Genomic DNA, 57,671 nt, shown 5'->3' with positions numbered 1-57,671 from the left:
TCCGCGGTGTCGATGGTCAGTTGCTGCGGCTCGGTGACGCTGCTGGCCAGCGGCTGGCTGCGGCCGACCCATTCGCCAGCGGTGGCATTGCCGCTACGGGAAATACGCGCCACCAGCTGCACCTGGGCGAAACCCGAGAGTTTCAACTGCGGCATCATCGCGTCACTATCCGACAAGTTGACCTCCGCCGGCAGATCGGCCACGGTCAGACGCTTGACCGCCAAGGGCATAGGCGGCCCCGAGGTGGCGCGGGCGAAGATGAACACGCTGTCGCTCGGCTGTACCTGGTCTTTCAGCGCCGCGGCCAGATCGACCTGGATGGTCAGGCCACGCGCGCTTGTCGCGGCTGGCGGCGCTTGCGTTGCCGCCTGCGGGTCGAGCTGTTCGCGCGCCCGCGCGATACCACCCAGAATCGCCTGACGTGAAGGATCCTGTTCCGGCAGCACGGCAACCAAACGCTCCCAGAAACCGATGGCCTCCGCGAAACGTTCGCTTTCATAGGCGGCAATGCCAAGCAGACCGAGGCTGGTGGCTTCCGCCGGATCGGCCTTCAGCGCCTCATCGGTGAGTGCCTGCAGCTGTTCCGTCCACTGCTTGCTGCCGGCGAAATACAGCGCCTGTGCCCACTGGCCGAGTAGCTCCGGCTCGCGCCCGGCAATGCCCACCGCACGCTCGAAGGCCTTGGCCGCCTCGCCAGCACGCTCCTGGGCCATATAAGTGCGACCAAGGAAGTACCAGCCCTCGGCGGACTCGGGATTGTCCTGTACCGAGGCCTCCAGGCGTGCGGTCATCTCCTCGATGCTTTGCGGTTGTTCGGCGAAGGTGCGCGCACGCTCGACATCGTCGATAGCCCCCCAATGCAGATACAGCCCGTAACCCAGCAACGGCATCAGCAAGGCGGCCGTCAGTGGCACCTTGCGACCCAATACGCCGACCTTGCCGCCGACCTCGGCACCGGCGGTGTCGGTCAACAACTCGCGCGCCGCATCATCGCGACCGGCTTGCAGTTGCGCGGCGCTGAGGATGCCGGCCTGGTGCTCGCCCTCCAGCTCTTGCACACGCTCCTGATACAGCGTGACATTGAGCGCCGTGCGGTCTTCCTCGGCCTGGGCGTTGCGCCCTCGCAGCAGCGGAATCAGCAGAAAAGCCAGGGCAGCCAGCAACAGCAGGCCGGCGGATAGCCAAAATTCGATCATTGCTCTTTCTTATCCAAAGGCGCTTGTTTTAACAGGGCATCGAGGCGCTGCTGCTCATCTGTCGAGAGACCGCTGCCCCCGCTAGTCTTCTTGCTACGGTGGCGTAACACGATCACCCCGAGCAGCACGAAACCACCCACCAACAAGCCTGCGGGGCCGTACCACAGCAGCAAGGTGCGGGCATTCAGTGCCGGCTTGTAGCGGACGAACTCGCCGTAGCGATCGACCATGAACTCGACAATCTGCTCGTTGCTCTGCCCTTCGCCGAGCATGCGGAAGATTTCCCGGCGCAGGTCGGTAGCGATCGGTGCGTTGGAGTCGGCGATGTCCTGGTTCTGGCACTTGGGGCACCGCAGCTCCTGGGTCAGTTGACGGAAGCGCGTGCGCTCAGCCTCGTCGGCGAACTCATAGGTATCGATAGCCGCCTGCGTCACGCCGATCAGACTCAGGCCGAGTATGGCGACCGCCAACCAGCGTTTCATTGCTCCGCCTCGTCTACCAGGCCTTGATACAGCGGCGCCAGCTGTTCGCGCCAGACACGCTCGTCTATCACTCCGACGAACTTATGGCGAATGATCCCGTCCTTATCGATAAGAAAGGTCTCCGGCGCGCCATACACGCCCAGATTCAGGCCCAGGCTCCCCTGCTCGTCGTTGATATTCAGCTGGTAGGGGTTGTGGAACTCCTGCAGCCATTTCTGTGCATCGGCATTGTCGTCCTTGTAGTTGATGCCATGGATGACCACGCCGCGCTCCGCCAACTTATTCAGCACCGGGTGTTCTACCCGGCAGGACACACACCAGGTGGCCCAGACGTTAACCAGCGCCGGCTTACCTTTCAGGTCATCCTGAGTAATGACTCCGTCGTCCAATACCGCCGGCAGGGAAAATGCCGGAACTGGCTTATCGATCAATGCCGAAGGCAACTCGGACGGGTCGAGGAACAGCCCACGATAGAGAAACAGCGCAACGGCCAGAAAGATCGCCAGCGGCAACAGTAGGATCAGTCGTTTCATGCCTGTGCTCCGGCCATGCCCAGTGCGTCGCGCACCCGGGTCTTCACTTTCATGCGATAACGCTTGTCGCTGGCCGCGAGGAAGCCGCCTAAGCCCATCAGCAGGGCGCCCAGCCAGATCCAGCGGACGAAGGGTTTGATGTGCACGCGCACGGCCCAGGCACCGTTATCCAAGGGTTCACCCAGGGCGACGAACAAATCGCGGGTAAAACCGGCGTCGATGGCCGCCTCGGTCATCACCGACTGCTGCACGGTATACATACGTTTCTCTGGGTGCAGCAGGGCAATTTGTTCGCCGTCTTCCAGCACGCGCACCGTACCTCTGTCTGCAGTGAAGTTAGGCCCCTCACGGTGCTTGGCGCCCTCGAAGATGAACTGGTAACCGCCCAGTTCGACCGAATCGCCCGGCGCCATGCGCATGTCGCGCTCGAAGCTGCCCATACTGGTGAGAATCACCCCCAGAGCGCACACGGCCATACCGAAATGCGCCAGCTGCATGGCCCAGTAGCTGCGCCCCAGCCCCGGAAGACCTTTGAGCAGGCCCTTGTGCCGCGTCTTGTCGACGATGTCGCGGACGCCGGCCAACACCACCCAAGCGGCCAACAGACAAACGCCCAGTACCGCCCAGTTGAAATCACCAACCATCAGGGTCGCCACCACAGCCAAGGCCACGCTACCCAGCAGCACTGGGGTCAACATGCCCAACAACCACTGCAGCGGGGTATCTTTCCAGCGCACGATGACACCGAGCGCGATCATCGCCATCAGCAGTCCCATCAGCGGCACGAACAGCGCATTGAAGTACGGCGGGCCGACCGACAGCTTGGCACCGGTCAGCGCATCCAGCACCAAGGGGTAGAGGGTACCGAGCAGAATCATCGCCGCCGCGACTATCAGAATCAGGTTATTAACCAGCAACAGGGTTTCCCGCGACTTCAGGGCGAAGCCAACCTGGCTCTTGACCACCGGCGCGCGAATGGCGAACAGGGTCAGTGAGCCGCCCACCACAAGCAACAAAAACGCCAGGATGAACACGCCCCGCGCCGGATCGGTGGCGAAGGCATGCACCGAGGTCAGCACCCCGGAGCGCACGAGGAAGGTACCGAGCAGGCTCAGGGAGAACGCGGCGATGGCCAGCAGCACGGTCCAGCTCTTGAATACCCCACGTTTCTCGGTGACGGCAAGGGAGTGGATCAACGCGGTGCCGACCAGCCAGGGCATGAACGAGGCGTTCTCCACCGGATCCCAGAACCACCAGCCACCCCAGCCCAGCTCGTAATAGGCCCACCAGGAGCCCAAGGCAATGCCGATGCCGAGAAAGGCCCAGGCGACTATGGTCCAGGGCCGCGACCAGCGCGCCCAGGCGGCATCCAGCTTGCCGCCGAGCAACGCGGCGATGGCGAACGAGAAGGCCACGGAAAAGCCGACGTAACCCATGTAAAGCATCGGCGGATGAATGATCAGGCCGAAGTCCTGCAACAGCGGGTTGAGGTCGCGACCATCCAGCGGGGTATTCGGCAACAGACGCGCGAAGGGGTTGGAGGTGACGATCAGGAACAGCAGAAAGCCGACACTGATCATGCCCATGACCCCCAGTACCCGGGCCAGCATCTCTTCGGGCAGCTGCCGCGAAAAGATCGAGACGGCAAAGGTCCAGCCGGCCAGGATCAACGCCCAGAGCAGCAGCGAGCCTTCATGGGCGCCCCACACCGCACTGAACTTGTAGAACCAGGGCAAAGCGCTGTTGGAGTTGCTGGCCACGTAAGCGACGGAAAAGTCGTCGACCATGAAGGCATAGGTCAGGCAGAGAAAGGCGAACAGCAGGAAGGCGAACTGCCCCCACGCCGCCGGTTGCGCCAGGCTCATCCACTGCCGGTCGCCGCGCCAGGCACCGATCAATGGCAGGGTGGCCTGGACCAGGGTCAGGCACAGGGCCAGGATCATCGCCAGATGGCCGAGTTCGGGAATCATTCTGCGCCCCCCTGCTTGCCGTTCTGGTACTGCGCTTTCATGCCGCTCTGTTCCAAGGCCTGCATGACCTCCGGCGGCATGTAGTTTTCGTCGTGCTTGGCCAGCACTTCATCGGCGACCAGCAGCCCCTGTGCATCCAACTTGCCCATGGCGACTATGCCCTGCCCCTCGCGAAACAGATCCGGGAGGATGCCGCTGTAGCGGATGGTCACGCTCTTCACGCCGTCGGTGACCACGAAATCGGTTTCCAGCGAGTCGCCGGAACGCTTCACCGAGCCCATTTCCACCATGCCTCCGGCGCGAATCCGCGTGCCTTGTGGCGCCTCACCATTAGCGATCTGAGTCGGCGAGTAGAACAGGTTGATGTTCTGTTGCAAGGCGCTGAGCGCCAGGGCCAGAGCGATGCCGAAGCCGGCGAGGATCGCCAGGACGATGAATAAACGTTTTTTGCGCACCGGATTCACTGCTGAGCCTCCCGACGCAAACGACGCGCCTCTTCTTGCAAATAACGGCGCCGCGCCATCAGCGGCAGCGCGACGTTGATGGCCAGCACCGCCACACTGATGGCGTAGGCGGACCAGACATAGGCGCCATGGTTACCCATGGCGAGAAACTCACCGAAGGAGGCAAAGCTCATCGCACCACCTCTGCGTTCAGCGTTTTCGTCACTTCGTCCCTGACCCAGCTACTGCGCGCCTCGCGCTTGAGCACTTCGAGACGCATACGCAGCAGCAGCACGGCACCGAAGAAACAGTAGAAGCCCAGCACCATGATCAGCAGCGGCAGCCACATTTCCACCGGCATCGTCGGCCGCTCGATCACGCTGAAGCTGGCCGGTTGGTGCAGGGTGTTCCACCACTCCACCGAGTACTTGATGATCGGGATATTGATCACCCCGACAATGGCCAGCACCGCACAGGCCTTGGCTGCGCTGTCGCGGTTGCTGATGGCCTGCGCCAGGGCAATCACGCCGAAATACAGGAACAGTAGAATCAGCATCGAAGTCAGACGCGCATCCCACACCCAGTAGGTGCCCCAGGTTGGCTTGCCCCAGATGGCCCCGGTGACCAGGGCGATCACCGTCATCCAGGCGCCAATCGGTGCAGCCTGCTGTACGGCGACATCGGCGATTTTCATCTTCCACACCATGCCCACCACACCTGCCACGGCCAGCATGACGTAGATCGACTGGGCCAGAAATGCCGCCGGCACATGGATATAGATGATCCGGAAACTATTGCCCTGCTGATAATCGGCAGGCGCGAAGGCCAGGCCCCAGACCAGACCCACAGTCAACAGCACCCCGGCGGCGATGGCCAACCAGGGCAACCAGCTGCCGCTGATCTGGTAAAACCACTTGGGCGAACCCAGCTTGTGAAACCACGTCCAGTTCATCAGGTCTCTCATCAGTTGTTCAGCTAACCACCGCACGCTTCACCCGCGCTCAGGGCCACCTGCATCATCAGGCTTATTATCTACTCAGCCACGCTAATCGTAAGACCCGCGGCGATTGCAAAAGGTGTCAAGGTCACCGCCAAAACGGCGAGACTGGCCAGCCACAACAGGTGGCCAAGCGTCGGCAATCCTTGCAGAGAGGCTTGTAACGCACCGCTGCCGAGAATCAGCACCGGGATGTACAGCGGCAAGATCAGCAATGCCAGCAACAGGCCGCCGCGCTTAAGGCCGACGGTCAGCGCCGCACCCACGGCACCTAACAGGCTCAACACCGGCGTGCCCAGCAATAGCGAGAGCAACAGAACTGGCAGGCAGCGCCCTGGCAGCCCGAGCATCAAAGCCAGCAACGGCGCCAGCAGGACCAGGGCCAATCCGGAAAACAACCAGTGTGCCAGCACCTTGGCCAACACCAGAAGAGGCAGGGGGTGCGGCGAAAGGACCCACTGCTCCAGCGAGCCATCCTCGAAATCGCTGCGAAACAAGCCGTCCAGTGAGAGCAGTACGGCCAACAGCGCCGCAACCCATATCAAACCGGGTGAAAGGGTTTGCAACAACTGCGTCTGCGGGCCCACGGCTAACGGGAACAGGGCAATCACGATGGCGAAAAACACCAGCGGATTGGCCAGCTCGGCCGGACGGCGAAACAACAGGCGCGCCTCGCGAACCAGTAACAGGCTAAAGACATTGCTCATGCGACGCGCAGCCCCAAATCGAGCTCACGGTATCCGGCGGGCTTGACCGACAGCGTATGGTGGGTGGTCAACACGACCAGGCCGCCCTGCTGGCAATGCCGCGCCAGATGCGCTTCCAACTGGGCCACGGCCTGTTTATCGAGCGCGGTGAACGGCTCATCGAGAATCCATAACGGCGGCCCTTCCAGGTACAAACGGGCCAGAGCGACCCGGCGCTGCTGACCGGCGGACAGGGTATGGCACGGCACATCTTCGAAGCCGCGCAGGCCAACCGCCCCCAGTGCCTGCCAAATGGCTGTGCGCTCGGCTGGGCGATGCAAGGCGCAGAGCCAGGCGAGGTTTTCTTCGGCACTGAGCAAGCCCTTGATGCCCGCCGCATGGCCGATCCACACCAGATTGCGCGCCAGTTCGGCACGCTGCCCGTTCAAGGGTTGGCCATTCAAGCGAATCTCACCGGCGGTGGGTTGCATCAACCCGGCGAGCAAGCGTAGTAGACTGGTTTTTCCACTGCCATTAGGGCCTGAGACTTGCAGCATTTCGCCTGCCGTCAGGCGCAGCTGCAGCTGCTCGAAGAGCATGCGCCAATCTCGCTCACAAGCGAGCGCTATGGCTTCGAGAAGGGGACTGGTCACGGCATGCATACCTAAAAGCGGTTCAAGTCGGCAGTGCCCCGGCCGCTATAATGACGCAAGTTGAATGCGCAGCCGACCCGGACGGGGCGGCATTATACATGCCCTACCCTGCCCCCCGCAGTGAGCATTTTCGACAGGTTGTAACCCACTCATGAGCGAAATAAGCAGCTCCCGCCCAGTTCCACCGACGCCTCCCAGTGGTCGCCCCACTGCATTGAGCAATGACCTGGCACTGAAGTTGCTGCAGCCACTGCATGGCCTGCTGAACAGCGGCGAAACGGCAAACGCCGAAGTCGTGGCCCTGAAAGAGGTGGCAAACAGCTTCCAGGTCATGCTCAAACTGACCCTGGAAAATGGTCGCCAGGCCACGCTACAAGCCAGTAGTTCGCGCCCGCTGACTCAGGGCATGGCAGTGGCAGTCACGGCACTCTCGGAAACCCGTCTGGCCGTTTCCCTGCTAACCGGCGGCGAAAAAACCCTGAGCAGCCTGGATCTTGAGCAGCTACCCATAGGAACACTGCTGCAGGGTAAAGTCGTCGCGCGAGAACAGCTGGTGCAGGCGAAATCGCAGCAGACCCTCTACAAGGTGCTGGTGAATTTGCTGAACACCCCACTCGCCGGCAGCAAGTTGACCGTGGAGACTCCGCTGCCGCTGCCGCTGGGCAGCTTGCTCAGCGCCCAGGTGCAAGGCAGTCAGGCGCTGAACTTCCTGCCGCTCAGTGGACGCCTGGATCAACTGGCACTGACTCAGCATCTGGCCACACAGCAAAGTCGCCAAGGCTCGCTCGGCGGCCTGTTCAGCGCCTTGCAAGGCTTGCGCAGCCAGGAAACACTGCCCGACAGCCTACGCGGCAGCATCGACAAACTGCTGGCGGGCCTGCCCGATGCCACGCAGCTGAGCAGCGCCAAGGGCTTGGGCCAGGCCTTGGAAAATAGCGGACTATTCCTTGAAAGCAAACTGCTCAGCGGTCAGGGCAGCGCATTACCCACGGACCTGAAAGCTAACCTGCTGCGCTTGGTGACTCAACTGCTGCCCACACTACCGGCGAGTACACCGCTGGCCGCGGCAAACGCCGGCGCGATAATGGCCCAGGCGCTGCCGGCATTCGCCCGCAACATGCTGGGCAGCCTTGGCCAGACTGGTGCGCGGCAACAGGCATTGACCTTCCCCCTACCTACGCGACTGCTCCAGGGAATGGAAGGAGAAGCGGATCTTGAGGTCCTGTTGAAACTGGCAGCCGCTGCCATCTCGCGCCTGCAGACCCATCAATTATCCAGCCTCAGCCAGAGCCAGGTTGGCCCGGACGGCAACCTGCTCACCACCTGGCAACTGGAACTGCCGATGCGCCAGCAACAGGAACTGGTGCCGTTACAGCTGAAGATCCAACGCGAGGAATCGCAAAAAAACGCCAAGCAGGAGCAAAAAGACATGCTCTGGCGAGTAGAACTGGCCTTCGAACTGGAGCCCCTGGGGCCGCTGCACATACAGGCGCAATTGCTCCGTGGCAGCCTGTCCAGCCAGCTATGGGCCGAGCGCAGCCAGACCGTGAGCCTGATTGACGCTGAACTGGGCAATTTACGTGAGCGCCTGAGCGCTGCTGGCCTGCAAGTCGGTGAGCTAGCCTGCTGCCTAGGCACGCCACCGCAAGGGCCACGAACCACGCTGGAACAACGCTGGGTCGACGAAACCGCATGAAACGCCAAGCACCGCGCCAAGCCATCGCTCTGACCTATGACGGACAGTCCGCACCTACGCTCAGCGCCAAGGGCGACGATGAGTTGGCGGAAGCCATTCTGGCGATCGCTCGCGAGTACGAAGTGCCTATCTATGAAAACGCCGAGCTGGTGCGCCTGCTGGCGCGATTGGAGCTGGGGGATGCGATTCCCGAACAGTTGTATCGCTGCATTGCCGAAATCATTGCCTTCGCCTGGTATCTGCAGGGCAAGAGCCCGCCTGGCTTCGAGAAAGAAAGCGACATCACCCCTCCACTGCCGCGCCTTAATGCTCCTCAGCACTAAAGGCTACGACCTCACCGTCCACCCCTTTACCCAAGGGATAATCGAGCAGTTGCCAGGCGAAATAACCGCTGCGGAAATAAAATACCTGCCGATAACCCCAGCTCACGGCCAAGTGCGCGGCCAAGGCACTGCGCAGACAAACATCGCTATCGCAGTAGATCACCAGAGGCACTTGCCGCGGCCAGTGCGACAGGGATAACGCGCCAAAACGGTCGGCCAGATCCAGGTGCACAGCACCACGCACATGCCCCCAACCCCATTCTCTGCGGGGCCGCACATCAATGAACAGCACCCCAAAATCGTACAGGCGCTTGGCCTGCCATGCATTGATAGTGATCGCTCCGTCCACGCGTAAGGGTGCCTCCTGAGCCTGCGTCAATGGCAGCCAGACAACCCCGCACAGCAGCAGAATGATCACACCACGCATAGCAAACACCTTCGGCCAAACACCCTCGTGTTTAGCTTAGGTAGCACTCGACTACTGACTAGGAACGAATTGCCAAAGAGAGACGCAGACTAAGAACCGTCGGCACTAAAGACCGGCAAGAAGGCAAGGGACAATGTAAGCAGTCCCAGGGAAACGCAGGATTACCGCTGCTTGGGCTGATGCAGTTTGCTGACTAATTCTGCCTCGGCCTTGCTCAGGCCACAGGACTGAGTCAAGTCATCGACGCTGGCGCCCAGTCCCACCAAACGTGCCGCCTGAGTGAATGACAAGTTGCTGGGATCGCGCTGTTCGATCTGGCTGAGTTTGTCAGGCAATGGCGCCACAATGCGGCGCAGTTCATGCAGCTCTTCGCCCATGCGCACACTGCCGGCCAGATAGGCATCAAGGCGCTTACTCAACTCGCTAATCCGCCGATCGCGTTCCGCGCCACGCTCGGCCTGCAACTGCGCTGCGTGCCGCTGCTGTGAGGCCAGCCAGACACAAGTGCCCACCAGCCCCAGACAAAGCAGCGCAAGCACGATCAGCGCGATTTCAAGCATGGATCAGATGCTCTCCAGCTCAGACCACTCTTCTTCACTCATCATCTTGTCCAGCTCAACCAGAATCAGCAACTCGCCATTCTTGTTGCACACACCCTGGATGAACTTGGCGGACTCGTCATTGCCGACATTCGGCGCGGTTTCCACTTCAGACTGACGCAGGTAGACCACTTCAGCCACGCTATCGACCAGGATGCCGACCACTTGCTTGTCCGCCTCGATGATCACGACCCGCGAGTTGTCGGTCACATCTGCGGAATCCAGACCAAAGCGTTGGCGCGTGTCAATCACCGTCACTACATTGCCACGTAGGTTGATGATGCCCAGCACATAACTCGGCGCGCCTGGTACCGGAGCGATCTCGGTGTAGCGCAGCACTTCCTGAACCTGCATCACGTTGATGCCATAGCTCTCATTGTCCAACCGGAAGGTCACCCACTGCAGAATGGGATCATCGGCACCCTGTGCAGAACTTCTATTCATGTCCCTACCTCGTCATAAACCGCTTGCGGCGGCGTGCGCGGGTGATAACCCCGCTGTCGATACTAGTATTTCAGCGCCATCTTCACAGCGTGAATCAGCAAAATTCAGTGCACCTGGCCATTAACCATGCGCTTGGCCGCACCACTGGCGATCAACTCGGCCAGCGCTGCAACATCCAACAGTGCGCACATATGCTCAATCACCGTTCCGGCCAGCCAAGGTCGCTGAGTGCGCAGACTACGCCACTTGACCTCATTAGGGTCCAGGCGAATCGAACGGCTGACTTGATGCACTGCCAGCCCCCACTCATATCCCTCAACGGAAATCACATACTGCAAACCCTGGCGAAAATCGTCGCGGTAGCGGTCAGGCATAACCCAGCGTGCGGCATCCAGAACCTTCAGATTGCCGGCCTGACACGGCAGTATGCCGAGAAACCAGTCCGGCTGACCGAACAACGGCGTCAGCTCCTCTCCCACGAGTGGATAAATCGAGCCCAGGCACACTAACGGGACGGCCAAGGTTAAACCCGCAACATCGAAGAGCAGGCATTCGAACGGTTCCTGCGCCCACTCCGGGCGACCATCGAGATGCAGCTTGGCAGCAGGCGTTGGCGGCGGCGCGGCGAGATGAACCTCGGCCAGCGGTTCTATCAGTACAGGCGACGCCTCCCTCTCAGGCTGCGGCATTGCGACGAGCGCCAATTTCTCCGGTTGCTGCGGCGCTACAGACACCTGACGGGCGTCACGCACCTTCTCTTCCAGCACCGCGGCCTCGAACTCATCCTGGCTGGCACTATCGGCCAATTCGAGCGCAGCCTCTTGCAACAAGCCATCCAGGTAGGATTGCAAGGCCAGCTGGGGTCGGGTAGCGGTAGCAACGGAACGGCTCATAGATAGAATCCGCAAAAATAACCTGTATGACCTATCGGCCGCAGTTGCGGCAGACTTGAGCCATTCTGTTCAGCATACTGAGTCATCTCAAGCCACCTGCGCCGCCGTCTGTTGTGCGATCAGATGTTTGAGCAGCGCCCGATAGGCAATCACGCCCCGGCTGTTGGAGTCGAACTGCGAGGGCGTCAACCCCGCCCTACTGGCATCGCGCAAGCGCGTATCGACCGGAATATAAGCCGGCCACAGATGGTCGAGATAGCTCTTGCGTAACGTGCGCAGGGTGCTCATGGAGGCCTGGGTGCGCCGATCGAACAGGGTCGGTACGATGGTGTAGGGCAGCGCCTGTTTGCGCGAACGATTGATCATTGCCAAGGTACTGACCATCCGCTCCAGGCCTTTGACTGCCAGAAATTCGGTTTGTACCGGAATCACCAATTGCTGACTGGCCGCCAAGGCATTGACCATCAGCACCCCCAGCAAAGGCGGGCTGTCGATTACCGCATGATCGAATTTTTCCCACAGCTGCGCCAGGCTCTTGGCTATTACCAGGCCCAATCCACTCTGCCCTGGTGATTGCCGCTCCAACGTGGCCAGCGCCGTGCTCGACGGTAACAGGGCAATGCGCTCATGACTGGTAGGCAGCAACAACTCTTGCGGCAAGCCCTGAGGCACGCTGCCCTGATGTAGGAACAGGTCGAAGCTGCTGCGCTCCAAGGCATCCGGATCATGACCGAAATAACTGGTCATCGACCCATGGGGATCGAGATCGACCACGACCACGCGCTTGCCCGATTCGGCCAATAGGCCGGCTAAGGCGATGGAGGTGGTGGTCTTACCGACCCCACCTTTTTGATTGGCTACTGCCCAGACTCTCATCGTGTTCATCCTCCCGGCACAGGCGTGGCCTGACCGAGGACTGGTGCCACCCTCACAGGGCTTGGCGGCGGGGGATTGACGGTACCCGCGTGCGGGACCTGCGCTGCAGCCACAGGTGCAGATTGCGTGCCAGCACGTCGCAATGCACTGTCGGGCCGAGCATTGGCACTGCCGACACCGCTGACACTGCGGCGCACATCGAGATTACGAGAAACCACCAACACCACCCGACGGTTTCGCGCCCGTCCGGCAATCGTGTCATTGTCCGCCACCGGCTGAAACTCGCCATAGCCCACCGAGGCCAAACGCCCGGGATTGACACCATCCATCGCCAGCATGCGCACGATGCTCGCCGCCCGAGCAGCCGACAGCTCCCAATTGCTCGGGAACTGCGAAGTCTGGATTGGCAAATTATCGGTAAAGCCTTCTACATGCACGGGATTCTCATACGGTGCCAGTATTTTGGCGACCTTTTCAATCAAGTCGAATGCGGCATTGTTCGGTACCGCATCACCGCTCGGAAACAATAGGCTGGAACTGAGCTCGATCTCGATCCACAGTTCGTTTCCGCGCACCTTGAGCTGGTCCGTCTTAATCAGCTCGCCGAAGGCTTCACGCACGCTATCGGCGATGCTTTGCAAAGAATCCGCAGTAGCCTGGCTGAGGTCCTCATCGACCATCGACTTGTCCGGCTCGGAAGTCCGCGGCTTCTCCTCACCTACAGGAATCGGCTTGATCGAGCGATCCGGTTGGCTGAACACCCCGGTCAGGGTCTCTGAAAGGACCTTGTACTTGCCTTCGTTGACTGAAGAAATCGAATACATCACCACGAAAAAGGCGAACAGCAACGTAATGAAATCCGCATAAGACACCAGCCAGCGCTCGTGATTCTCATGCTCTTCGTGGTGGCGTCGACGGGCCATGACTCACTCCATCAGTCCATGAAACCTTGCAGTTTCAGTTCAATGGAGCGCGGATTTTCACCTTCGGCGATAGACAGCACGCCCTCCAGCAGCATTTCGCGATAACGCGACTGACGCTGGGCGATGGCCTTGAGCTTGTTGCCAATCGGCAACAGCAGCAGGTTGGCGAAACCGACGCCATAAATGGTGGCGACAAAGGCCACAGCGATACCACTGCCGAGTTTGCTAGGATCGGCCAAGTTGCCCATCACATGGATCAAACCCATCACTGCACCAATGATGCCGATGGTCGGTGCATAGCCACCCATGCTTTCGAATACCTTGGCGGCCTGAATATCGCGACCTTCCTGGGTGTAGAGGTCAACTTCAAGAATGCTACGAATGGCCTCTGGCTCCGCACCATCGACCAGCAATTGCAAACCTTTACGCGCATAGGGATCAAACTCGGCATCGGCCACCGCCTCCAGCCCGAGCAGGCCTTCCTTACGCGCGGTCATGCTCCAGCCGACGACACGGTTGATGCCGCCCGCCAAATCGATACGCGGTGGTAGTAATATCCAGCGCAAGATCACCAGCGAACGCTTGAAAACGCTGACCGGAGCCTGGAGAAAGGCGGCGCCCAGGGTGCCACCGATTACGATCAGTGCCGCAGGGCCATTGAGCAAGGCCCCGACGTGACCGCCCTCCAGGTAGTTGCCGCCTAGAATCGCGACAAATGCCAGGATGACCCCGATCAGGCTCAGCACATCCATCAGAGGCAAGTCTCGACAATGTGCCTGCCAATGTCATCGAGCCCATACACGGCATCCGCCAGATTGGCTTTGACCACCGCCATCGGCATGCCATAAATCACACAACTGGCCTCATCCTGCGCCCATACTTGGCTGCCCCCCTGCTTGAGCAGACGAGCGCCCTCTCGACCATCGGCACCCATACCGGTGAGCACCACCGCCAGCACCTTGTCGTGATAGGACTTGGCTGCTGAGCCGAAGGTGATGTCGACGCAGGGCTTGTAATTAAGTCGCTCATCGCCAGGCAGAATTCTGACCGCACCGCGACTATCGACCATCATCTGCTTACCGCCAGGCGCCAGTAGCGCTAAGCCAGGACGCAGCACATCGCCATCCTCCGCTTCTTTCACGTTGATCCGGCAGAGCTTGTCCAGGCGTTCGGCAAACGCCTTGGTAAACGCCGCCGGCATGTGCTGAACCAGCACGATCGGCGTCGGAAAATTGGCTGGCAGTTGCGTCAGCACACGCTGCAAGGCGACCGGGCCTCCGGTTGAAGTACCGATGGCTACCAGCTTGTAATTTTTGCGTTTGGGCGCTGACGAGCTTGTCGCTGGAGAAGCGCTGACAGGAGCTGGCGCCACAGCTGGGCGAGTCGATGAACTAGTCGGCGCTGGTGTTTTTTTTAGCGCACTACTGGTGGCAGACGGCAGCGGCGCCGCACTGATGCTGCGCCGATTGCTGCGTGCGATGCTGTGCACCTTCTCGCACAGCAGTTGTTTGACCTTCTCCGGGTTGCGCGAGATGTCTTCGAAGTTCTTCGGCAGGAAATCCACCGCCCCGGCGTCCAGTGCATCCAGCGTGACACGGGCACCTTCGTGGGTCAGTGAGGAGAACATCAACACCGGCGTTGGGCAGCGCTGCATAATGTTTCGCACCGCGGTGATGCCGTCCATCATTGGCATCTCGTAGTCCATGGTTATCACGTCAGGCCTTAGCGCCTGCGCTTGATCAATGGCTTCACGGCCGTTAGTGGCAGTACCGACCACTTGAATATTCGGGTCGGCAGACAATATTTCCGAAACGCGCCGACGAAAGAAGCCGGAATCGTCCACCACCAACACCTTTACAACCATAACCACTCCTAAGCAACGCGGGCTTTACCCGCGTCGCTAACAATCAAATGCGCCGCGCGTAACGCTTAAGCATGCTCGGCACGTCGAGAATCAAGGCGATACGTCCATCGCCGGTGATGGTAGCGCCAGACATACCCGGAGTGCCTTGCAGCATCTTGCCCAAGGGTTTGATCACCACTTCTTCCTGACCGACCAACTGATCGACGACGAAACCGATGCGCTGGCTGCCCACGGTGAGAATCACTACATGACCCTCGCCCTGCTCTTCATGGGCGGCATTACGTACCAACCAACGCTTGAGGTAGAACAGCGGCAGTGCCTTGTCGCGCACGATCACCACCTCCTGCCCATCGACAACGTTGGTACGCGACAGATCGAGGTGGAAGATTTCGTTGACGTTGACCAGCGGGAAGGCAAATGCCTGGTTGGCCAGCATCACCATCAGTGTCGGCATGATTGCCAAGGTCAACGGCACCTTGATGATGATCTTCGACCCCTGACCCTTGACCGAGAACACGTTGACCGTACCGTTGAGCTGGGAAATCTTGGTCTTTACCACGTCCATGCCAACGCCACGACCGGACACATCGGAAATCTCGGTCTTGGTGGAGAAGCCCGGGGCGAAGATCAGGTTGTAGCACTCGAACTCGTTGAGTCGGTCAGCCGCATCCTTCTCCAGCAAGCCCTTTTCCACGGCCTTGGCACGCAGTACATCGGCATCCATGCCTTTGCCGTCATCGGAGATCGACAGCAGGATGTGATCGCCTTCCTGCTCCGCCGACAGTACCACCTTGCCGCCGCGCGACTTACCGCTGGCCTCACGCTCTTCGGGGGTCTCGATGCCGTGGTCGACGGCGTTGCGCACCAAGTGCACCAGCGGATCAGCCAACGCCTCGACCAGGTTCTTGTCGAGATCGGTTTCTTCGCCCACCAATTCCAGGTTGATTTCTTTCTTCAGGTTGCGCGCCAAATCGCGCACCAGACGCGGGAAGCGCCCGAACACCTTCTTGATCGGCTGCATACGGGTTTTCATCACCGCCGTTTGCAGGTCGGCGGTGACCACATCGAGGTTGGAAACGGCCTTGGACATTGCTTCGTCGCCGCTATTCGAACCCAGACGCACCAGTCGGTTACGCACCAGCACCAGTTCGCCGACCATGTTCATGATCTCGTCCAGACGTGCGGTATCGACCCTGACCGTGGTTTCCGCCTCGCTAGCCGGCGCGGCTTTTTCGGCCACTGCGGTAGCCACGGCTGGCGCTTTCACCGGCTCTGCTTTCGCCGCAGGCTTGGCGATAGGTTTGGCCGGTGCAGCGGCTTTGCTCGGAGCAGGCACCTCGGGCGTCTTGGTCTCTGCAGGTTCCGAGAACTTACCCTTACCATGCAACTGGTCGAGCAATGACTCGAATTCGTCATCGGTAATGCTATCGCCACCGGCAGCGCTTGATTCTGCAACGACCGGCTTCGGCTCAGCGGCTGCCGGCGGGGCGAATTGCCCCTTGCCGTGCAGCTGGTCGAGCAGCGACTCGAACTCATCGTCGGTGATTTCATCACCGACGGCAGTGGGCGCCACATTCACGGCAGCACTTGCCACGGCAGAGTTCGTCACAACAGGCGCAGCAGCAAATTGGCCTTTGCCATGCAACTGATCGAGCAGCGACTCGAATTCATCGTCGGTGATTTCGTCACCGGCAGCCGGCGGGACAATGGCGACGTTAGGTGGGTCGCCCAAGGCGTCGAGCAACTGCTCGAACTCATTGTCGCTGATGTCAGCAGACGCCGGCTCTTCGGCCGGAGCAGGTGACTCTGGCGCTGCAGCGACTGCGGCAGGCTGCACCGGCTCATCGTCACTCATCGGTTCGGCCAGACGCGCCAAGGCAGCCAGCAGCTCCGGTGTAGCCGGCGTTGGCTGGACACGCTCGCGCACCTCGGTAAACATGCCATTGACCGCATCAAGCGCCTCAAGCACCACGTCCATCAACTCGGAGTCGACGCGGCGCTCCCCTTTGCGCAGGATGTCGAATACGTTTTCGGCAATATGGCAGCACTCCACCAGCTCGTTGAGCTGGAGGAAGCCGGCGCCACCCTTGACGGTATGGAATCCGCGAAAAATGGCGTTGAGCAAGTTCATATCGTCCGGACGGCTTTCTAGCTCGACCAACTGTTCGGACAATAGATCGAGAATCTCGCCGGCCTCTACCAGGAAATCCTGAAGGATTTCTTCATCGGCGCCGAAGCTCATAGACGTGCTCCTAAAATCCTAGGCTGGATAACAGATCGTCGACGTCATCCTGACTGGATGCGACGTCATCACGCTTATCGGCATGAATCTGAGGACCTTCACCATGGGAAGGCTGTTTTTGTTGTTTTTGTTCGGCACGCAGTACGTTGTGATCGTGCTCGATGCCTGCAAACCGGTCGACCTGGCTGGCCATCAGCACCAGTTTCAGTAGATTGCTCTCCACCTCGGTGACCAGCTGTGTCACCCGTTTGATCACCTGACCGGTCAGGTCCTGATAATCCTGAGCGAGCAAAATATCATTGAGGTGTCCGGACAATTTGCTGCTGTCGCGCTCAGTGCGGGCGAGGAACAACTCGATTCGCTTGGCCAGCTCGCGGAAACCATCAGCGCCCATTTCTCGACGCATGAAGCATCCCCAATCGGCACTCAGACTTTGCGCTTCCTGGCCAAGGTCATTGACCATCGGGGCACTCTGTTCGACCAGATCCATGGTGCGATTGGCCGCATTCTCGGTCATCGTCACCACATAGCCCAAGCGCTCGGTGGCATCGGTGATTTGCGAGATCTCCGTGGCATGCGGCATGTGCGGATCGAGTTGGAAATTGACGATAGCGTTATGCAACTCACGCGTCAGCTTGCCGACTTCATGGTACAGACCACGATCGCGCGCTTTGTTAAGTTCATTGATCAGTTCTACTGCTTCGCCAAAATCACCTTTTTCGAGGCTATCCACCAATTGGCGAGCATTGGTTTTCAGAGTCGACTCGAGGTCACTCTGCTCGGAATCATTGTGTTCCATAGCGCCCTCGCGGCAGACATCAGCCGTTGACTCGTTCGAAGATTTTCTCAATCTTTTCTTTTAGCACTTGCGCGGTGAACGGCTTGACCACATAGCCATTCACACCGGCCTGCGCAGCCTCGATGATTTGGTCGCGCTTAGCTTCCGCGGTCACCATCAACACAGGCAGCTGCTTCAACCGCTCGTCCGCACGCACCGCACGCAATAGATCGATTCCAGTCATGCCCGGCATATTCCAGTCGGTCACGAGAAAATCAAAACTGCCGCTCTGCAGCATCGGCAACGCCGTGGTGCCATCGTCGGCCTCCGCAGTGTTGGTGAACCCCAAGTCACGCAGGAGGTTCTTGATGATCCGTCGCATCGTTGAAAAATCATCAACGATGAGGATTTTCATGTTCTTGTCCAAGTCGACCTCCGTACAGTCCCAAACCTACCCAGCACCTGAGTACGCCCCTAATCGTGAAACCGGCTCTATCTGTATCTGTCTAGCTAGTCCGCCATTCGCTCAGGCGTGCTCGCAAGCGCGAGGCACACTGGCTGTGCAGCTGGCAGATACGCGACTCGCTAACCCCCAACACCTCACCAATTTCCTTGAGATTCAGTTCCTCGTCGTAATACAGCGCCAATACCAGGCGCTCACGCTCAGGCAGGTGGGCGATGGCATCGGCCAAGGCCAACTTGAAACGTTCATCTTCAAGATCACGTGAAGGCTCAAGGTGAGTGCTATTCGCGTCCTCACGCAGCTCGCCATGTTCACCGTCCTGCAACAGGTCGTCGAAACTGAACAAACGGCTGCCTAAAGTGTCGCCAAGAATGCCGTAGTAATCATCAAGACTCAATTGGAGTTCGGCCGCAACCTCCTGATCTTTAGCGTCTCGGCCGGTTCTTGCTTCAATTACCCGAATCGCATCGCTGACCATGCGGCTGTTGCGGTGCACCGAACGCGGCGCCCAATCGCCCTTGCGCACCTCATCGAGCATCGATCCGCGGATGCGAATACCGGCGAACGTCTCGAAGCTGGCGCCTTTACTGGAGTCGTATTTCTTCGAGGCTTCGAGCAGACCGATCATCCCGGCCTGGATCAGGTCATCCACCTGCACGTTGGCCGGCAAACGGGCCAACAGGTGATAGGCAATACGTTTGACCAAGGGTGCGTAACGCTCGATCAACTGGTGTTGGGAGTCCTGCGCTTGCGTTTTGCTGTACATCCGAACTCCAGAGGCTGCTGTCATACCGCCGTATCCGCAATCGGCTGCTGCACCAGGCGTTCGACGAAGAACTCCAGGTGCCCGCGCGGGTTGGCCGGTAGCGGCCAGGCATCGACTTTCTGAGCGATCGCTTTAAACGCCAGTGAGCATTTTGAGCGTGGGTAAGCCTCATACACCGCCCGCTGTTTTTGCACGGCCTTGCGCACCATCTCGTCATACGGCACGGCGCCGACATATTGCAGCGCGACGTCGAGGAAGCGATCGGTAACTTTGGTCAGCTTGGCGAAGAGGTTGCGACCTTCTTGCGGACTGTGGGCCATATTCGCCAAAACACGGAAACGATTCATGCCATGGTCGCGATTGAGCAACTTGATCAACGCATAGGCGTCGGTGATCGAGGTCGGTTCATCACACACCACCACCAATACTTCCTGAGCGGCGCGGACGAAGCTGACCACCGAATCGCCAATACCGGCGGCGGTATCGACAATCAGCACATCAAGGTTTTCGCCGATATCGCTGAAGGCCTGGATCAGGCCGGCATGCTGCATCGGCGAAAGCTGCACCATGCTCTGCGTGCCGGAGGCTGCCGGCACGATCCGGACGCCGCCCGGGCCTTGCAACACCACATCACGCAGGTCGCACTCGCCGTTTATCACATCGGCCAAGGTGCGCCTGGCGGTCAAGCCGAGCAATACGTCGACGTTGGCCAAGCCCAGGTCGGCGTCCATCAACATCACTCGCCTGCCCAGTTCGGCCAGCGCTAGCGCCAGATTCACCGACACATTGGTCTTGCCGACGCCACCCTTGCCGCCGGTCACCGCAATCACCTGTACGGGATGCATACCCATGTTATCTATACACCTTGTCTAACGTCGACTGGAGCCACATGGCTGATTGTGCCCCACCATGGAGCCAGGCGTTACCGCCTGTCGCTGAACCGCTGCCGCAGCAGCCTTTAGCCGGCGCGGCGCGCCGGATGTTGGTAAAGATCGGCAAACATCTCTGCCATCGTATCTTCGCTCGGAGTCTCTGCCGCTTGCAGACCCACGGCGCGACTGACCAACTGATGACTACGCGGCACCTGGAGATCATCCGGGATCCGCGGCCCATCTGCCTGATAGGCTACCGGTAGACGCTGGCTAATTGCGAGGCCTAAAACTTCGCCCAGGCTGGTGGCTTCATCCAGCTTAGTCAGGATGCAACCAGACAAACCACAAACTTTGTAGCTGTGATAGGCGGCCTTGAGCACCTGGCTCTGGCTGGTCGCCGCCATGACCAGGTAGTTCCTGGACTTGACCCCACGACTGGCCAAGGTCTCCAACTGCATGCGCAGAGCCGGATCGTTGCCCGGGAGACCCGCGGTATCGATCAAGACCACCCGCTTACGCGCCAGCGGTGCCAGGGCCTGGGTCAAGGATTGACCGGGATCAACCAGGCTCACCGAAACGTTGAGAATCCGGCCTAGGGTCTTCAACTGCTCCTGGGCGCCGATGCGATAGCTGTCCAGGCTGACCAGGGCGATCTGTTGCGCGCCATACTTGAGTACATAACGCGCCGCCAACTTCGCCAGGGTAGTGGTCTTGCCCATACCCGCCGGCCCGACCAACGCAATCACCCCGCCCTCTTCCAGCGGTTCCTGCTTCGGCGTTGCAATCGAGTGGGCCAAGTGCGCCAGCAGCATGCGCCAAGCCTGGCGCGGCTCGGCAATAGTGGCCACACGTTCAAGCAGTGTGCGTGACAGCTCGGCAGGCAAGCCCATGCGTTGCAGACGACGCCACAGGGTGGCCTGTTCCGGGCGGCGGCTTTGCAGCTGACCCCAGGCCATCGAGCCCATCTGCATTTCAATCAGCTCACGCAGACCATGCAGTTCGAAACGCATGGCTTCCAAGGCACCCTGATCGGCGGCAGCAACAGGCATGGAGCGCGGCTGATACGGGGCCTCGGGCAGGCTAGCAGTCGGTGCATCCGGCTCGGCGCCAAACAGTTGGCGATCCTTACCTGCATCGCCCTGCTCGCGCGTGGCCAGCTCGGCCTGAGCCGAGGCGATGCGCGCCTGGGTCGTCCGCAGTTCGGCTTCCAGCGCAGGATTGGCCTGGCGAGCGGGCGCAGCGGGAATCTGATAGTCCAGTGCGGCGGTCAGTTCGACACCACCAGCAACCCGACGATTACCGATGATCGAGGCATCCGCGCCCAGCTCATCGCGGACCAGCTTCATGGCTTGACGCATATCGGCGGCGAAAAAGCGTTTGACCTGCATGGCCTGTAACCTCGGTTAGTTCTGCCCTACCGTCGCAACGATAGTGACCTGTTTGTTGTCCGGAATTTCCTGGTATGCCAGCACGTGAATACTCGGTACTGCCAGCCGTGCGAACCGCGAGAGCATGGCCCGGACCGGACCGGCCACCAGCAGGATCACTGGCTTGCCGAGCATTTCCTGACGCTGCGCCGCTTCCACCAGGGAACGTTGCAACTTCTCGGCCATGCCCGGCTCCAGGAGGATGCCTTCCTCGGAGCCCTGACCAGCCTTCTGCAAACTACTGAGCAATATCTGTTCCAACCTTGGCTCAAGGGTGATCACAGGCAGCTCCGGCTCTAGTCCCACAATGCTTTGCACGATTGCCCGAGCCAGCGCAACTCGTACCGCCGCCACCATGGCGGCAGGATCTTGACTCTTTGGTGCCACGTTGGCGATGGCCTCGGCGATGGTGCGCACGTCACGTACCGGCACCTGTTCCTGCAGCAGCGCCTGCAACACCTTGAGCAGCACCGACAAGGACACCAGCCCCGGCACCAGCTCTTCAGCCAATTTGGGCGAGCTCTTGGCCAGCAGCTGCATCAACTGCTGCACCTCTTCATGACCGAGCAGCTCATGGGCATGCTTGTGCAATATCTGATTGAGATGGGTGGCGACTACCGTACTGGCATCGACCACGGTGTAGCCCAGTGACTGGGCCTGGTCGCGTTGATTCGGATCGATCCACACCGCCTCCAGACCGAACGCCGGATCCTTGGCGGCGACACCATTGAGGGTGCCGAATACCTGCCCCGGATTGATCGCCAACTCGCGGTCGGGAAAGACTTCGGCCTCGGCCACGCTGACCCCCATCAGGGTCAGCCGGTAGGCATTCGGCTGCAGGTCGAGGTTGTCGCGGATGTGCACCGAGGGCATCAGAAAGCCCATCTCCTGGGACAGCTTCTTGCGCACTCCCTTGATCCGCGCGAGCAGCTGTCCACCCTGGTTGCGGTCGACCAGCGGGATCAGACGATAACCGACCTCCAGGCCGACCATATCCACCGGCGTGACGTCATCCCAGCCGAGCTCCTTGACCTCCTGAGCCCGCTGCGCCGGTAGCAGTTCCTGCTGGCGCTGCACCTCCTGAACCTCTTCCTCCTTGACCACGCGTTGCTTGTTGGCAATCCAGTAGGCAGCGCCAGCAGCCACCAGGCCAAGGCTGATAAAGGAAAAGTGTGGCATGCCTGGTACCAGGCCCATGGCGATCATGATTGCCGCTGCCACAGCCAAGGCACGCGGTGAGGCGAACATCTGGCGACTGACCTGGGCGCCCATATCTTCCGAGCTGGACACCCGGGTGACCATGATTGCCGCAGCGGTTGACAGCAGCAGCGAGGGAATTTGTGCGACCAGGCCGTCACCGATGGTCAACAAGGTGTACACCTTGCCGGCGTCGGCAAAGCTCAGGTTGTGCTGGAAGATACCGATGGCGATGCCGCCGATCAGGTTGATGAACAGAATCAACAGGCCGGCAATTGCATCGCCGCGGACGAACTTGCTGGCACCGTCCATCGAGCCATAAAAGTCAGCCTCCTGGGACACTTCCGAGCGACGTTTCTTGGCCTCAACCTGGTCGATCAGACCGGCGTTGAGATCGGCGTCGATGGCCATCTGCTTGCCAGGCATGGCATCCAGGGTGAAGCGTGCGCTGACCTCGGAAATCCGTCCGGCACCCTTGGTGACCACCACGAAGTTGATGATCATCAAAATGGCGAACACCACGATACCGACCACGTAGTTGCCGCCGATCACTACCTCACCGAAGGCCTGGATCACCTGGCCGGCGGCAGCGTGCCCGTCATGGCCATTGAGCAGCACCACCCGGGTCGAGGCCACGTTCAGCGCCAGACGCAGCAGCGTCGCCGCCAGCAGAATGGTCGGGAACACCGCGAAATCCAGTGGACGCAAGGCATAGATACTGACCAACAGCACCACGATCGACAGCGCGATGCTGAAGGTGAACAGCACGTCGAGCAGGAACGGCGGAATCGGCAACATGACCATGCCGAGCATGACCAGCAGCATCAACGGTATGCCCAGATTGCCCTGGCGCAATCCCGAGAGATTGCTGCGTACATTACCGATCATTTGTGAGCGATCTACTGCCACATCCCTACCCCAGCCGATTCAAACTTTTGACGCTTGTCGCGCCTTTGCGGTGGGATTTGCAAGAAGCTGTCCAACTTTGCCTGCGCCACTCGCCGGATGGGTTAGCCGCCGAGTCAATATTCGATCAAGACCGCTGCCTGGGCGCGGCGCAACCCATCGCGACGCCGGGTCTGCTGACGCCATGATGGATTAAGCGGCGCCCGAAGGGCTTGGCCTCAGCAGGCGCCGCTAACCCAACACAGCTCAGCCTATGCGGCCCGCCCCACCCTACTCGTCGCGACGCAGATCCGATGGAATCGGCAGATCAGGCAGTGGCGCCGGACGCTTGCCTTTGCCGGCCTGGTACTGGCGGATCTGGTAGACGTATGCCAACACTTGAGCGACGGCGAGGTACAGACCGGCCGGAATTTCCTGGTCCAGTTCCGTCGAGTAGAACACTGCCCGCGCCAGCGCCGGCGACTCCAGCAGCATGACCTGGTGTTCCTGAGCAATCTCGCGAATTTTCAATGCAGTGAAATCCCCACCTTTGGCCAGCAATACCGGCGCACTGCCCTTGCTGGGGTCGTATTTCAACGCCACGGCGAAGTGGGTCGGGTTGGTAATCACTACATCGGCCTGGGGCACAGCCTGCATCATCCGCCGCTCGGCCATCTCGCGCTGCAACTGACGAATACGCTGCTTGACCTCGGGTTTGCCCTCACTGTCCTTGTACTCGTCGCGCACCTCCTGCTTGGTCATCATCAGCTTCTGCTTGTTGTCCCAGAGCTGGAACGGCACATCCACCGCAGCGATCAAAATCAAACCGCAAGCCATCCACAAGGCACTCCAGCCAACCACCATACTGGCATGCAAGATCGCCGACTCCAGCGGCTCATGGGCGATAGCCAACAAATCGTCACGCTCGATAGACAGCACTACCAAGGCCACAGCCAGAATCACAATAAATTTGCCCAGCGCCTTACCCAGCTCGACCAAGGCTTTAGCCGAGAACATGCGCTTAAGCCCTGCAAAGGGGTTCATCCGGCTCATCTTCGGCGCCATCGCCTGGGCCGAGAACAACCAGCCACCCAAGGCTATCGGACCGACTATCGATGCAATCAACAAGGCAAAAAACAGCGGCATCAGCGCATCCAGCGCGATTTGACCGGAGGCCAGCAACCAGAGGCCCATGCTGTGTTCGTCCATGATCACCTCGCGCGACAGAGTGAAATTTCCGCGCATGATCTCCAGTAACGCATTGGCCAAACTGCCACCCGACGCCAACAATCCGCCGGCACCGGCCAGCGTAACCGCTAGGGTATTGAGCTCACGGGAGCGAGCGATCTGGCCTTTCTCACGGGACTCACGGAGACGTTTCTCCGTGGGTTCCTCGCTCTTATCGGCGCCGCTCTCCGATTCAGCCATGCGCCGCGCTCAACTCGCCCGCGCCATTTCGCGCAGGAACTGCAGAGCCTCGGTGGCGAACACCTGATACTGCGAGAGGATGTCAGCCATGCTGATCCAGACGATGACCAGGCCCAATACCAAGGTCAGTGGAAAGCCGATGGAAAAGATATTCAGCTGCGGCGCCGCACGAGTCATCACGCCAAATGCGATGTTGACCACCAACAGCGCGGTGATCGCCGGCAATACCAGAATCAGTCCAGCACCGAACACCCAGCCCAGCTTACCGGCCAACTCCCAGTAATGATCGACCAGCAGACCGCTACCCACTGGAAGTGTGACGAAGCTTTCAGCCAGCACCTCGAACACCACCAGATGTCCGTTCATGGCGAGAAACAGCAGGGTCACCAGCATGGTGAAAAACTGTCCAATCACCGCCACAGACACCCCATTCGACGGGTCGACCATGGAGGCAAACCCCAGGCCCATTTGCGTCGCCAGAATCTGCCCGGCGATCACGAACGCCTGGAAGAACAGCTGCAGAACAAACCCGAGCATCACACCGACCAGTACCTCCTGGGCGATCAGGATGAAGGCCGGCAAGCTGAGCGCATCGACCTGTGGCATGGGCGGCAGATTGGGTACCAATACCACGCAGATGCCTAGGGCAAAGTACAGACGTATCCGCATTGGCACCAGTTGTGTACCGATGATCGGCATCACCATCAGCAAGGCCGCAACCCGAAACATCGGTAGCAGAAAACTGCTGACCCAACCGCCAATCTGCGCGTCACTGAGTTCCAGCATGTCAGCCAATCAGCGTTGGAATATTCATGATCAGGGTCCGCGTATATTCGATCAGCTCACGTACCAGCCAAGGTCCGCCGACAATCATGGTGAGCAACATCACCAGCAAACGCGGGAGAAAACTCAGGGTCTGTTCGTTGATCTGGGTCGCCGCCTGAAACATGGCCACCAATAGACCCACCAAGAGGCTGGGCATCACCGCCAGGCCGACTATCAGTGCAACCAGCCAGAGCGCCTCACGAAACAGATCAACAACCACCTCAGGAGTCATGCGGGCCTCGTCATACGGTGCCGAAACTGCTGGCCAGGGTGCCCATGATCAGTGCCCAGCCATCGATCAAGACGAACAACATGATCTTGAACGGCAGCGAGATGATCAGGGGCGACAACATCATCATGCCCATGGCCATAAGGATGCTGGCCACCACCATGTCGATGATCAGGAATGGAATGAAAATCATGAAGCCGATCTGGAAGGCAGTTTTCAGCTCGGAGGTGACAAATGCTGGTATCAGGATAGTCAGCGGGGCGTCATCCGGGCTGGCAATATCGGTACGCTTGGAAAGGCGCACGAACAACTCCAGATCGCTCTCGCGGGTCTGCATCAGCATGAAGTTCTTGATCGGCCCCTCAGCCTTGAGGATGGCCTCCTGGGCCGGCAACTGCTCGTTAAGATAAGGCTGCAGGGCGTCGCGGTTAATCTGTTCGAACACCGGCGCCATGATGAACATGGTGAGAAACAGCGCCAGGCCGACCAGCAGCTGGTTTGACGGCGTCTGTTGCAGGCCCAGCGCCTGACGCAGGATGGAGAACACGATGATGATCCGGGTGAAACTGGTCATCAGCATCAGGAAGGCGGGAATAAAGCTCAGCGCCGTCATGATCAGCAGGATCTGCAGGCTGACTGAGTACTCCTGCTGCCCTGCGGCGTCAGTGCTTAAAGTGATCGCCGGAATCGACAACGGGCTTTCCGCTGCGAACGCCAGGGGTGTCAGCAGGCTGAACAGCAGAACCAACAGCAGGCGCAACGCGCTCATCAAGACTTGTCCTTCTGATCCTTGCCTAGCAGCTCCATCAAGCGCTGGGCGAACTCGGCCGAAGCCGGCTCTCCATCGGGCAAGTGCACCGGCTCGCTCAGCACATGCAAGGGGCTGATGCGCCCCGCGCTGAGACCGAGCAAAATCTGCTCGCCCCCAACCTGCACCAGCACCAGGCGATCACGCGGACCGAGGGCCTGGCTGGCCACCACCTTGATCACCTGGCCACCACGCGGGCCAATCTGCTGGACCCGGCGCATCAGCCAGGCCAACAGAAAAATCAATCCGATGACCAGCAGCAAGCCGAGCAGCAACTGCACCAGACTGCCGGCGCTGGTGGTCATGGGGGCCGCCGCCTGGGTCGCCGGCTCCGCGGCCAGGGCAGTGAGTGGCAGCATCAGGAGCAGAGCAAGGAATTTAGCCATGCTCTTAGCGCAGCTTCTTGATGCGTTCGGTCGGACTTATTACATCGGTCAGGCGGATGCCAAACTTCTCGTTGACCACCACCACTTCGCCATGGGCGATCAGGGTGCCATTGACCAGCACATCCAACGGCTCGCCAGCCAGGCGGTCGAGTTCTATCACCGAGCCCTGATTGAGCTGTAACAGGTTGCGGATGGTGATATCGGCATTGCCGACTTCCATGGAGATCGACACCGGGATGTCCAGAATCACATCCAGGTTCGGCCCATCCAGGTTGACCGGCAGATTGGCCTTGGGGGCACTGCCAAACTCTTCCATCGGCGCCCGTGGCGCGGCGGGTGCCGCGGCCGCGCCCCCCCCCCCCGCCCCCCCCCCCCGCCGCAAGCATGGCATCGATGTCGTCCTGATCGGCATCACCAGCCTCGCTCAACGCCGCAGCCCACTCATCCGCCAGCGCCTGCTCCTCGGGTGAGGTATTTTCGTTTTCGTCTGCCATCGTTTGTCCTCGGCTGGCTAGTATGGGTTTGGCGAACGCTTAGCGCTGGCGCTCGATCGGCTCTAGCACTTGCAACGCCAGATTGCCTTTATGTGCACCGAGCTTGACCTTGAAGGCCGGCACGCCGCTGGCACGCAAAGTCATGTTGTCGGGCATTTCTACCGGAATCACGTCACCGGGTTGCATATTGAGGATGTCGCGCAATTTCAACTGGCGCCGAACCACCGTAGCGCCAAGCGGCACGCTGACATCGAGAATGTCTTCGCGCAGCGCTTTGACCCAGCGCTCGTCCTGATCATCGACATCTGACTGGAAACCGGCATCGAGCATCTCGCGGATCGGCTCGATCATCGAGTACGGCATGGTGACATGCAGGTCGCCGCCGCCGCCGTCCAGTTCAATATGGAAGGTCGAGACAACGATCACCTCGCTGGGGCTGACGATGTTAGCCAGCGCGGGGTTCACTTCCGAGTTTACGTACTCGAAATTAATGTCCATGACCGCATGCCAGGCCTCTTTCAGGTCGATAAAGGCCTGATCCAGGACCATGCGCACCACACGTAATTCGGTGGGAGTGAATTCCCGGCCTTCGATCTTGGCATGCCGGCCGTCACCCCCGAAGAAGTTATCAACCAGTTTGAAAACCAAGCGGGCATCGAGAATGAACAGCCCAGTGCCGCGCAGTGGTTTCATCTTCACCAGATTGAGACTGGTCGGTACGTACAAGGAGTGCACATACTCGCCAAACTTCATCACCTGCACCCCGCCCACAGCGACATCCGCCGAGCGACGCAGCAGGTTGAACATGCTGATACGGGTGTAACGGGCGAAACGTTCGTTGATCATCTCCAGGGTCGGCATGCGTCCGCGGACGATGCGATCCTGACTGGTCAGATCATATTGCTTGACGCTACCCGGTTCCGCGGCGTCCTCGGTCTCGACCGCCCCGTCATCGACGCCATGCAGCAGCGCATCGATTTCATCCTGGGAAAGCAGGTCTTGCACAGACATGGCTAGCTCCCGGCTACTGCAATACTAAATTGGTGAACAGCACTTGCTCGACGGCCAGATTGCCCGTCTCTTTCTGCGCCAGTTCCTGCACGCTAGCCGTGGCCTGCTGGCGCAGCATTTCCTTGCCCACCGGAGTGATCAAGGCCTCGAAATCCTGATTGGAAAACAACATCACCAAGCGGTTACGCAGAACCGGCATATGCACCTTGAGCGCATCCAACGCCGCCTGATCCCGGGTCATCAAGGCAACGCTGACCTGCATATAGCGCGGGCGGCCATTGTAGGTGAAGTTGACCACAAAGGCCGGTGCCAGCTCTTCGTAAATCGCCGTCTTGTTCAACGGCGTACCGCTATCCGCACCCTGTTCTGCGCCGGCTTGCGCCTTGGCCTCATCAGGAGCCGAGTCTTTTCCCAGGAAGAACCAGGTTCCACCAATCGACAAGCCCACCGCCAGCAGCAGAGCTACCACGATCAAGATGATCAATTTCATTTTGCCCGCTGGTTTTGCCTCGGCGTTGTCCGAGTCTTCCGCTGCTTCGTTCTTAGCCATGCCAAAAATCCGTCACTGATCGGAGTTCTATCCGCTTTCAAAGGGTTAGGAGCAAGTGTTATGCCAGCTTGTAATTATCCAACTCGCAGTGAATACCTGATTACCTCAGGCTGAGGCTCTCACGAGCCTTAACCAGACACCGCGAACAGGGCAAGAACCTGCACGCCATCCCAGGAGCAGACACCGCCCACCACCATTACACGCCACATCGCAGGTGAATGGCCAAGCGCGTAGAGCGCTCAAAGAGGGGTTGCGGATATACCAGCCCAGTCACCCTCTGTCACCCTAAAACTACTTCGCCCGCCTCCCATGCGGGAGGCGGGCGAAGCGCAGTTTAGATCAGTGGGGCAGTCGACTACAGTGCCGCAAGCACTAAAGCTCAAACGCTAAGCGTAATAGTCGACCATGCCGCGGCCGCCGCTCAGTGGGTTGTTCCTCAATTCGACGGGGTTGTGCACAAGCTCGTCATCAGCAGAAGCTAACGACTCATTACCGCCACCGTTACGTCCTCCACCACTATCCTGACCCTGCCCACCGCGATTCAACGACTGGTCGGAAACATTCACGTCCAGCAGGCTCATGCCTTGCTGAGTGAACAGTTCGCGCAAGCGATGCATCTGCCCTTCCAGCGCCTCGCGAACCCCCGCATGAGGGCTGGAGAAGGTTACTTGGGCCTGCTCCTGGCTCATGCTGATGCGTACTTCCATACGCCCTAACTCAGCAGGATCAAGCTGAATCTCAGCGGACTTCAGATTCTGACTGGACAGCCACATCACCCTGTCCACAACAGCCTCACTCCATCCCGCCTGCTGCATTGGCACTGGCTGGCCCGGAATCACTCCGGCTCGCGGTGCCGGCGCGGCCGACTGAGCAACCGCCTGACTCAAAGCACTGAGCTTGCTGACGAAGTTTTCCGGCCGCGAGTCGGCGGCACTCTCCTTGAGCGCCTCCAGGCCTTCGGCAGTCAACTCAATCAGTGGGACATCGACCCCTTCTGCAATATCACCTGATGATTGCTGCGCCCCCATGGCGGCCATTGCGTTGCTAAAACCCTGTGCAGGATTGAGCGCCGCCTGCTGAGCCATAACGCCCGAGGAGCTCTGCTCAGCCGTCACGGCCTGGGCCTTTTTACCCAGTTCCAAGGCCATTCGCACCCCTGGCAGCTGATTCAATGCATCCAGCTCAGGGTCGAAGCTCGCTTCGGTCATGCTTGCCGGCCCGGAGCTGATCAAACTGGCTGAAGATAGCGATTGCGTCGCACTGGCTTCGTCCAGAACTGGATCGACAATCTCAGCCTCGAGCGGGGACTGCCCAGCCATGCCCATCAGCAGTAGCTCATCGAGGGCGGGATCCTCTAATGCCGGAGCACTCGGCAAAGACTTGCCGCTATCGGCAAGCGACGACTGCTCAGCGGCAGCGGCGATGGGCAGATCATCTTCTGTCTCTTTAGTTTGTTCCGCCTCGGACGTCGACTCGCGAGCGGACTTAGCGGGTGCGTCACTGCGCGCCGCAGCGTTTGCCTGGCGCTCCTTGGCATATACCTGAGCAAAGCTGGAAGCCTCGTTCCTGCTAGGTTCGGCGGCTTTCACCGGGGCTTTGGCCGCAGAGGTTTTCGGCTTTATTTCAGGTGCTGACCTGAGGAGCACATCGGGGGCAACGGACATGGATACTCTCCGCACGGGGTGGTTCGTAGAGAGGTATTAGCAATAGCCGGGCCAGTTTCAACAAAGCGCTAAATACGGCGAGACTGCTCACTCGTGAAAGCTATTGAAACGGCCTAAGCAGGGGGGGATATATCGCCACCACTACGCGCGATAACGCTGAAGCTCGGATTTAAACAAGATACGCACGATGGCGAATTCCCGTTCAATCTGCTCAAGTAGCACGGGCGCTTCGGGCAACGCCTGACGTTGTCCGATGTCTTCCAGTTCCTTGCACAAACCCGCCAGCAGGAGCGCCCCCATATTACTGCAGCTCCCCTTGAAGCTATGCGCAGCCAAACGCAGACTCTGTGCATCCGCCGTCATTTCGGCCTGACGCAGCAAGCGCAAACGCTCTTCGGAGTCGGCCAGAAAGGTCTCCAGCAACACCGCATACTCGTCCCCCATGATGTCCTGCAAAACAGCCAGCACAGCGCTGTCGAGATGAATATCGGCCACCCGCACACCCCTCGATCAAAAAGCGCTCAATTATGCCCACGCGACCAGGAAAACTCTACGCTCACCCCCTTGCCATCGGCAGGCCAGGTACAGCGTTCGCTGAGCTGGCGAACCAAGGCCAGGCCGCGTCCACACAGGCTGTCGATACCCAGTTGCTGCCGGAGAATCGCCGGCCCATCAAACCCCTGACCACTGTCTTCGATCCGCAGGATCAGTCGCCCACCGTTTGGCTCGGGCACTATCTGCAGATGGAAGCGTACGTAACCCTCCTCCAAGTTGGCCAGGCGCTCACTGCGCTGCCGGTAATACTCGGCAAAACCCTTGGCGTCACACTTCAGCGCCGAATCCAAGCCCAGCACACCATGTTCCAGGGCATTCGAATAGAGCTCTGCGAAGACAGTGAAGAGCACGCCAGCTTGCGGGCGCAGCCCCTGAACCTCGAGCAACAATTGCAAGAGAAACGGCAGCGGATTGAAACGCCGCAAGGTCTCGCCGCGAAACTCGAAGGTCGCCGACCAATCCAACGGACTGTTTTGCCCACTGTCAGCGAAAACCAATGGCGGACGGCTCGGGATACCCTCATCAAGCAAACTGATCTCGACCAAACTGACGTCGTCATGCAACTCGCCACGAAAACGTGTCAGTGCCTGCTGAATTTCCACAAACAACTGTGCCGGTTCGTGGTTGTTGGCAAACACCTCAAGCAGTCGCGCCTCGCCAAATAGCTCGCCCTGGCTGTTGCACGCTTCCAGCACGCCATCGGACAGCAGAAAAATCCGGTCGCCCAACTCAAGCGGGTAGAACTCGCACTGATCATTGAACGCCGCAGGCGTCAACACGCCCAAAGGCAGGTGCCGCGACACCAGCGGAGTACGGGTAGAGGTGCCGGCACGCTGCAAGTAGCCATCCGGCAAACCACCATTCCACACCTCCACCAGCCGACGCTGAAAACTGATGTTCAGCAACGTGGCGCAGCAAAACACGCCTACTGGCAGGATGCGCTTGAGCTTGGCGTTGATCTCACGAAGGATCTCCGTCAGGGAATGCCCTTTGGCGGTCATGCCATAGAACACTTCGGCTACAGGCATGGCACCGATTGCCGCCGGCAGACCGTGACCGGTGAAATCACCGAGCAGCACATGCATGCCGCCAGAGGGTTTGAACGCCGCGAGCAGCAAGTCGCCGTTGAACACCGCGTAAGGTGACTGCAGGTAGCGGATACTGGGGGAGTCGAGACAACCGGAGTGCGCGACCTTGTCGAATACCGCCTTGGCCACGCGCTGCTCGCTGAGCAAATGCTCATTATGTTTGGCGATCAAGTCGCGCTGCTGCAGCACCGTGTCCTGCAAACGGCGCAGACGGTCCATGGCGTTGATCTTGGCTTCGAGGATCACCCGGTTGTATGGTTTGGCGAGAAAGTCGTCGCCACCGGCCTCCAGGCAACGCACCAGAGCTTCACCCTCGGTCAGAGAGGTCAGGAAGATGATCGGCACCAACTCTTCACCGGCCATCTGCTTGATTCGCCGCGCGGCCTCGAAGCCGTCCATCAGCGGCATCAGCGCATCCATCAACACCAGTTGTGGCCGCTCCTGCTCGAACAAGGCGACCGCCTCCAGGCCATTACTGGCAGTCAAGGTACGGTGCCCCTGACGACTGACGATGGTCGACAGCAGCATGCGATCGGCAGCGTTATCTTCGGCGATCAGCACAGTCAGACGTGCAGGCATGGCTGCAGGCTCTGATTAGGCGATTTTGAACAATTGCTCGAAATTTGAGATGGCGAGAATCTTGCGCACATCCGGGTTGCAGTTGAGCAGACGTATTTGTGCGTGATCGCCGCCAGCATGATCGCGTAGTAACAGCAACATACCCAGCGCTGAACTGTCGAGGTAGCTGGTGCCCTTAAGGTCGACAATATAGCGCTCAGGACTACGATCAACCCGCTCGTAAGCGTCACGAAACTCCTGGTGCGCGCCGAAATCGAAACGTCCTTGAATCACAATGGTCAACTCTTGCCCATCTGCCGAGGGCTGCGAGGTGATGGCCATGAACTACTCCTTTATCCAGCAAAAAAATCGTCAACGAACCCACTCGTACGCATCGAGCGCACTCGAACGAGCCACGCAAGCAGTCCGCACCATGAAGATGTAGCACCCCTGATCGCCAGCGGCAACTGTCAATCAGCCAGAATGGTGCCCTGTCATGCGTTGCGCCAGTTCATCGAGCAGCTTTTGCTCACGCTTATCTTCGACTTTACGGGCTTCATCCAGATAGCGCTGTACCAGTTTGCGCAGCCCCTCCAGCCGAGCATGACGCTGCTGCCAGAGCTCGCGCATTTTATTCAGATTAGTTCGGTGCCAAGCCACAGTCTGAGTTTGCTGAGTAATGGCAATTTCCAACTGCGATAGAAAACGCTGATAGTTCATCAGCCACTGCCCAGAAACGCCTTGCCGCCCCTCACTCAGCCACTGCTGCTGATAGTCGGCCAGATAATGCTCCAGCTCGCCCAGCTTGACTTCTTGCTGGTTGAGCAAGCCTTGGCAATGGCCGAGCTGCAAAGCAGCTTCACGCTCAGCCCGTTCGGCCATGCTGATGACCGGTGCGAGCCGGGCGGCGCGACTGTTTGACATGCGTTATGACACCGGCGCGGCTGCAGGGTTGAAGGTCGCCGCCAGCTGAACACTGCTGTGTTCGAGGTTGACGCTCTCACTCAAGCCCTGCCGTAAATAGTTGACCATCACTGGCTGGCGGGCGATGGCCAGATCGGTATCGGCATCGCCCCCGGCCACATAGGCGCCGACGCTGATCAAGTCGCGGCTCTGCTGATAGCGCGACCATAGCTGCTTGAACCGTTGCGAGTGGCGTAGATGCTCGGGCGGCACCACCTGCGGCATCACCCGGCTGATCGAGGCTTCGATGTCGATGGCCGGATAGTGTCCCTCCTCGGCCAGACGGCGCGACAGCACGATATGCCCGTCGAGCACTCCGCGCGCCGCATCGGCAATTGGGTCCTGCTGATCATCGCCTTCGGACAATACCGTGTAGAACGCCGTGATCGAGCCGCCCCCAGCCTCTGCATTGCCAGCCCGCTCGACCAGCTTGGGCAATTTGGCGAACACCGATGGCGGATAACCCTTGGTCGCTGGCGGCTCGCCGATGGCCAAGGCGATTTCCCGCTGAGCCTGGGCGAAACGGGTCAAGGAATCCATCAGCAGCAGGACATTCTTGCCCTTGTCGCGGAAGTACTCGGCGATGCGCGTGCAGTACATCGCCGCACGTAGACGCATCAACGGTGCATCATCGGCCGGCGATGCAACCACCACCGACCGCTTGAGCCCTTCCTCGCCGAGAATCTCGTCGATGAACTCCTTGACCTCACGCCCCCGCTCGCCGATCAACCCGACCACAATGATCTCTGCCTCGGTAAAACGCGTCATCATGCCGAGCAGCACACTCTTACCAACGCCGGTGCCGGCGAACAAACCCAGACGCTGGCCGCGGCCGACCGTGAGCAGGCCATTAATACTGCGGATGCCGACATCCAGGGGCTCATTGATCGGATGACGCTTGAGCGGATTGATCACCGGACCATCCATCGGCACCCAGTCTTCGGCCTTCATCCGGCCCTTGCCATCCAGTGCCTGACCGGTGCCGTCCAGCACTCGGCCGAGCATCGACTTGCCCATCGGCAAACGCCCGGTATTGGGCAGCGGCACGACCCGCGCGCCCGGCGCGATGCCTGCCAGGCTGCCAACCGGCATCAGGTAGATTTTGCCGCTGGAGAAGCCCATCACTTCGGCCTCGACCTGCACCGGGTGGTAGCCATCATTGTTGATCACCAGGCAGCGACTACCCAGTGCGGCACGCAGGCCTTCGGCCTCCAGGGTCAGCCCCACTACACGTAACAAATGGCCTTCGACCACGGGCTGACTGGGTAACTGCACCGCGTCGTTATAGCCGGCCAGGCGCTTGGCGAAGCTGGTGCGTTCAAGGCGCATCAGGCAGCGCTACAGGCGTGTCGAGGTCGAGCTGCATATCGGCTTCAAGCGGGTGTACGGCTTGTTCGCGCTGCTGTTCGAACAACTGATTGAGCGCCTGAGTGAGACGAGTTTCGATACTCGCATCGATCAGACTATGCTCGCTCTCGACCCGACAGCCACCCGGCAACAGGGCGTCGTCCTCAAGGATGCGCCAGCTTTCCTCATGTCGTTCACGCAGCGCCTTGACCAGTTCGAAGTCCTGCGGATTGAGGTGGATACGCACGTTGTCGGCGCCCATGGGTAACAGTTTCAAGGCCTCACGCAGGATCTGCCGAATCTGACTGGAGTCGCTATTCAGCTCGCGCTGGATCACTTCGCGGGTCATGCGGCTGACCAGATCGACCAAGGCCACTTCCAGCTCTTGGTCCTGCTCGGCAATCGGCTCGAACAACTGGCTCATCACCTGTTCCAAACCACCTAGCCGCTGTGCCAGAGCCGCGTCGGCTTCCTGCTTGGCTTTCAGTTGGCCGGCGCGAAACCCGTCCTTCTCGCCGGTGGAGAAACCTTCGTTATAGGCATCCTGGCGAATTGCCTCCAGCTCATCCAGAGTCAAAGGCTTGACGTCTTCCGGCGCAACCTCCTCGACCTCGAGCTGCTCCTGCTGCTGTTCGGAGCCCGCTTCGGGCGTTTCGGCCGCGAGCGCCTCCTCGGCCGTCTCACGGCCCTCGTCGAAGCTGGGCAACGACCAGCGATCGAACGCACTGATGTCCTTGGCGCGAATCAACTCGCTAGGCACTTCCTTGGGGGCCATCTGCGACTACCTCTGGTTAAACCATCTCTTCGCCGCCCTTGCCGCCCAGGACAATTTCCCCGGCTTCGGCCATTCGGCGGGCGATAGTGAGAATTTCCTTCTGCGCCGTTTCCACGTCGCTGACCCGTACAGGACCCTTGGCTTCCAGATCATCACGCAGCAGTTCTGCGGCGCGCTTGGACATGTTCTTGAAGACCTTTTCCTTGATCGCCTCATCCGCGCCCTTGAGCGCCAGCACCAGCACATCGGAGGAGACTTCACGCAGCAACGCTTGGATGCCACGATCATCGACATCGGCAAGGTTGTCGAAGACAAACATCAGGTCCTCGATCTGCGACGACAGGTCTTCGTCGACTTCGCGGATCGAGTCCATCAGTTGACCTTCGGTCGAACTGTCGAGGAAGTTCATGATATCGGCGGCTCGCTTGATCCCGCCCAGGCTGGCGCGGGTGGTGTTGGAGCTGCCGGAGAATTGCTTCTCGAGAATCAGGTTGAGTTCCTTGAGCGCCGCCGGCTGTACGGTGTTCAGCGACGACACGCGCAGGACGATATCCAGACGAACCTTATGGTCGAACTGCGCGAGCACTTCGCCGGCTTGGTCGGGATCGAGGTAAGCCACCACGATGGCCTGGATCTGTGGGTGCTCATGGCGGATCACGTCGGCCACGGCGCGCGGTTCCATCCACTTCAGGCTGTCCAGGCCACTGGTGCTGCCGCCGAGCAGGATCCGGTCGATCAGGTTTCCGGCCTTATCTTCGCCAAGCGCCTGGGTCAGCATCTTGCGAATATAGCCATCGGCACCCACACCCACGCTGGTCTGATCGCCGACGATGTCGACGAATTCGCCCATCACCACCTCGACCTGCTCGCGGTGTACGTTGCGCATACCGGCCATGGCCACGCCGACCCGTTGCACTTCCTTGGGGCCGAGGTGACGCAATACCTGAGCGGCATCCGTCTCGCCGAGCGAGAGCAGGAGAATGGCGGCCTTGTCGACCTTGCTCAGCTTGGCTGGGGTGCGATTTTCACTCATCGTCGTTGATCCACTCTTTCACAACCTGGGCCACGCGGCCCGGGTCTTCCGCCACCAGGCTCTTGATTGCGTTCAGCTGTGCATCATACCCCTCAGTCGGGCTGGGCAGGAGGATGCTTTGCGGACCACCGAGGCTGACCCGATCGGCCGATAACTCACCGTCCAGACCGCCCATCTCACCGAGTTCGACATCACTGCCGCGCCCGCCGCGCGTCAGCTCGCGGCCCTTGCCAGCACTGGTGATGTTATTCAGCACCGGACGCAGCACGCCAAACACCAACACCAGGATGAACAGGACACCGAGCACTTGTTTGACGATGTCCCAGAACCAGGGCTGGGTGTAGAACGGGATCTCTATGATTGCTTCGCCCTGCTCGACGGAGAACGGCGTATTGATCACGCTGACGCTGTCGCCACGGCTGGCGTCGAAACCCACCGAGTCCTGTACCAGGCGAGTAAAGCGGGCCAATTCATCGCTGCTCCAGGGCACTCGGCTGCTTTCTCCAGTGGCCGGATCGAGCTTGAGCTGATCGTCGATCACCACAGCCACCGACAAACGCCGCAAACGTCCCTGCTGTTGCTTGGTATGGCTGATCGAACGATCCAGCTCAAAGTTGCGCGTGGCTTGCTCACGCTTGTCCGCTGGAAACGGTGCCAGCATCGGCTGACCGGTCGCCGGGTCCATGACCTGCTGGCCATTGACGTCCACCAACGGCTGGCCGGGCGCGATAGCTCCTGCCGCTGCGCCTGCCGCACCGGCTTGTTGCGGCGCGGTTGCCGGGCCGGGCGGCTGATTACTGAGGGCGCCCGGTACACCTTGCGCCGGCAGACTGCTGCTACGTTGCTCGTTGACCTGTTGCTCGCTGCGCAACGCCGGCTGATCCGGGTTGAACATTTCCGAGGTGGACTCCACTGCACTGAAATCCACATCCGCCGAGACTTCAGCCTTGTAACGGCCCGTTCCCAGCACCGGCTGCAGAATATTGTGCACGCGCTGGGTAAACAGGCTTTCCAGGCGGCGGCTGTGATCGAACTGCTTGCCGGCCATGCTCAGCGCGGACATTTCCTGCTGGTCGGACAACAGGTTGCCTTTCTGGTCAACCACGGTGACCTGCCCCTTCTCCAACTCCGGCACGCTGGTGGCAACCAGGTTGACGATAGCCATCACCTGGCTCGGCTCCAGGCTGCGCCCTGAATACAACTCAACCAGCACCGAAGCGCTGGGCTTGCGCTCGTCCCGCACGAACACCGAGCCCTTCGGAATGGCCAGGTGCACCCGCGCGGCTTTGATGTTGTTGAGACTTGAGACTGTGCGGGCCAGCTCCCCCTCCAGCCCCCGACGGTAGCGGGTGGCCTCCATGAACTGACTGGTACCCAGTCCCTGCTCCTGATCGAGAATCTCGAAGCCGATATTATTGTCGCTCGGCGCCACCCCGGCCGCAGCCAAGCGCATACGCGCCCGCGCCATGTCCTCGGCCTTGACCAGCAAGGCCCCCGAGTTGGGCTCGACGGTGTAGTCGATGTCCGCGGTCGCCAGAGTTTCCATGACCTGGGAAGCATCCATCCCGTTAAGACTGCCGTATAGCGGACGGTAATCCGGCTGCTGCGACCAGAGCACCACGGCGAAACCGATCGCAACGCTGGCCGCCAGCCCCACCAGCAGGCCAATCTGCCGCAGCATCGACATATCGGAGAGATTCTCTAGAAAGGCCAGACCGAGAAGTGGCTTCTTCGAGTCAGCACCACCGGTGGTGGCCAGTGCGTTTGCAGCAGCGGCTTCAGCCATGATTCAGCACCTACCCTTAAACCGGCATCTGCATGATGTCTTGATACGCCTGGACCAGCTTGTTGCGCACCTGCGTCATGGCCTGGAACGATACGCTGGCCTTCTGCGAGGCAATCATCACATCGCTGAGGTCGACGCCGCTCTGGCCCATTTCAAAAGCCGTCGCCAGCTGGTTGGAAGTCTGTTGGGTTTCGTTGACCTTGTTCACCGCCTGCCCGAGCATGTCCGAGAAGTTCGGCGCACCAGGCTCCGGCGTACTGACGTCGGGCTTCTGCCGCGCCATGGCCTCGGCTTGCATGGAACGCATTTCCAACATCAAGCGATTGAATTGAACACCCTGGCTCATGATCTTCCTCCACTGGCCGCAGTATTTTTGACACTTCGCGGCGCTATGCAGATGTATTTGCAACAAGGGTGCCAGTTAGCCGCTACTGCACATGGAAACCTTTGGCGGCAGAAACGGAAAAGCCCGAGCAGTCAGCTCAGGCGGCTCGAGCGATGTAACCAACCTGCCGCTCAACGCGAAAAGCGCCGAACCGCAGTGCTCAGCTGGCGTACAGATAGGCCTCCACATCCAGGCCGGCATCACGCATCTGCGCCAGCTTGTAACGCAAGGTGCGCGGGCTGATACCCAGGCGCTCGGCAGCCTCCTTGCGCCGACCACGCTCGGACCTCAGGGTATCGATAATTACCTGGAACTCGCGGCGGCGTAGATCCTCACCCAGATCCCCCCCCTCGGCCTGCGGAGGCTCCTCCGCTGTCGGCACAGCACTGGTCAGCGCTACCAACTTCGGCGCTGCAACTGGAGCAAAACCAATGGGGGCAGTCAGACACAAATCCTGCGGCTGGATCAAGCCACCCTGCTGCAGGATCAACGCCCGCTGGATGGCATTGTCCAGCTCACGCACGTTACCCGGCCAGGCATGACTGAGCAGACCGCTTTGAGCCTGCGCAGACAGACGAACAGGTGGGTGATTCATTTTTTTGACGTACTTGGCCAACAGTCGCTCGGCCAGCGGCAGAATATCCGCCGGACGCTCACGCAGTGGCTGCCACGCCAGCGGGAAGACCGACAGCCGATAGTAGAGGTCTTCGCGAAAACGCCCCGCAGCGACTTCGCCAGCCAGATCGCGGTTACTGGTGGCCAGCACACGGATATCCAGCGAGATCGGCTTGCGCGCACCCACTCGCTCCACTTCGCGCTCCTGCAGAACGCGCAGCAACTTGGCTTGCAAGCCCTGCGGCATCTCGGAAATTTCATCGAGCAAAATGGTGCCGCCCTCTGCCAACTCAAACTTGCCCGGCGCACTGGCGATGGCGCCGGTAAAAGCCCCCTTCTCATGACCAAACAGGGTGGCTTCGAGCATGTTGTCGGGAATCGCCGCACAGTTGATGGCGATAAAGGGCTTAGCCGCTCGCGGCGACTGTTGATGGATGTAGCGTGCCAGTACCTCTTTACCTGTGCCGGACTCGCCGGTGATCAGTACCGTGGAATCGCTCTGCGCGACCCGCGCGGCCAGCTCCAGTAACTGCAGGCTGGCTGGCTCCAATGCCACCGGACCGTCCTGCTCAGTGGCCAGCAAACGACCGAGCGCGTGACGCTCGACCAATGCCAGCAAGGCCTTCGGCTCAAACGGCTTGACCAGATAGTCAGCTGCGCCCTGGCGCATGGCATCCACCGCACGCTCGACCGCGCCATAGGCGGTCATCAACAATACCGGGAGTTGCGGCTGGCGCTGACGAATCAGCGCCAGCAGTTGGTGACCATCCATGCCCGGCATGTTCACGTCACTCACCACCAGACCGAACGATTCTTGCTCCAAGGCCAGTAACGCAGCCTCGGCACAGTCCACAGCACGGTAGTTATACCCACCCAATGACAAGGTATCGGCCAGGGCTTCGCGCAGGGCACGGTCATCTTCGACCAGCAGGACTTTGGCAGCCATGGGCAATTACTCCTTAACCAAAGGTTGCGCCGCGGGAATCAGCGGCAGAGTTAACAGGGCGCAGGTGCCACGACCAGGCCGCGAGCGCAACAGCAACTCCCCCTGGTGCGCGCGCGCCACCGCCTTGACCACCGCCAGGCCGAGGCCGGTGCCGGTGGTCTTGGTGGTGAAGAAGGGCTCACCCAAACGCGCCAAGGTGACGCCGTCGATCCCTGGGCCGTTATCGCTGATGCACAAGCGCAGACTGTTGCCACGCTGATACAGATGAACTTTCAAGGAGACCTCGCGCCCGGCCGCCTGGATCGCATTTTCGACCAGGTTGAGCACGCTGCCGACCAGGGTGTCGCGATTGCACAGCAACTCGCCACTGGAGCTGTCGCACTGCCAGCGCACCGCCACGCCCGATACATGAGGATCGGCCGCTTTGCGCAAGGCCTCGAACAACGCCTGAGGCGTCAGCCGATCCGGCAACGGCAGATCGCCGCGGGCAAAAATAAGCATGTCACGCACCTGATGCTCCAACTCATGCAGACGCTCCTTCAGGCGCCCGGCAAAGCGCTGCTGCTGCTCAAGCGGCAGTTCCTGCTCGGTCAGATGGCTGGCATACAGCAACGCGGCGGATAGCGGCGTACGAATTTGATGGGCCAATGAGGCAACCATGCGCCCCAGCGCAGAAAGACGCTCGTGACGCGACAGCTGATCCTGCAAACGACGGGTTTCTGTCAGGTCAGTCAGCAGCACCAGCTGGCCCGGCTCACCATGCAGAGAACGAGTGGCAATCGCTAGACGCCGGCCATCTTTCAAGGAGACCTCATGGCCATCGTCATCGCGTGGGGCGAAGCTGCGTGCAATCACCTGACGCCAGAGCATACCGACCAACGGCTGGCCCAGCAGGTTGCGCGCTACCGGGTTGCCTTCACGCACCACGCCTTGGCCATCAATTACGATTACCCCGCCCGGGAGCAGATCCAGCAAGCTTTGCAGGCGGTGCGCCAGACGCTCTTTCTCAGCCAGTTCCTGCATGCGCTGAGCGCTGACCAGAGCCAACTGCCCCTTCAGCTCAGTCACCCGGGCCTCCAGCATGCTGTAGGACTCGTTGAGCTGGGTCGACATCTGATTGAACAGGCTATATGCCTGCTCCACGCTCGCGCGGCTAGCCTGTTCGATGGGCGCAGACGACGCCTGTTCAGCGGAATGGGAAGTTCGAGCGGTAGGATTCATCGTTCTCTCTCTCGCGCAGCGAGCCGTCATAAGACAGTCAGTTGCATGAGAGATAGCAATACCCGTGCCTAAAATTTTATCTATGTTTTTCAATTACTTAAAAAACAAAGCCGAAGGTCGTGTCAAACCTTCGGCTTTATTGGGGCGACGACTGCCAACCCGCTGACGCGCAATAGCTGAGTTACACCTCGGGCTGACCGTCCTCATCGCGGCGGTTCATACCGTATTTGCGCATCTTCTCAACCAACGTGGTACGACGAATACGCAAGCGCTCGGCGGCACGCGCAACCACGCCACTGGCATCATCCAGTGCCTGCTGGATCAAACCCTGCTCGAGGTTGCCCAGATAGTCCTTCAAATCCAACCCCTCGGACGGCAGCATGGCCGGCGAGTCCAGACCAGGCAGCCCGGCAACGATGGCCGCACGCTCCTCCAACTCATCACGGAAGTTGGCCACCAGATGCTCGTCTTCATCGTCGACGTGACGGAACTTCTTCGGCAGTTCACCAACACCGATCACCCCATAGGGATGCATGATGGCCATGCGCTCGGCCAAGTTGGCCAACTCGCGTACGTTACCCGCCCAGTCGTGCCGGCACAGCGACATGATCGCCGCCGAGTTGAAGCGGATCGAACCGCGCTTCTCGTATTCCATGCGCGCGATCAGCTCGTTGAGCAGCAGCGGAATATCCTCGATACGCTCACGCAACGGAGCCATTTCGATCGGGAAGACATTCAACCGGTAATACAGATCTTCGCGGAAGCTGCCCTCCTCGATCATCTGCTCAAGGTTCTTGTGGGTCGCGGCAATGATTCGTACATCGGCATTCTGGGTTTTGTTGCTGCCAACCCGCTCAAAGGTCCGCTCCTGCAATACCCGCAGCAGCTTGACCTGCATTGGCAGCGGCATGTCGCCGATCTCATCGAGGAACAAGGTACCGCCGCTGGCCAGCTCGAAGCGGCCGGCTCGAGTAGTAATCGCACCGGTGAACGCGCCCTTCTCATGGCCGAACAACTCGCTTTCCAGCAACTCCGCTGGAATCGCGCCACAGTTAACCGGAACGAAGGGCCCGTCGCGACGCTTGGAGTGATAGTGCAGGTTACGTGCAACAACCTCTTTGCCAGTACCCGACTCACCCAGAATCAACACACTGGCCTCGGTATCGGCCACCTGCTGCATCATCTGGCGGACGTGCTGAATCGCGCGACTGGTGCCAACCAGGCTGCGAAACAGATTCAACTCGCGTTGGCGGCCACGTTCACGCGCCTGGTCGTATATTTCCCGATAAACCTGGGCACGGTGCAGACTATCCAGCAGCTTGTTGTAGCTGGGCGGCATTTCCAGGGTGGCTAGCACCCGCCGACGCAAGTCTTCCGACCATTCGACAGCGACATGCTCGTCAATCAACAGCAGCGGCAGATCGTCATCCCAAGCAGCCAGCTGCTTGAGCAACTCGAGCATGCCATTCTGGCCCTGCACATCCCCAAGCAGCACAGTCAATACATCGCGACTGGACGCCAGCTCAGCGACCGTAGCCTCCCAGTTTTGACTGCTACAGGCGAGATAATCCTCCCCCAGAAAACTTAGGATGACCGCCAGATCACGCCGGCGCTCAGAGTTATCGTCAATCAGTAGGATTTTAGTTTCACGCCACATATTGTTCTGATTTGATCCTGGGAGTGAACGAACGCGCACAGCGCTGTAAACATGAAAAACGCCGGCAACAGGCCACTAGTAAAGTCATTTTCGAGGCCGCAGTCAATTTTATGGCGTGCTTTTTTTGTTCAGCCCGACGGGCAGCCTAAGCAGCTGTTAGAAAAGCTGGGGGGTTTACCTGTAGCAGATGCCTGAGGCAGTTTTGCTTTGACACTTGACCTTACTATAACCAAGTTCGCTACATACAAGTCAGCGGTCAGCAATCAACCGAACAGCTGGTAAACCTTTGCCCCTTGCTGGGACTGGTTCAGCTGTAGCATTTCACAGGCCAAGCGCCGCTGTTCGTCCTGACAGACACTGACCAGCTCGCGATAAAGATCCAGTAGCTCCTGCATGCGCTCGCGCAGCATGGCTTCGTCGGGTACGGCTTCGACCATCGCTTCATCGACGGCTTGGCGGCACTGCATATCCAGCTCGCCAATGGCCGCCCAATCCTGTGTAGCTAAGGCGTTGCGCAAGGCACTGCCGGTCTCTTGCAGACGCTGGACTGTTGTACTCATTAACGGACTCCTTTAGCAACCGACCAGCATCACTGAGAGATTGAATCCCAGCCAGCTTTCACTTCACGCAACAACCCGGACACTTCGTCCAGGGCTACTGCTTCATTCTTCACATTGGCTTCCAACAAGCGGGACGTCATGTACTGGTAAAGACTATCCAGATTGCTAGCCAACTCGCCACCTTGCTGCAAATCCAGGCCATCACGCAAGCCACCGACTATGCCGATGGCCTTGCCGATCAACTCGCCCTTTAGCGCCGTCTGATTGCGCTCCATGGCGCCACGAGCCTGGGCGATGCGGGTAAGGCCACCTTCCATCAACATCTGGATCAACCGATGGGGGCTGGCATCCACGGCCTGCGCCTGGGTGTTGACGACTTGATACTGCCGCATTGCTGCCATCGCGTTCATGCTGAAGGTACTCCAGTGTAGTTCGGGAATACTTCATGTATCGGCAGTTCAAGCGGCAGCTTTAGGGATAGCTGTAAATAACCCAGCTATTTGATTTGAATCGAAAAACAGGAACTGGCAGATACTTTAAAGCGACGATTAACCGCCTCAGCCGTCAGGAAGCGACTGACTCGACTTCAGGACCAATATCGACCCAGGCATCACGTATCTGCACCAACAAGCCCTGCACCTCTTGGAGGCTAAGCGGAGTGCTATCCAGAGCTACGCCTGCAAGCCGCCGGGTCATGTAGTCGTAAAGCGAATCCAAATTCTCCGCAATCTCCCCACCGAGTTCTTTATCCAGGCTGCTCTGCAGAACGCTAATAATGGAAATAGTCGTACCAACAGCCTCACCACGCGTCCCGTGGTTACCTTGTTCCTGTGCCCGCAGAGCCAGAGAAATACGCTCAAGCGCACCATTCAGCAACAACTGCACGGTTTGATAAGGCGTTACTTCCTGACTGACCTTGACACTCTTGTAGGTATCGATTGGCTTGCTCACGGTTTAACTATCCTTTTTTACAACACCAGGGAGATTGGCAAACACCTGAGAAAGCTGCTCACTTGTACTATTCAACTGCCCGACTAATGCATCCATGGCATTGAACTGAGAAAGCAAGCGGGCTTGCATTTGCTCAACGCGCCTATCCAGGCTCTCAGTCTGTGCCTTGATATCGCTTCGTGTACTTTCAAGCGCTTTCATACGCTGCTCAAGAATACCGCCAGTCTGAATAAACCCATCAATGCGTTTATCCATCCGACTCATCAACCCGGTATCGCCAGTAAAAAAGGCACCTACCGCGTCGAAATTATCCTGCAGAGCCGAACTAAGCTTGGTGTCGTCGATTTTCAGGGTTCCGTCATTTTGGGTAGTGATACCTAAATCGGCAAGCACTCGCACACCATCATGACCAGAGGGATTAACCAGTTCATTACGCACAGCACTGAGCAAATTACGCACAGAGGAGTCGCCTACCAAGCCACCAACCAACGGGGTACCGTCTTCGCCTACTTTGGTGACACTGGTCAACTTGTTACTGGTAGCAATCAACTTGTTATAGGCATCGACAAAGCTCTTGATGCTGGCTTTTACGCCGGTGCTATCCTGTCCTACCGTCAGCGTAATGGGCTTATCAACCTCAGTCTTCGCCAGCAATTCGAAATCGACATCAGCGATGGCGCCGCTGACTTTATTGGTCGCGTTACTAAGGGGCAAACCGTCAACCGTAAACTCGGCATTCGCGGCCTGCACGATATAGCCCGCGCTGGATGCATTGCCGGCGCTCAGTGCGATGCTGCCATCAACATCCAGCGCGGACAGGTTGCCCGTGCCAGCGACTATCACATCTTTTCCAGCACCGGTTTCGGTGGCGCTAAACACCAAGCGCGACTCACCACTTACTGGATTATTGACAATAGTTGCGCTGATGCCCTTATCTTTCAGGGCGGCATTAAGCTGATCGCGGGTACTGGCCAAATCGGAACCGGCCGCAATCGTGACCGCGGTACCAGTATCGCCGGCACCCAATTTTACCGTAAGCGTCTGCTCGCTGGCGTCACTTGCAAAACCACTAGCCACAGCAGCCGTGGCCACCTTGCTGGCGGTTGCCAGGCTCTGCACTTCTATTTTGTAGGTTCCCGATGTGGCCGTTTTACTGGCGCTGGCAGTCAAGGCGCTGGTATTGGACGATACAGCCGTGCGCGCTTCAAACAAGGTAACGCTGTTCAAATTCTTCATGGCTGTTTGAAAGGCGCTCAACGCACCCTTGAGTTCACCCAGGGCCGAGAATTTGGTGGTGGTGGACTTCTCCAGACGGGCCAATTGCGCCTCTTTTGGCGCCTTTTCCGCGTTGACTATCGCCGTCACCATATCGGTGATGGGAAGCCCGCTGTTAACACCTGTGATGCCACCAATTACGCTTGCCATGCTGGTTACCTCGTCATGTAGTTGACGCTTTAGCGCTTACGCTTGCCCAATCACAATGATCCATCAAAAAACATGCCAGCGATCAAGCTTCAGCCTTGAATAACAGGCTGCGAACTTCTTCCAAACTTTCCGCCAAACGCAACGCTTCCTCTGATGGCAGCTGACGAATAACTTCGCCGGACGCACCATCGGTTACCTTTACCACTACGCGACCGCTGGAGTCATCCAGACTGAAATTCAGATCTCGTCGAATGCTCTGCACAAAACCCTGGATCGCTATCACAGCATCTTCGACCGGCTCACGACTCTGCGCGACCTCTTCAGGCTCGCTATCATGCCCCTCGGCATCAACTTCAACCGCTTTGGCGGCGGCAGCGACAAGCGAGACTTGCGTAGCTGCAGCAGTCGCTTTGGGGAGCGATGCAGACACAGGACTGTTTATGCCTATATCCATTTTCTGTTACCTCCAAGGCAAAACGGGGAGAAGTGCTATGCACTTCCCCCCGCAGTCTAATGTGACTAGCCGTTTAGCTTACTGCAGGAGGCTGAGCACAGCCTGCGGCAACTGGTTGGCCTGAGCCAAGATCGCGGTGCCGGCCTGTTGCAGAATCTGGTTCTTGCTCAGATTCGCGGTTTCGGCGGCGAAGTCGGTGTCCTGGATGCGACCACGGGCAGCCGATACGTTCTCCGAGATGTTCTGCAGGTTGGAAATGGTGTTCTCGAAGCGATTCTGCACCGCACCCAGATCGGCACGCTGGTTATCAATCGCCTTGAGGGCATCATCGATGACCAGCACGGCTGACTGTGCACCTGCCGCATTGGTGATATCGATATCATTGATCGTATTGGCAGTTACAGCCGTCGTCGACGCTGTCACGGTGCTGAACGCAGCGCTTGTAGCTGGCGAACCGTCGGCAAAAGTGATGGAAGTGAGCGCATTGGTGGTCGGGGTGGTGGCATCGCCTTTACTGATCACCTGATATGCGCCTGCAGCATCTTTATGCACACCGACTTCCAGGTTGGCGTCGTTGATTGCTGCCGCAATCTTGTCGGTAACCTCGGCAGTCGTATCACCAGCCTCCAGCTTGACATCAAGAGTCGCAGAGGGGGTAGAGCCCGAGAACGCGAGAGTAACAGTCGCGGTACCGCCGCTAGCAGCCCCTGCAGTTGCGGTGCCAAAAGCGCTTTTAAAGAAGTTACCTTCGAGCGAATCGGCACTCATTTCGCCGATGTTTACGCTGATGCTTTCATTCGCAGCCGAACCCACCTGAAAGTTTTTGGTGCCGAAATTGCCATCGAGCAATTTCTGACCACCAAAGGTGGTGGTATTGCTGATACGGTCCAGTTCTTTTTTCAACTGGCCGACTTCAGAGTTCAATGCCGTCCGCTCGGAGTCGCTGTTTGAGCCGTTGGACGACTGCAGGGACAGATCGCGCATGCGCTGCAGAATATTGGTGGACTGCTGCAAGGCGCCTTCCGCGGTCTGCGCCAGGGAAATACCGTCGTTGGAGTTACGTACTGCCACACCCAAGCCGTTGATCTGGCTGGTCAGGCGGTTGGCGATTTGCAGGCCGGCGGCGTCGTCCTTGGCACTGTTGATGCGCGAACCGGTGGACAGGCGCTGCAGAGAGGTCGACAACGCATTGGAGGAACTACTCAGGTTGCGCTGGGTATTCAGGGACGCAATGTTGGTATTGACTGTAAGGGCCATGGTATTTGCCTCCAATGGGCTGAAACTTGTAGGTAGCCTGGATGTGCGAGAGATTGGACGGTTGCCTTGCTCAGGCACCCAGTTACTCCGCATTCGTAATCTGTATCGCCACTGCTGGGGAAAACTTAAGGGCCACCATTCAAAAAATTTCGCGGCCTGTCGAAAAATCAAGCGCTACCTGGGTCTCAAGCCACTCAATCAGGCAGCCAGGCCTTACGCCAGGCCTCCAGGCTATGCCCTTCGAGCATCCATTCACGGGTTACGGCAGCACGCAATTCATCGCCCATACGGGCGGCGGCATCCAGATCGGCCAGATACATGCGAATGGCGTCGAGCCAATCCTTGAAGCGGTTCTTGACTCGGGTCACCGGCAAACCATCCTGATAGCAGCGCACATCACTGCAAATCACTGGATAACCACAGGCCCCGTACTCCAGCAAGCGCAGATTGCTCTTGCACTCGTTGAACAGGTTCTGTTCAACCGGCGCCAGCGCCAGATCCAGATTCAATCCAGCCAATGCTGCTGGGTACTGCTCAATAGGAACCCCTGGATGGAATTCATGGATAAAGGGCCTCAGTCCGTCTGGACACATGCCGAAGAAGACCCACTCCACCTCATTCGTCAGCGCCTTGACCACATCGGCAAGCATTTCCAGGTCACCAGCATGGCCGACACCACCCGCCCAACCCACACGTGGTTTGCTGGAACTGCGCCGCTGGCTGGTCAAGCCACTCCACTGGCTAGGATCGAGGCGGTTTTTCACAATCCGGATATCAGCGTGGAACTCCTGGAAGGCCTCAGCCATCGCTTCCGTAGACACTACAAAACGATCCGCATAGGAAATACCACGGCGCAGCGACCTTAGAATATCCTTGGGCATATGCGCTCGATACGCACTTTTCATCGGCAAATTTGGCAGGTAATCATCCAGCTCATACACTTTGAACGCTCGCGAGAATGCTTGCATTCGGCGCATCGCCTCCAGCCGTTCATCACCAATCTGGCGCTGCAGCAGCACAACATCCGGATCGTAACGCTCCAGATCCACTACAGACAGCATGCCAAACGAGAGGGCACCCTCAATCAATCCCTGCTGTTGCAAGGCATTGAAGGGTTGAATAACCCGGTATTGGCCACAGCCGGCAAGATCCGCAGGATGTGCCAAAACCGTCGGTAACGGCCGCCAAGCCGCGAGCGGCCGCCAGGACAACTTGTTATCAGCCAGCTTGAAGCCGCCAGGTTCTACCAAGGATAAGTTGGCGTTATAGGCTGGATCGCGCGCCAGCTTCGGCAACCATTTGGCATACATGGCGTCTTGCTCATCAAGCGAAGCTGCCGACGGCTCATCCCCGCCTTGCATAACCTGGACATCGGCAGCCCAAACGGTCAGGTAACCGGCCTCTTGGGCCTTCAAGCACAGGTCGGCATCTGCATAGCAGGCAGCGATGCCCCGTTCATCCAAACCACCTAGCTCCTTGTACAGCCCCCGACCAATCATTAGGCAATCCAGACTGACCGCGCTGTAGTTCTGATCGACTTGCAAGCGCTGCATGTAGCCGGCTGCATCCAGCGGTTCGCCCACAAAAGGGCGCCCTACGGGCCCGGTCAGCCCCAGCAGCAAGCCCGCCTGACGAACCTCGCCCTCGGCTGACAGCAACTTGGCACCGACCACGCCTACTTCCGGGCGCTGGGCATGATTGATCAGCCCATCCAGCCAATCGGCACCGATGATTGCGCTACCCGCAGAGAGGAGCAGGAGGTAATCGCCAACCGCGTGTTCCGCCGCTTGGTTGAGCGTGAGCGCCAGGGTGCAAGCCTCAAGCGCGGGGCGGACAACTCTTAGGCGAGCCTCACCCAACCCCTCTAGCGCACCGAGCCACTCCCCCACTGCTTGTGCTTCAGGGTGGCTATCAATCAGGAGCAATTCGTAATTAGGGTAACGGGTCGTTTCCAGCAGACTTTCTACACAACGCTGCAAGCGTGGTAATTGCTCGCCACAGACAATCAATATCGAAACCAATGGCTGATCGGGATGCCCATACTCGATGCGATAACGCCCAGGTCGGCTGGAACCAACAGTCGCCCCCTGATAGCCACGCACCTCGAGGTGCAGTGCAATAGCCCGCTGCTCGTCGGCAATATCAACCATCGCTGGTGGGTCGGTAATTAGCAAGGGCTCGGCAATATGCCCCAAACCAGCCAGTCCAGACCTATTGATCAAGCGCAGGATCAACTCGAATTCGAGCGCATCCTTGTATGCAGAATCAAATCCGCCTGCATCTATAAGTACATCTCGACGGAATAGCCAGTGCTTGGCCATCCCGGCAGGGAAGCTCAACAAATAATCGAGATTGAAATCGGGGCGGAAGGCTGCACCCAAGGCACCATCTGCCTGGCGATACATTACATCGCAATACACGGCACGGCATTCAGGCGCGGTCAGCAACTCCAGGCTGACCATCAGCAAACCACTGGCCGTGAACTCATCTCCAGCGCCGGCTAGGGTTATCCAGTCGAACGACGTATCCCGCAGCAACTGGTTGAGGGTTGCAACCCAATCATCGAAAGGCACGACCGTTACCCATTCGGGCAATGTCTCGTTGCCGGTTGGGGTTATCGTCAGAACCAGGGCATGCACGTTCGCCATGTTTTCCCGTGGCATACGCAGCGAGTCGAGGGTTCTTGAGACCTGCCCAGGGTTGCCGTGCCTGTCCAGGATCAGCACGCCTATCGAAGGTGCCTGGCCAGTCTGTTGTAAATGCTGTTCGACCAGATCTCGCTGTACCGGGCTCAACATCCGCTGCTGCAGCCACTCCTGCATGGACGAACTACCAGCATGCTGGCCCCCGGCGAGGCCAAACCGTTTTAGCTGCTCGCGCCGACCTTCACGCACCTCGTCACTGCCCAGATCTAAATGACGCAGATAGAGCACACGATAAAGTTCGGGGTAACTCTTCAGCACCTGCTCAGAGCGACGCTCGGGATCCACTTCAGCTTCACGCAAGCGAACTTCCACCGTCCGCTCATGCACATGATGAAAGTCCGCATGCCCGGCAAGACGCATCAGGAAGTCCCAGTCCTCCAGCCCCTGCAACGCCTCATCAAAACCGCCAGCGGCGGCAACCAGCTCCCGCGGGCAGGCAAATGTATTGATCGGAATATAGTTGCTGACCAGCAAACGCTCTCTGGAGTACTCATCGTGCAGATAACGCATCTCACGGTATCGCTCGAGCCGCTGACCGCCCTCCAGCGCCTCAATGACAAAAATCGCATCCGCGTAAACGACCGCACCGGGATGGCTTTCGACGGCCTGAGCCAGTGTTTGCAAGTGATGCGTCAGATACCTGTCATCGTCATCCAGATACACCACATAGCGACCACGCGCCAGATGCAAGGCTGCATTGCGGGCAGCAGCCGGCCCGCGATTGCGCCCCTGGTACAGATAGCTGATAGAAAAGTCGAACGCCTGGAGCAGCTGCTCGACCGGCTCGCCATGATCGTTGACCAGGATCACCTCGAAGTCCCGCCAGCTCTGGCTATCGATACTGGTCAAAGCATCCCTGAGCATTTCAGGGCGGTTGTAGGTGGTGAGAATGATGGAAAACAGAGGCGCCTCATTGAAACGCGCAAGCTCAGCAAGCCGAGCAATCAGCACTCTGGCCCGCTCGCCTAGCGGAGAGTGCTGTTCATCGGGGTAGCCAGACAGTCGACGCTCGATATGCGCTGCAACTTCACGTTCCCTGCCCTTGAGGTGATGATGTGCATTGCGCTGGAAAACGCCCTCGACAATGGCAAGGTGGCCTTCCAGCGGTTCCTTGGATGCGTAGAAACTGCTTGATTCCTGCGCGCCATGCCAACGATAGCTGACCCCCGGCGTATCGGCGTAGGCGAAATCGGGGTATTGCTCGGCCATCTGCACGACCATTTCCCAATCGCCCGCACCGTGGGTCTTTCCCGGACGCCAGGTTTTGCAGAAGGCTGCACGACGATGGATTACGGCAGAGGGCGTCATGTAGCAATCGTAGATCAGCAGATCGGATACCTCGTTGCGACCACCCACGTAATCGGCATTCCGATATCCAGGATGACGGGGCTGGCTCAGCGCCTGCCCCTGGCCGTCAACCCAGCGGATGCCGGTATAGCCGACAGCCACATGGGGATGGCGCTCCAGAGTGGGCAACAGACGCGACAGGTGACCTGGATTGAAGTAGTCGTCAGCGGACAGGAAGGTAAAATAGCGACCCTGTGCGAGCCAAAGACCGTTTCTCCAGTTAAAGCCCGGCCCATAGTTGTAGCGGTTACGCATGTAGCGCACGCGCGGCTCATCTTGGAACGAGGCCATGACCTCGGGTGTTTCATCCGTGGAGGCGTTATCCAACACCAATATTTCTATGTCGTCCTCGCCTTCATCCAGAACCGACTGGATGCATTGCTCGAGAAAGCGCCCATGGTTATAGCTGGGAATGATGACGCTCAATAGCGGCTCGACACGGCAAACCGCGGCAGCATCGGCGGCGATGGCAGATGTCAGACTGTGAATCCAGAAATCCGCCGAGCGGCTATAAAGCCTGGAATAATCTCGCTCATTGGGCTCCCGTGCTATCGCCCACTCTCCAGGATCTGTAGAGGAAGGATCAGTCAGTATTTGGGAGTTAAGGTAAATCACTCTTTCGCCGAAAAGAGGCACGTCTGCCGGGACAAACAACTTGGCGAATACGGTTTCGTCTGCCAGGGCGGCACGCTGGGTGGGATTGTATAGCAGCAAATATCGGCGCAGTTTTGGCGCCGGGTGAAATACTGGCTGTTCACAACGAGTGTGTGCAATGAGCAAAAGTCCATCGCAGGAGAAGGACTGCGCATCAGTCACGTGCTCGAACAGCAGGCCATTGCTTCTGCCGTAGATAGCCAATGGCTCCAGCGGCAGCTGTCGCTCTAGATCGAGCCAGTCCGTCTCGGAGAGCAGAAACATCTGCTGTTCTTCTGGGTCGAAGCCTACGATTCCCACGTACCAGGGTTGCTTGGAACAACGCCCCCCCGCGATCAAAGTCCAATCCGTCATGTTACTTCTACCCTGGTATGAGCTGTTGCTGGTCATGGCTAATCATGCAAACAAATATCGATTATTCGATCAGGCTCTTCCAAGTCATTATGACTTCCTGCCTTGGTAGGCTCTGCCTGATAATGGCCTCGATATAATGTTCGTGATCCCGTTCGGAACTGATAATAATGATATCTTTCGGTTCGACGTGGTCACGCATCCAGGCCGGCGACTGAATGGGAATGCCAAGCAGTTTTTTTCCGTGGCGATTAACATTGGAATCTATGCAGGCGACAATCAGGACATTCTTATTTCTCGCCTCGATGATCAGTAGCGCAGCAATGAATGCGCTACCGAATATGATGATTCGCCTGCCTTCCAGGGATTGGAAAATACTTGAATGAGAGACGCTTGTGGTTTTCTGCGCCCAGGACAACAATTTCCGTGTAGCGATGTCATGCGTGTCTGCTTGCAGAGTATTCAGCTTATCAACCTGCCCCCCCGGCGCGATCAAACTATCAAGTATGAAAATCGGCAACCCCGCCAGAAAAGCCTCGGGGGATGATTCTAAATTTTTCTTCAGCTTTGTAGTGATAGCTCTTATTTTGTCCATAGTGGATTTTTTTATCACTTCCTTTTCATTGGTGGTAATAGCTTCTTGTATATCGAAGCGAGCCACGAATGTATCGAAATGCAATGCCTGAGACTGAAAGCCAGGAATATCTGCAGCAGCCCTTTTCAGCCGGCGATAAAGGTAAACTCCGGGGCGAGAGAGACTCGCCGCATGGCTGAACTGATCGGTATGTACCCTGCGCCGCAGCAAGGGCTGGTCAATATAGCCGATGGTATTTTTCCGATTGATGCGCGCCGGTAGCAAAACATCTGCTATGCCCGCCCGATCCATTGGATTCTTGACCGCCGCTTTGGTGCGAAAATGAGCATGCACCGAGTACATTTTTGGGAGCACAGCCCGTTCCAACATCATCCCACTGGGCATAGGCCATAGGCGCTCCCTGAGAAAGCTGGTGATGTACTCGCCTGGGGCGAAGATACGATCCGAGCCATTCGTTAAAAGGCTATCGGCTATCGGCTTTCCATCCTGATCGATGTCACTGACGCGGGTCCAGACCAGACGCACATCAGGATTACAATCGAGAAAGTTCATTTGCCGTTCCAGCATATGACTTTCCATGATGTCGTCATCATGAGTAACAATGACTCTGCGCCCCAATGCAATGTGGTAGGCCGAGAGACAGTTGAACTGTACAGTGGAAATATTGGAGGAATTTCTAATGTAACGGATCCTTGGATCCTTCAAACTCAGAACGAACTCCCCTGTACCGTCAGTACTACAGTTATCGAGCACCAAAAGCTCAAAGTACGTGTAGCTTTGATTGAGAATAGCCGCGATGGATTCCTTAAAGTAATGCAGGCGGTTGTAGGTCAAAAGTGCAACTGTAAGCGGGGGGGCAGATGAATTCATGGCATGAACCGTAGCGTGCTTTCTACACCGGCAATATGGCGGTGCTGTTGCACATGCAGGAAAATAAAATTCGTTTCAAGCGTATCCTCATCAATGCCGCGGCAAGGAACCAAACCGCTGGCACCCAAGGTATGGGCTTGGTAGCCATGTTTGCCGAGCAGCGTCACGACATCGTTGGGGTGGTAGTCGAATTGCTTGGCCCACTTCCTCAGCAGCTCAATGAGAATCACCGGTTTGTGGGTGGCGATGATCTCTTCCCCCCCCTGGATCACCATGAGCTCAGCACCCTCTACATCGCACTTGATGATTTGGGGCACCAAACCATTGCGCTCACAAAACAGATCCAGGGTCGTGCTGGGGCAGGAGATCTTCTCGAGACTTTCCTGAGTACAGGGTTGTCCCGCCATGGTCAGAGAGGTGGCACCTGAACAATTGGGGGTATAGAGAAATTCCAGAGTGGCTTCACGATCCGAAAAAGCTAGTCGGTGCGCCTCGATGTTGGTGAAACCGTTATGTCGAATGTTGCGCTGCAGGATCTCGTGGGTATGCGGAATCGGCTCGAATGCATGGATCGGCACTGTGGGACAGTGTCTGGCTAGGGCCAAGGCATACCAGCCGCAATTGGCCCCAATATCCAGGATCGCCCCGCTCTCCTGAGTGACGGCCTTGAGGAATTCGGTTTCAGCCATTTCATAGGCGCGGAAATTCATCAGGGTACAGGGGACCAAGTGCTGATCCCTGGGATCCAGAAGCAGTTCGATCTGCTGAGAGCGGGAGCGGACGAAGACGCCACCCGCCTGGATGAGCAGAGCCTCAACATCGGTGCCGGCGATGAACTCGGGGTAATCGAACAGACCGGCATGCCGGGCATGGATGGCTTCGATGTAGTCCTGTTTCCTGGTTTCCCCGGCCTCGTGGGCGTCTCGGGTCTGGGTGAGTGTGTTCATCGGTATTCCGTAACTCCTGGCGCAAGACTGACGATCCTTCCGGCCCAGCCATACTGTCGGATGAGCGTATTGCGGATCTCTTCGGCATAGGTGGTGCTAGCGATGAAAATCGTGGCTCCCTGGTGATCCATGACGGATTCGGGGGCGGAGATGGTAACGCCGAGCAAGGGCTTGCCCTGCAGGTTCTTGTTCCTGTCGATGATGCCGCGAATGTTCGCATTGCCCAGGCGTGTATCACAAAGTAACCGGCTGGTGAGGGAGCCCGCCCCCCAGATGAGCAAGGGCTCTGCGCTTTCCTCCAGTTGCGCAGCCAATTCCTCCACCGGGCGTAATGTTTGCCGCGACAGGTTGACATAGCTGCGTAGGCTATCGGCCGACTCACCATCAGCCCTGAAGCTTTCCGAGGCCCTAGAGGTCTTGCGATACAAGGCCAGGAGATAGTGGTTGTCATAGAAATCATTGTGCTGGGAGATAACGTCAAGCTTCTCGAAGCCCATCGCACACAACAGGTTATCAAGGCTCGTGGCGCTAAAGAAATTGATATGTTCCAGCGCAAACTCGAGAAACGCCTCAGCGGGCGGCGACGCCCCGAAGGCCACTGCATCGGGAACGGCGATGAACAAATGCCCACCCTCCTCAATCAGATCAGCAATCCGGCGCACGCTGGCCTTGAGGTCGGCGATGTGTTCGAGCACACCGCACAGGGTGACTAGGCCAAAGGGCTGGGCTGGGGTAAATGCATCCACGGTTCCCGTCCGGATTTCCAGGCCGTGAACCTCCTTGCCCAATCGCGCAGCCGCCAGGCTGGGCTCGATACCAAGCAGCTCATGCAGGCCCGCCGCCTTGAAACGGGATAGGAAGTGGCCCATGCCCGAACCGATATCCAGCACCCGAGTCGTTGCGGACAACTCTATATGTTGCCGGACGAAGGCGAAGAAATCGTCGTGAATGCGTGCTAGCCCCGGCGGCACGTCTGTGTGCAAGTGATGCTCGGAGTCTTGGTAAAAGTGATTCAGGGCAGACTGGTCGGGAATATCGCTAGCGAAGGCAAAACCGCATTTCCGGCAAGCCACCACGTCGTAGTGAACGGGGGTAGCCTGGCCGGAGAAGAGGAAATGCTGGCGATGGATGAAATCCATGTCTTCGCCAGCACAAATTTCACAAGGTCTTGTGGACAAAGCCGGGCACCTCAGGCATTCAATCGTTCAACCAACGATACAGGGGAGATCCCGCTGCGATGCGGGCCTGGTATTCATCAAGGGGAATCTGGATTGCATCCCACACCTGGTACATCGAATACCGGGTATCGGGATGTTCGCAGCCTTGTAGCCGGATCAGTTCCGACAACTGGGCTGCAGCCTCCTCCAGGATCGCTCCGTACTGCGCGCGACTCTGCGCAAAGTGCTCTTGGGCGACGGCATACAACATCGCGTCATAGGCCAGAGGTCTAACCAAACGCGCCCTAAGTTCAGCGCTAATCGTATCGTCGTCAGGGCGCACATTACTCAACTGCGGAACGACGTGTCTCCAGCCAAGCTTCTTCGCCATGATCAGCAACGATATCTCGAAGCACTCACTGAGACCGACAAACTCACT

General features: G+C 58.8%; 57 protein-coding genes and 1 pseudogene (2 of these 58 only partly in view). 2 read left to right on the top strand and 56 right to left on the bottom strand.

The features are described from left to right. From ccmI to ccmA, 9 genes are all read right to left on the bottom strand, one after another. Positions 1-1,196 carry the 5' portion of a c-type cytochrome biogenesis protein CcmI gene (gene ccmI, locus TMS3_RS11820; protein WP_025165490.1) on the bottom strand. It extends 16 nt beyond the left edge of the window, so the window shows 1,196 of its 1,212 coding nt (coding positions 1-1,196); it begins with the start codon at positions 1,194-1,196; the stop codon falls past the left edge of the window. Then, a complete protein-coding gene (locus tag TMS3_RS11815; RefSeq protein ID WP_025165489.1) occupies positions 1,193-1,678 on the bottom strand; it encodes a cytochrome c-type biogenesis protein in 486 nt (161 codons plus the stop codon). Before TMS3_RS11815 ends, ccmI begins: the two co-directional genes overlap by 4 nt. Continuing rightward, a complete protein-coding gene (locus tag TMS3_RS11810) occupies positions 1,675-2,211 on the bottom strand; it encodes a DsbE family thiol:disulfide interchange protein (protein WP_025165488.1) in 537 nt (178 codons plus the stop codon). Before TMS3_RS11810 ends, TMS3_RS11815 begins: the two co-directional genes overlap by 4 nt. Beyond that, a complete protein-coding gene (locus tag TMS3_RS11805) occupies positions 2,208-4,181 on the bottom strand; it encodes a heme lyase CcmF/NrfE family subunit (protein WP_025165487.1) in 1,974 nt (657 codons plus the stop codon). The genes TMS3_RS11810 and TMS3_RS11805 overlap by 4 nt, the downstream gene beginning before the upstream one ends. Beyond that, positions 4,178-4,645 (bottom strand): cytochrome c maturation protein CcmE, encoded by a 468-nt coding sequence (ccmE, locus tag TMS3_RS11800; protein ID WP_025165486.1) that lies wholly within the window; start codon positions 4,643-4,645, stop codon positions 4,178-4,180. Before ccmE ends, TMS3_RS11805 begins: the two co-directional genes overlap by 4 nt. After that, positions 4,642-4,818: a heme exporter protein CcmD gene (gene ccmD, locus TMS3_RS11795; RefSeq protein ID WP_025165485.1), complete on the bottom strand. Its 177-nt coding sequence runs from the start codon at positions 4,816-4,818 to the stop codon at positions 4,642-4,644. Before ccmD ends, ccmE begins: the two co-directional genes overlap by 4 nt. Further along, complete coding sequence (locus TMS3_RS11790) at positions 4,815-5,579, bottom strand: heme ABC transporter permease (RefSeq protein ID WP_152985506.1); 765 nt, start codon at positions 5,577-5,579, stop codon at positions 4,815-4,817. The genes ccmD and TMS3_RS11790 overlap by 4 nt, the downstream gene beginning before the upstream one ends. A gap of 77 nt (positions 5,580-5,656) precedes the next feature. Then, positions 5,657-6,328, bottom strand: a complete 672-nt coding sequence (gene ccmB, locus TMS3_RS11785; RefSeq protein ID WP_025165483.1) for a heme exporter protein CcmB — start codon at positions 6,326-6,328, stop codon at positions 5,657-5,659. Then, complete coding sequence (gene ccmA / locus TMS3_RS11780; RefSeq protein WP_200929638.1) at positions 6,325-6,969, bottom strand: cytochrome c biogenesis heme-transporting ATPase CcmA; 645 nt, start codon at positions 6,967-6,969, stop codon at positions 6,325-6,327. The genes ccmB and ccmA overlap by 4 nt, the downstream gene beginning before the upstream one ends. A 142-nt stretch (positions 6,970-7,111) precedes the next feature. Between ccmA and fliK the strand changes: the two genes are divergently transcribed. Further along, positions 7,112-8,656: a flagellar hook-length control protein FliK gene (fliK, locus tag TMS3_RS11775; protein ID WP_025165481.1), complete on the top strand. Its 1,545-nt coding sequence runs from the start codon at positions 7,112-7,114 to the stop codon at positions 8,654-8,656. Beyond that, complete coding sequence (locus tag TMS3_RS11770) at positions 8,653-8,979, top strand: EscU/YscU/HrcU family type III secretion system export apparatus switch protein (protein WP_025165480.1); 327 nt, start codon at positions 8,653-8,655, stop codon at positions 8,977-8,979. Before fliK ends, TMS3_RS11770 begins: the two co-directional genes overlap by 4 nt. On the opposite strand, the gene TMS3_RS11765 is transcribed toward TMS3_RS11770, so the two are convergent. From TMS3_RS11765 to TMS3_RS11535, 47 genes and pseudogenes are all read right to left on the bottom strand, one after another. Next, entirely contained in the window at positions 8,960-9,406 is a 447-nt protein-coding gene (locus tag TMS3_RS11765) for a rhodanese-like domain-containing protein (protein WP_025165479.1), read from the bottom strand. The genes TMS3_RS11770 and TMS3_RS11765 overlap by 20 nt on opposite strands. A gap of 161 nt (positions 9,407-9,567) precedes the next feature. Beyond that, positions 9,568-9,966, bottom strand: a complete 399-nt coding sequence (locus tag TMS3_RS11760; RefSeq protein ID WP_025165478.1) for a DUF2802 domain-containing protein — start codon at positions 9,964-9,966, stop codon at positions 9,568-9,570. A gap of 3 nt (positions 9,967-9,969) precedes the next feature. Further along, the gene (locus tag TMS3_RS11755; RefSeq protein ID WP_025165477.1) at positions 9,970-10,449 is read right to left on the bottom strand and encodes a chemotaxis protein CheW; all 480 of its coding nucleotides are present in this window, start codon (positions 10,447-10,449) and stop codon (positions 9,970-9,972) included. A 104-nt stretch (positions 10,450-10,553) separates the two neighbouring features. Beyond that, entirely contained in the window at positions 10,554-11,342 is a 789-nt protein-coding gene (locus TMS3_RS11750) for a CheW domain-containing protein (RefSeq protein WP_025165476.1), read from the bottom strand. An 87-nt stretch (positions 11,343-11,429) separates the two neighbouring features. Further along, entirely contained in the window at positions 11,430-12,218 is a 789-nt protein-coding gene (locus TMS3_RS11745) for a ParA family protein (protein WP_025165475.1), read from the bottom strand. Between the two features lie 5 nt (positions 12,219-12,223). After that, on the bottom strand, positions 12,224-13,141 hold the full coding sequence (gene motD, locus TMS3_RS11740) for a flagellar motor protein MotD (RefSeq protein ID WP_025165474.1): 918 nt from the start codon (positions 13,139-13,141) through the stop codon (positions 12,224-12,226). An 11-nt stretch (positions 13,142-13,152) separates the two neighbouring features. Continuing rightward, positions 13,153-13,893, bottom strand: a complete 741-nt coding sequence (locus TMS3_RS11735) for a flagellar motor protein (RefSeq protein WP_025165473.1) — start codon at positions 13,891-13,893, stop codon at positions 13,153-13,155. Next, entirely contained in the window at positions 13,893-15,005 is a 1,113-nt protein-coding gene (locus tag TMS3_RS11730) for a protein-glutamate methylesterase/protein-glutamine glutaminase (RefSeq protein ID WP_025165472.1), read from the bottom strand. The genes TMS3_RS11735 and TMS3_RS11730 overlap by 1 nt, the downstream gene beginning before the upstream one ends. A gap of 43 nt (positions 15,006-15,048) precedes the next feature. Then, the gene (locus TMS3_RS11725; protein WP_025165471.1) at positions 15,049-17,247 is read right to left on the bottom strand and encodes a chemotaxis protein CheA; all 2,199 of its coding nucleotides are present in this window, start codon (positions 17,245-17,247) and stop codon (positions 15,049-15,051) included. 10 nt (positions 17,248-17,257) lie between these two features. Next, complete coding sequence (locus TMS3_RS11720) at positions 17,258-18,046, bottom strand: protein phosphatase CheZ (RefSeq protein WP_025165470.1); 789 nt, start codon at positions 18,044-18,046, stop codon at positions 17,258-17,260. A 19-nt stretch (positions 18,047-18,065) separates the two neighbouring features. Next, positions 18,066-18,440: a chemotaxis response regulator CheY gene (locus TMS3_RS11715; RefSeq protein ID WP_177345177.1), complete on the bottom strand. Its 375-nt coding sequence runs from the start codon at positions 18,438-18,440 to the stop codon at positions 18,066-18,068. 91 nt (positions 18,441-18,531) lie between these two features. After that, positions 18,532-19,278 (bottom strand): RNA polymerase sigma factor FliA, encoded by a 747-nt coding sequence (gene fliA / locus TMS3_RS11710; protein WP_083491744.1) that lies wholly within the window; start codon positions 19,276-19,278, stop codon positions 18,532-18,534. Continuing rightward, entirely contained in the window at positions 19,275-20,114 is an 840-nt protein-coding gene (gene fleN / locus TMS3_RS11705; RefSeq protein ID WP_200929654.1) for a flagellar synthesis regulator FleN, read from the bottom strand. Before fleN ends, fliA begins: the two co-directional genes overlap by 4 nt. Before the next feature lie 98 nt (positions 20,115-20,212). Then, entirely contained in the window at positions 20,213-21,514 is a 1,302-nt protein-coding gene (flhF, locus tag TMS3_RS11700) for a flagellar biosynthesis protein FlhF (protein WP_025165466.1), read from the bottom strand. A gap of 15 nt (positions 21,515-21,529) precedes the next feature. Beyond that, the gene (gene flhA, locus TMS3_RS11695) at positions 21,530-23,638 is read right to left on the bottom strand and encodes a flagellar biosynthesis protein FlhA (RefSeq protein WP_029866301.1); all 2,109 of its coding nucleotides are present in this window, start codon (positions 23,636-23,638) and stop codon (positions 21,530-21,532) included. Between the two features lie 288 nt (positions 23,639-23,926). Next, a complete protein-coding gene (flhB, locus tag TMS3_RS11690) occupies positions 23,927-25,063 on the bottom strand; it encodes a flagellar biosynthesis protein FlhB (RefSeq protein WP_025165464.1) in 1,137 nt (378 codons plus the stop codon). A gap of 9 nt (positions 25,064-25,072) precedes the next feature. Continuing rightward, positions 25,073-25,849 carry a flagellar biosynthetic protein FliR gene (gene fliR, locus TMS3_RS11685; RefSeq protein ID WP_025165463.1) on the bottom strand — a complete coding sequence of 259 codons (777 nt, stop codon included), beginning with the start codon at positions 25,847-25,849 and terminating at the stop codon, positions 25,073-25,075. Position 25,850: 1 nt separating this feature from the next. Continuing rightward, entirely contained in the window at positions 25,851-26,120 is a 270-nt protein-coding gene (gene fliQ, locus TMS3_RS11680) for a flagellar biosynthesis protein FliQ (protein ID WP_025165462.1), read from the bottom strand. Between the two features lie 10 nt (positions 26,121-26,130). Next, on the bottom strand, positions 26,131-26,886 hold the full coding sequence (fliP, locus tag TMS3_RS11675) for a flagellar type III secretion system pore protein FliP (RefSeq protein ID WP_025165461.1): 756 nt from the start codon (positions 26,884-26,886) through the stop codon (positions 26,131-26,133). Continuing rightward, positions 26,886-27,311 carry a flagellar biosynthetic protein FliO gene (fliO, locus tag TMS3_RS11670; protein WP_025165460.1) on the bottom strand — a complete coding sequence of 142 codons (426 nt, stop codon included), beginning with the start codon at positions 27,309-27,311 and terminating at the stop codon, positions 26,886-26,888. The genes fliP and fliO overlap by 1 nt, the downstream gene beginning before the upstream one ends. A gap of 4 nt (positions 27,312-27,315) precedes the next feature. Next, positions 27,316-27,805, bottom strand: a pseudogene (fliN, locus tag TMS3_RS11665) (flagellar motor switch protein FliN). Positions 27,806-27,844: 39 nt separating this feature from the next. Further along, positions 27,845-28,816, bottom strand: a complete 972-nt coding sequence (gene fliM / locus TMS3_RS11660) for a flagellar motor switch protein FliM (protein WP_025165459.1) — start codon at positions 28,814-28,816, stop codon at positions 27,845-27,847. A gap of 13 nt (positions 28,817-28,829) precedes the next feature. Next, positions 28,830-29,366: a flagellar basal body-associated protein FliL gene (gene fliL, locus TMS3_RS11655; protein WP_025165458.1), complete on the bottom strand. Its 537-nt coding sequence runs from the start codon at positions 29,364-29,366 to the stop codon at positions 28,830-28,832. 386 nt (positions 29,367-29,752) lie between these two features. Then, positions 29,753-31,030, bottom strand: coding sequence for a flagellar hook-length control protein FliK (locus TMS3_RS11650; RefSeq protein WP_025165457.1), 1,278 nt, complete (start codon positions 31,028-31,030; stop codon positions 29,753-29,755). 141 nt (positions 31,031-31,171) lie between these two features. After that, entirely contained in the window at positions 31,172-31,525 is a 354-nt protein-coding gene (locus TMS3_RS11645; RefSeq protein ID WP_025165456.1) for an Hpt domain-containing protein, read from the bottom strand. A gap of 26 nt (positions 31,526-31,551) precedes the next feature. Continuing rightward, positions 31,552-33,252 carry a fused response regulator/phosphatase gene (locus TMS3_RS11640; RefSeq protein ID WP_025165455.1) on the bottom strand — a complete coding sequence of 567 codons (1,701 nt, stop codon included), beginning with the start codon at positions 33,250-33,252 and terminating at the stop codon, positions 31,552-31,554. Positions 33,253-33,267: 15 nt separating this feature from the next. Beyond that, complete coding sequence (locus tag TMS3_RS11635; protein ID WP_025165454.1) at positions 33,268-33,573, bottom strand: STAS domain-containing protein; 306 nt, start codon at positions 33,571-33,573, stop codon at positions 33,268-33,270. A 132-nt stretch (positions 33,574-33,705) separates the two neighbouring features. Next, positions 33,706-34,155: a flagellar export protein FliJ gene (gene fliJ / locus TMS3_RS11630; protein ID WP_025165453.1), complete on the bottom strand. Its 450-nt coding sequence runs from the start codon at positions 34,153-34,155 to the stop codon at positions 33,706-33,708. A gap of 3 nt (positions 34,156-34,158) precedes the next feature. Beyond that, positions 34,159-35,523, bottom strand: coding sequence for a flagellar protein export ATPase FliI (gene fliI, locus TMS3_RS11625; protein WP_025165452.1), 1,365 nt, complete (start codon positions 35,521-35,523; stop codon positions 34,159-34,161). Then, positions 35,513-36,316: a flagellar assembly protein FliH gene (gene fliH / locus TMS3_RS11620; RefSeq protein ID WP_025165451.1), complete on the bottom strand. Its 804-nt coding sequence runs from the start codon at positions 36,314-36,316 to the stop codon at positions 35,513-35,515. The genes fliI and fliH overlap by 11 nt, the downstream gene beginning before the upstream one ends. Before the next feature lie 16 nt (positions 36,317-36,332). Next, complete coding sequence (gene fliG / locus TMS3_RS11615; protein WP_025165450.1) at positions 36,333-37,349, bottom strand: flagellar motor switch protein FliG; 1,017 nt, start codon at positions 37,347-37,349, stop codon at positions 36,333-36,335. Continuing rightward, complete coding sequence (fliF, locus tag TMS3_RS11610) at positions 37,342-39,135, bottom strand: flagellar basal-body MS-ring/collar protein FliF (RefSeq protein ID WP_025165449.1); 1,794 nt, start codon at positions 39,133-39,135, stop codon at positions 37,342-37,344. Before fliF ends, fliG begins: the two co-directional genes overlap by 8 nt. A 16-nt stretch (positions 39,136-39,151) precedes the next feature. Continuing rightward, entirely contained in the window at positions 39,152-39,481 is a 330-nt protein-coding gene (gene fliE, locus TMS3_RS11605) for a flagellar hook-basal body complex protein FliE (RefSeq protein ID WP_025165448.1), read from the bottom strand. A 199-nt stretch (positions 39,482-39,680) separates the two neighbouring features. Beyond that, on the bottom strand, positions 39,681-41,081 hold the full coding sequence (fleR, locus tag TMS3_RS11600) for a sigma-54-dependent response regulator transcription factor FleR (RefSeq protein ID WP_025165447.1): 1,401 nt from the start codon (positions 41,079-41,081) through the stop codon (positions 39,681-39,683). Positions 41,082-41,087: 6 nt separating this feature from the next. Continuing rightward, positions 41,088-42,302, bottom strand: a complete 1,215-nt coding sequence (locus TMS3_RS11595; RefSeq protein ID WP_025165446.1) for a sensor histidine kinase — start codon at positions 42,300-42,302, stop codon at positions 41,088-41,090. A gap of 181 nt (positions 42,303-42,483) precedes the next feature. Beyond that, positions 42,484-43,959 carry a sigma-54 dependent transcriptional regulator gene (locus TMS3_RS11590; protein WP_025165445.1) on the bottom strand — a complete coding sequence of 492 codons (1,476 nt, stop codon included), beginning with the start codon at positions 43,957-43,959 and terminating at the stop codon, positions 42,484-42,486. A 263-nt stretch (positions 43,960-44,222) separates the two neighbouring features. Next, positions 44,223-44,519 (bottom strand): flagellar protein FliT, encoded by a 297-nt coding sequence (gene fliT / locus TMS3_RS11585; protein ID WP_025165444.1) that lies wholly within the window; start codon positions 44,517-44,519, stop codon positions 44,223-44,225. Positions 44,520-44,548: 29 nt separating this feature from the next. Further along, positions 44,549-44,929, bottom strand: coding sequence for a flagellar export chaperone FliS (fliS, locus tag TMS3_RS11580; protein WP_025165443.1), 381 nt, complete (start codon positions 44,927-44,929; stop codon positions 44,549-44,551). Positions 44,930-45,083: 154 nt separating this feature from the next. Further along, complete coding sequence (fliS, locus tag TMS3_RS11575) at positions 45,084-45,470, bottom strand: flagellar export chaperone FliS (RefSeq protein WP_025165442.1); 387 nt, start codon at positions 45,468-45,470, stop codon at positions 45,084-45,086. 3 nt (positions 45,471-45,473) lie between these two features. Continuing rightward, positions 45,474-46,895, bottom strand: a complete 1,422-nt coding sequence (gene fliD, locus TMS3_RS11570; protein WP_025165441.1) for a flagellar filament capping protein FliD — start codon at positions 46,893-46,895, stop codon at positions 45,474-45,476. 82 nt (positions 46,896-46,977) lie between these two features. Continuing rightward, entirely contained in the window at positions 46,978-47,349 is a 372-nt protein-coding gene (locus TMS3_RS25605) for a flagellar protein FlaG (RefSeq protein ID WP_025165440.1), read from the bottom strand. A gap of 78 nt (positions 47,350-47,427) precedes the next feature. Beyond that, complete coding sequence (locus TMS3_RS11560; protein ID WP_025165439.1) at positions 47,428-48,606, bottom strand: flagellin; 1,179 nt, start codon at positions 48,604-48,606, stop codon at positions 47,428-47,430. Positions 48,607-48,800: 194 nt separating this feature from the next. Next, complete coding sequence (locus TMS3_RS11555; RefSeq protein WP_083491743.1) at positions 48,801-53,576, bottom strand: glycosyltransferase; 4,776 nt, start codon at positions 53,574-53,576, stop codon at positions 48,801-48,803. A gap of 151 nt (positions 53,577-53,727) precedes the next feature. Then, positions 53,728-55,128: a glycosyltransferase gene (locus TMS3_RS11550; RefSeq protein ID WP_025165437.1), complete on the bottom strand. Its 1,401-nt coding sequence runs from the start codon at positions 55,126-55,128 to the stop codon at positions 53,728-53,730. Further along, positions 55,125-56,075, bottom strand: coding sequence for an FkbM family methyltransferase (locus tag TMS3_RS11545; protein WP_083491742.1), 951 nt, complete (start codon positions 56,073-56,075; stop codon positions 55,125-55,127). The genes TMS3_RS11550 and TMS3_RS11545 overlap by 4 nt, the downstream gene beginning before the upstream one ends. Then, a complete protein-coding gene (locus tag TMS3_RS11540) occupies positions 56,072-57,214 on the bottom strand; it encodes a class I SAM-dependent methyltransferase (protein WP_025165435.1) in 1,143 nt (380 codons plus the stop codon). The genes TMS3_RS11545 and TMS3_RS11540 overlap by 4 nt, the downstream gene beginning before the upstream one ends. A 58-nt stretch (positions 57,215-57,272) precedes the next feature. Next, positions 57,273-57,671, bottom strand: partial view of a sulfotransferase family protein gene (locus tag TMS3_RS11535; protein ID WP_025165434.1) — the 3' end only. It continues 471 nt past the right edge of the window; the window shows 399 of its 870 coding nt (coding positions 472-870); the start codon falls outside the window, past its right edge; its stop codon occupies positions 57,273-57,275.

The organism is Pseudomonas taeanensis MS-3, assembly GCF_000498575.2.
Taxonomy (GTDB): Bacteria; Pseudomonadota; Gammaproteobacteria; order Pseudomonadales; family Pseudomonadaceae; genus Aquipseudomonas; species Aquipseudomonas taeanensis.
This window is presented reverse-complemented; position numbering and strand designations above follow the sequence as displayed.

Excerpts from the sequence above, each read along its gene's own strand:
- TMS3_RS11765 (WP_025165479.1), bottom strand. The coding sequence starts at position 9,406 with ATGCGTGGTGTGATCATTCTGCTGCTGTGCGGGGTTGTCTGGCTGCCA.
- TMS3_RS11635 (WP_025165454.1), bottom strand. The coding sequence starts at position 33,573 with ATGGCCATCACCTCGCAGCCCTCGGCAGATGGGCAAGAGTTGACCATT.
- fliF (WP_025165449.1), bottom strand. The coding sequence starts at position 39,135 with ATGGCTGAAGCCGCTGCTGCAAACGCACTGGCCACCACCGGTGGTGCT.
- fliK (WP_025165481.1), top strand. The coding sequence starts at position 7,112 with ATGAGCGAAATAAGCAGCTCCCGCCCAGTTCCACCGACGCCTCCCAGT.
- fliA (WP_083491744.1), bottom strand. The coding sequence starts at position 19,278 with ATGACAGCAGCCTCTGGAGTTCGGATGTACAGCAAAACGCAAGCGCAG.
- TMS3_RS11550 (WP_025165437.1), bottom strand. The coding sequence starts at position 55,128 with ATGAATTCATCTGCCCCCCCGCTTACAGTTGCACTTTTGACCTACAAC.
- fliS (WP_025165443.1), bottom strand. The coding sequence starts at position 44,929 with ATGAACGCGATGGCAGCAATGCGGCAGTATCAAGTCGTCAACACCCAG.
- TMS3_RS11745 (WP_025165475.1), bottom strand. The coding sequence starts at position 12,218 with ATGAGAGTCTGGGCAGTAGCCAATCAAAAAGGTGGGGTCGGTAAGACC.
- fliE (WP_025165448.1), bottom strand. The coding sequence starts at position 39,481 with ATGAGCCAGGGTGTTCAATTCAATCGCTTGATGTTGGAAATGCGTTCC.
- TMS3_RS11650 (WP_025165457.1), bottom strand. The coding sequence starts at position 31,030 with ATGTCCGTTGCCCCCGATGTGCTCCTCAGGTCAGCACCTGAAATAAAG.
- TMS3_RS11755 (WP_025165477.1), bottom strand. The coding sequence starts at position 10,449 with ATGAATAGAAGTTCTGCACAGGGTGCCGATGATCCCATTCTGCAGTGG.
- fliI (WP_025165452.1), bottom strand. The coding sequence starts at position 35,523 with ATGCGCCTTGAACGCACCAGCTTCGCCAAGCGCCTGGCCGGCTATAAC.
- TMS3_RS25605 (WP_025165440.1), bottom strand. The coding sequence starts at position 47,349 with ATGGATATAGGCATAAACAGTCCTGTGTCTGCATCGCTCCCCAAAGCG.
- TMS3_RS11560 (WP_025165439.1), bottom strand. The coding sequence starts at position 48,606 with ATGGCCCTTACAGTCAATACCAACATTGCGTCCCTGAATACCCAGCGC.
- fliG (WP_025165450.1), bottom strand. The coding sequence starts at position 37,349 with ATGAGTGAAAATCGCACCCCAGCCAAGCTGAGCAAGGTCGACAAGGCC.
- TMS3_RS11595 (WP_025165446.1), bottom strand. The coding sequence starts at position 42,302 with ATGAATCCTACCGCTCGAACTTCCCATTCCGCTGAACAGGCGTCGTCT.
- fliR (WP_025165463.1), bottom strand. The coding sequence starts at position 25,849 with ATGCTGGAACTCAGTGACGCGCAGATTGGCGGTTGGGTCAGCAGTTTT.
- fliJ (WP_025165453.1), bottom strand. The coding sequence starts at position 34,155 with ATGTCAAACAGTCGCGCCGCCCGGCTCGCACCGGTCATCAGCATGGCC.
- TMS3_RS11555 (WP_083491743.1), bottom strand. The coding sequence starts at position 53,576 with ATGTTTCTGCTCTCCGAGACGGACTGGCTCGATCTAGAGCGACAGCTG.
- TMS3_RS11715 (WP_177345177.1), bottom strand. The coding sequence starts at position 18,440 with ATGAAAATCCTCATCGTTGATGATTTTTCAACGATGCGACGGATCATC.
- TMS3_RS11810 (WP_025165488.1), bottom strand. The coding sequence starts at position 2,211 with ATGAAACGACTGATCCTACTGTTGCCGCTGGCGATCTTTCTGGCCGTT.
- fliP (WP_025165461.1), bottom strand. The coding sequence starts at position 26,886 with ATGAGCGCGTTGCGCCTGCTGTTGGTTCTGCTGTTCAGCCTGCTGACA.
- TMS3_RS11730 (WP_025165472.1), bottom strand. The coding sequence starts at position 15,005 with ATGGTTGTAAAGGTGTTGGTGGTGGACGATTCCGGCTTCTTTCGTCGG.
- fliT (WP_025165444.1), bottom strand. The coding sequence starts at position 44,519 with ATGAGTACAACAGTCCAGCGTCTGCAAGAGACCGGCAGTGCCTTGCGC.
- fliO (WP_025165460.1), bottom strand. The coding sequence starts at position 27,311 with ATGGCTAAATTCCTTGCTCTGCTCCTGATGCTGCCACTCACTGCCCTG.
- TMS3_RS11815 (WP_025165489.1), bottom strand. The coding sequence starts at position 1,678 with ATGAAACGCTGGTTGGCGGTCGCCATACTCGGCCTGAGTCTGATCGGC.
- fliM (WP_025165459.1), bottom strand. The coding sequence starts at position 28,816 with ATGTCTGTGCAAGACCTGCTTTCCCAGGATGAAATCGATGCGCTGCTG.
- flhB (WP_025165464.1), bottom strand. The coding sequence starts at position 25,063 with ATGGCTGAATCGGAGAGCGGCGCCGATAAGAGCGAGGAACCCACGGAG.
- ccmB (WP_025165483.1), bottom strand. The coding sequence starts at position 6,328 with ATGAGCAATGTCTTTAGCCTGTTACTGGTTCGCGAGGCGCGCCTGTTG.
- flhF (WP_025165466.1), bottom strand. The coding sequence starts at position 21,514 with ATGCAGGTCAAACGCTTTTTCGCCGCCGATATGCGTCAAGCCATGAAG.
- ccmA (WP_200929638.1), bottom strand. The coding sequence starts at position 6,969 with ATGCATGCCGTGACCAGTCCCCTTCTCGAAGCCATAGCGCTCGCTTGT.
- TMS3_RS11760 (WP_025165478.1), bottom strand. The coding sequence starts at position 9,966 with ATGCTTGAAATCGCGCTGATCGTGCTTGCGCTGCTTTGTCTGGGGCTG.
- TMS3_RS11720 (WP_025165470.1), bottom strand. The coding sequence starts at position 18,046 with ATGGAACACAATGATTCCGAGCAGAGTGACCTCGAGTCGACTCTGAAA.
- TMS3_RS11750 (WP_025165476.1), bottom strand. The coding sequence starts at position 11,342 with ATGAGCCGTTCCGTTGCTACCGCTACCCGACCCCAGCTGGCCTTGCAA.
- TMS3_RS11640 (WP_025165455.1), bottom strand. The coding sequence starts at position 33,252 with ATGCCTGCACGTCTGACTGTGCTGATCGCCGAAGATAACGCTGCCGAT.
- fleR (WP_025165447.1), bottom strand. The coding sequence starts at position 41,081 with ATGGCTGCCAAAGTCCTGCTGGTCGAAGATGACCGTGCCCTGCGCGAA.
- TMS3_RS11540 (WP_025165435.1), bottom strand. The coding sequence starts at position 57,214 with ATGGATTTCATCCATCGCCAGCATTTCCTCTTCTCCGGCCAGGCTACC.
- TMS3_RS11805 (WP_025165487.1), bottom strand. The coding sequence starts at position 4,181 with ATGATTCCCGAACTCGGCCATCTGGCGATGATCCTGGCCCTGTGCCTG.
- fliQ (WP_025165462.1), bottom strand. The coding sequence starts at position 26,120 with ATGACTCCTGAGGTGGTTGTTGATCTGTTTCGTGAGGCGCTCTGGCTG.
- fliL (WP_025165458.1), bottom strand. The coding sequence starts at position 29,366 with ATGGCTAAGAACGAAGCAGCGGAAGACTCGGACAACGCCGAGGCAAAA.
- ccmD (WP_025165485.1), bottom strand. The coding sequence starts at position 4,818 with ATGAGCTTTGCCTCCTTCGGTGAGTTTCTCGCCATGGGTAACCATGGC.
- TMS3_RS11735 (WP_025165473.1), bottom strand. The coding sequence starts at position 13,893 with ATGGATGTGCTGAGCCTGATCGGGGTCATCCTGGCATTTGTCGCGATT.
- flhA (WP_029866301.1), bottom strand. The coding sequence starts at position 23,638 with ATGATCGGTAATGTACGCAGCAATCTCTCGGGATTGCGCCAGGGCAAT.
- TMS3_RS11725 (WP_025165471.1), bottom strand. The coding sequence starts at position 17,247 with ATGAGCTTCGGCGCCGATGAAGAAATCCTTCAGGATTTCCTGGTAGAG.
- TMS3_RS11770 (WP_025165480.1), top strand. The coding sequence starts at position 8,653 with ATGAAACGCCAAGCACCGCGCCAAGCCATCGCTCTGACCTATGACGGA.
- motD (WP_025165474.1), bottom strand. The coding sequence starts at position 13,141 with ATGGCCCGTCGACGCCACCACGAAGAGCATGAGAATCACGAGCGCTGG.
- fliH (WP_025165451.1), bottom strand. The coding sequence starts at position 36,316 with ATGGCCCCCAAGGAAGTGCCTAGCGAGTTGATTCGCGCCAAGGACATC.
- fliD (WP_025165441.1), bottom strand. The coding sequence starts at position 46,895 with ATGGCAAGCGTAATTGGTGGCATCACAGGTGTTAACAGCGGGCTTCCC.
- TMS3_RS11590 (WP_025165445.1), bottom strand. The coding sequence starts at position 43,959 with ATGTGGCGTGAAACTAAAATCCTACTGATTGACGATAACTCTGAGCGC.
- TMS3_RS11545 (WP_083491742.1), bottom strand. The coding sequence starts at position 56,075 with ATGAACACACTCACCCAGACCCGAGACGCCCACGAGGCCGGGGAAACC.